Genomic DNA, 57,671 nt, shown 5'->3' with positions numbered 1-57,671 from the left:
ATCAGATAGGGCGTGAAGAAGCCGTTATAGCCGGCCCAAAGATTCCAGAAGCCGTACATGGCGGCCAGGAACAGCATCGATCCGAGATAGGGCGCGCGGAACAAGGCCCGCCACTCGGCCCGTCGCGCCGCCGGGGTTTCGAGCCCCGCCGCCTGCGCTTCCTCCCAGCGCCGCGATTCCTTCATCTTAGAACGCAGCAAGGTGAGCGCGAGCGCCAGCACGAACAGATGGCCGAACAGGAAGCGTACCCCGTCGATCCCGAACGGCTCGAGAAAATACGCGGCGATCAGCACCGCGACCGGGCCGAGATACCAGAGCATCTGCGCGACTCCGGAATGGGCGCCGCGCTTGTGGTCCGGCGCCTGCTCGGCGATTAGCGACCAGGAGGCGGGGATGTCGGCGCCGACGGCGAGGCCGACCAGCACGAAGCCGAGCACGATCATCCACGGCGCGCTCGCGAAGACCAGGAACAGCATGCCGAAGGCGTAGAACAGCATGTCGAACTGGTAGATCTTCTTGCGCCCGAAGCGATCGCAAAGGATGCCGCCGATCAGCGCGCCGATCCCGGCCGAGATTGCGTTGGCGCTGAACGCGCCGATCAGGCCGATGAACGAGTCGGAGAGCCCGTAAATGTCCTTCCACAGCGCCAGCGCTACCGATCCGGCGACGATCGATCCCGCATCGATATAGTTGGCGAGCCCCGCCAGGATCGTGTTGCGCCAGTCCTCGCGCGCGGTCGTGCTCATCGCCCCCTCCCCCCTGTTGTGCGTATCCGGCCGGTCACACGCCGAGGCCGAGCCGGTAGATGCGATCGGCGTTGCGGCCGAACATCGCACGCTGTTCGTCGTCGCTGAAGCCGGCCGAGACGTCCGCGAACGTCTCCAGGATCTGCGCGAACCCGCAGAACAATTTGTCGGTCGGGAAATCGCTGGCGAACAGCACGCGGTTCGGGCCGAAGAGATCGATCAGCTCGCGCGCGAACGGCGTCATTCCCTCGGGCTTCCAGGCGCGTTCGATGAAGCCGAAACCGGACATCTTCACCGAGACGTTGGGCAAAGCGATGAGCGGCGCGATCTCGGCCCGCCATCGCTCCAGACCGTCGACCGGCATGCCGCAATGATTGAGGATGACCGGCACGTCCGGATTGCGGGCGATCGCTTCGGCGACATTGGCGAACTGGCTGGGATAGCATTGCAGGTCGAACGACAGGCCGTATCTGCCGAGCAGATCGAAGCCGTGCTGCCAGGCGGGGTCGGCGGTGACGTCACGGGCGGTGTAGGTGCGCTTCGGGTCCGCATGCCAGTTGACGATGTGACGGATGCCGCGGACGTTGCGATGCTCGGCATGGGCGGCGAGCAGGCGCTCGACAGCGGGATCGTCGAGCGCCGCGAAGGCGACGATTCCGCTGGGCATAGTGCGTTCGTCCGCGATCCCCTGCAGCCACCTGGTCTCATCGAGCGCGGCACTGGCGGCCGCGCCGGCGTCGACATGGACCATACCGGCGACGTTCCAGCCTGCCGCGTCGGCGAGATAATCGTCGAGAAGATAGGTGCTCGCGATCGCCTCGACGCTGCCGTTGGGGCCGTCATCGGAAAAAGGCGGCGTCAGCCACGGATAGGAGATGCGCTCCAGATCCCAGAGATGGACATGGGCATCGACGAACGGAATGTCGCGCATCTTCCTCTCCTCGGGTGCGGATGCTTCTTATTCCTCCCCGAGCAAGCTCGGGGAGGATTTTGCGTCAATACGTGGTCCGCCCACCCGATGTGTCGAAGACGCTGGCCGTGGTGAAGCTGCATTCCTCGCTGGCCATGAAGCACACCATGGCGGCGCTTTCGTGGACTTCGCCGAGCCGGCCCATCGGGATTTTCGAGCGCATGTAATCGACCTGGCTTTGCGGGAGCTGATCGAGGATCGGGCTCTCGAAGGTCGCCGGGGTGATCGCGTTGGCGATCACGCCCCTGGTGGCGAGTTCCTTGCCGAGCGACTTGGTGAACCCGATCACGCCCGCCTTCGACGCCGAGTAAGCCGAGGCGTTGGGATTGCCTTCCTTGCCGGCGACCGAGGCGACGTTGACGATCCGGCCATATCCATTGACGAGCATGTAGGGCACGATCTCGCGGCAGCAGAAGAACACGCCGTAGAGGTTGATCTCGACGACGCGCTGGAAGCTGTCGATCGGGAATTCGTGGACCGGCACGGTGGCGCCGGTAATGCCGGCACTGGCGACGAGGATGTCGATCCGGCCGAGCGCGTCGTTGGTTTCCTTCGCGGCGGCGGCGACTGCGGCGGCGTCGGACACGTCGAGCGCAACCACGTGCGCTGCACCGGTCTCAGCCTGCGCCGCGGCGAGCGCGTCGCCGTTCAGATCCCAGAGCGCGACCTTGCCACCTTCGGCGGCGATCCGGCGCGCGGTCTCGAGACCGAGGCCGGAGGCGCCGCCAGTGACGATCGCAGCCCGGCCGGCAAAACGATCCAGGTAGACGCTCACCGGCCGGCCTCGCCGACCGGCTTGCTCCAGGCGATGAAATCCTGGCGCTGCTCGCCCAGTTTCTCGATGCCGAGGGTCACGACGTCGCCGGCCTTCAGATACCAGGGCTCCGGCTTCTGACCGAGGCCGACTCCCGGCGGGGTCCCGGTGGTGATGATGTCGCCGGGTTCGAGCACCATGAATTGCGACAGATAGGCGATGATCTGCGCGACCGTGAAGATCATCGTCTTGGTGCTGCCGTCCTGGACGCGCTTGCCGTTGACGTCGAGCCACATCGACAGAGCCTGGGGATCGCCGACCTCGTCGGGGGTGACCAGCCAGGGGCCCACCGGCCCGAAGGTCGGGAAGCCCTTGCCCTTGTCCCAGGTCGGCCCGCGCTCCGTCTGCCAGTGGCGCTCGGAGACGTCGTTGACGACGACATAGCCGGCGACATGGGCGAGCGCCTCGCCCTCATCGACATAATTGGCGCGGGTGCCGATCACGATGCCGAGCTCGACTTCCCAATCGGTTTTCTTGCTGTCGCGCGGGATGACGACCGGATCGTTGGGGCCCTGGAGACAATTGACCCATTTGTTGAACACCACCGGCTCGGATGGGATCGGCAGGTTCGATTCCGCCGCGTGATCGGCATAATTGAGCCCGATCGCGATGAACTTGGTCGTTCCCGTCACCGGGACGCCGTAGCGCGGGCTGTCCTCGACCAGCGGCAGGCCGGCCGGGTCGATCGCGGCGAGGCGCGCCAGGGCAGCCGGCGCGATCTCGGCGGGGCCGAGGTCGGCGATGTGCGCGGACAGATCGCGGATGCGCCCGTCTGCATCGATGAGACCGGGCTTCTCGGCTCCGGCAGTGCCGTATCGGCAGAGCTTCATGGGATGTTCCTCAGTGGGTGTAGGGTCGGTGAAGGGCGATGTCGCGGTTGAGCTCCACGCCGAAGCCGGGCTTGTCGAGGGCCGAGGCGCGCATCCGCCCGTTTTCGGGGGTCGGCTCGCCGAGCAATTGCGGGTGGAACATCGGCACGACCGCGTCGGCCTTGGGCGCCATCATCAGGAATTCGGCGAACGGGCTGTTATGCCGCGTGATCACGAAATGGTAGGAATAGACCGACGATCCGTGCGGCACGACAAGCTTGCCGCGGGCATCGGCGAGCGCGGAGATCTTGATCATCTCGGTGATGCCGCCGCACCAGCCCACGTCCGGCTGGATGATGTCGCAGCACTCCATTTCCAGCAGCATGCGGAAGCCCCAGCGGGTCGCCTCATGCTCGCCGGTCGTGACCAGCATTCCAGTGGGCGCGTTGCGCTTCAATTCGGCATAGCCCCAATAATCGTCGGGGCTCAGCGCCTCCTCGATCCACTTGAGGCCATGTTCGTGGGCGCGGTGGGCGAGCCTGGTGGCGTAATTGACGTCGAGCGCCATCCAGCAATCGAGCATCAGCCAGAAATCGGGTCCGACGCGGCTGCGCATCTCGGCCAGTTCGGCGATATTCCTGTGGAGCCCCTCCTCACCCTCGGCCGGGCCGTGGTGGAGCGGCATCTTGCCGCCGATGAAACCCATTTCCTTGGCGAGATCGGGCCGGGCGCCGGTCGCGTAGAATTGCAGCTCGTCGCGCACCGCACCGCCGAGCATGTGATAGACGGGCTCGCCGCGCAGCTTGCCGAGCAGATCCCAAAGCGCGAGATCCACGCCGGAGAGCGCGTTCACGACCAGGCCCTTGCGGCCATAATATTGGGTCGAGAAGTACATCTGGTCCCAGATCTTCTCGTAATCGGTCGGGCTGCGGCCTTCGAGGAAGCGGGCGAGATGCTTCTCGACGATGTAGCAGGCCGGCTCGCCGCCGGTGGTCACCGCGAAACCGATCGTGCCGTCACTCGCCTCGATCTCGACCACCAGGGTGCCGAGCACGTTGATCCCGAAGCTCTGCCGGCTCTGGCGATATTCGGGATAGCGGCTCATCGGCGTCGCGATGTGATCGTCGATCCAGTGCCCCTCGCCCTGATCATGATAATCGGCGCCGCCGCCGCGGACGACATATGCCCGCACATGCGCGATTTTCGGCAAGTTCATGCTGGCGGCCTCTCCCTCAAACACATATGAAAATCCCACATAGTGGGAAGCATGCAGGCTGATGGCTGTTCGAGCGCGCGAGGGAGCGGATTGGCTCCCGGTCGGCATCGGATCCCGTCGTTCAAGACATCCTTCCCAGCGTGGCGTTTTCGGCTTGGTTTTTCCACAATATGGGATAGAGTATTACGTGATGAGACAGACCACGTCAATCGACGGCAAAGGTGCCGACCAGGAAAATTCCACCGAGTCCCCACGTGGTCCGTCGGGCAGCCAGACGCTGCTGCGCGGTCTCGACGTGCTCGAAGGGGTGGCCGAAGGTCCCGCCTCGCTCGGCGAGCTCGCCACTCGCCTCGGCCTGACCCGCAGCACCACCCACCGGCTCGCCAACGCGTTGATCGAGCGGCGTTATCTGACGCTCGCGCCGGGGCGCGGCTACCAGCTCGGGCCCAAATTGCTCGAGCTCGGCTTCCAGGCGCAGCAGCAGGCGGATCTCGTCCAGATCGCCCGCCCGCGGCTCGAAGCGCTCGCCCAGGATTCGGAAGACACGGTCCATCTCGGTATCCTCGACGGCGATCGCGCGCTTTATCTCGACAAGATTCCGGGACGCCGGCGGATCGTGATCTCGAGCCGGGTCGGCGACCGCCATCCGCTGACCTCGACCGGGCTCGGCAAGGCCCTTCTCCTCGACGAGCCGCCGTCGCGCTGGCGCAATCTATTCGACCAGGATCAGAAGAGCTCCAACGTCGCCGCCGATTACGAGACCTGGGTCAAGCGGATGAGCGGCTATGTCGACGCCGGCCGGGCCTACGATCTCGAGGAGAATGAGGATCAGATACGCTGCGTCGCAGCCCCGATCCGCGACGCCAGCGGCCGCATCCTCGGCGCGATCAGCGTCTCCAGCGCCGCGCAATATATGGATGACGGCCGCATGGAATCGCTGACCGACGACGTCGTGTCGACGGCCAATTCGATCAGCCGCGAGCTCGGCTGGAATCCCGATGCGAAGCGCACCGTCGATCGCGGGCGCCGCAAATCCTAGGCCCGAACTGGGCCGGCACCCAGGAGACCGTAAAGTTGACCAAGCTCCTCGAAGGCAAGACCGTCCTCGTCACCGGGGCGTCCGCCGGAATCGGCCGCGCCGCCGCCATCGGCGCGGCGCGCCACGGCGCCGATGTCGCGATCAACTTCGCCCGCGACACCGACGGCGCGGACTCGGCGGTGGCGGAAATCGAGGCGCTCGGGCAGCGGGGCCTTGCCGTGCAGGGCGATGTCGCCGATCCGGAGACGGCGAAGCACTTCATCGCGCGCGCGGTCGAGGAATTCGGCAAAATTGACGTGTTCGTCAACAATGCCGGCATCTGCCCCTTCCACGCCTTTCTCGACATGCCGGTCGAGACGTTCGAACGGACGATGCGGGTCAATCTCCACGGTGCCTATTTCATGGTCCAGGCCGCGGCCAACCAGATGGTCAAGCAGGGCCATGGCGGCGCAATCATCGCGGTGAGCTCGATCTCGGCGCTGGTCGGCGGCGAGTATCAGACCCATTATACGCCGACCAAGGCCGGCCTCCACTCGCTGATGCAGTCGACCGCGATCGCGCTCGGCCGTCACGGCATACGCTGCAATTCGGTGCTGCCCGGCACGATCCTCACCGACATCAACAAGGAGGATCTCGCCGACGAGGCCAAGCGCGCCTACATGGCCGGGCGGGTGCCGCTCGGGCGGCTCGGTCAGCCCGACGATCTCGAAGGCCCGATCGTGTTCCTGGCTTCGGACCTCGCCAAATATGTCACTGGCGCGTCGTTGCTCGTAGACGGTGGCGCGTTCGTGAACCTTCAGTAATCGGACAAAGCGACACCGTCCGGCCTGGGCGTGTCGAAGCCCTTTCCTTCTCCTTCGTTCGAAAGGCAGGGAGGGCTTCGACAGGCTCAGCGCGAACGGGTGGATGTGGGCAGCCGCCAACGATGAACGTGCGCGGCCCGCCGCGCCATCACCCCAGCGGGCGGCGGAGCAGGCGGCCGGATTGTTTGAGGTCCTGGTAGCGCGCGATCGATTTCTGCATGTGGCGGCGCGCGGCGCGGCGCGCGGCGGCGGGATCGCCGGCCTCGATCGCCGCGTAGATCGCCTCGTGATCCTTGTTGATCACTTGGGAATAATGCTGGTGGCTGCGCGCATCGCTGCCCTGGAGGTAGAGGCGCCGCGACGGCACCAGCCGGACGCCGAGGAAATCGGTGAAGCGCAGATAATAATCGTTGCCGGTGGCGCGGGCGATCGCGGCGTGGAAGGCAGCATCGGCCGCGACCGAGGTGTCGACATCGGTGCTCGCGTCCATGGCGGCCAGCGCCCGGCGGATTTCGGCGAGATCGGCATCGCTGCGCCGGCGCGCTGCGAGATCGGCCATCTCGACCTCGAAGCCCATCCGCATCTCGAGCAGTTCGAGCACGTCCTCGATCTCCGCGACCTCGTCGGGCGTGACCTGGAAGGCGCGATATCGGGCATCCTCGGCAACATAGGCGCCGGAGCCGCGGCGGGAGACGAGCAGGCCGCGCGCGGCAAGGCGGGCGAACGCCTCCCGCACCACCGTCCGGCTGACGCCGAAATCCTGGGTGACCGCCTTCTCGCTCGGAAAGCGCGAGCCCGGCGGCATCCCGCCTTTCTCGATCTGCTCCTCGAACCGGTGGACGAGATCGTCCGCCAGCGATGCCGCCTTGGTCTTCGCCATGGTTCGAATGCTACCAGCCTTCACGGCAAGGTGCCTAGTGTTAAGCGCACGAGATGATCACCCCACCGGACGAAAGTTGTCTTACAACCTTATTGACAGCCTCCTTGGAAAAGGAAAGAGCATGTTACCGGTGTCAATGCAACGGCCTGGCACCTTCGCCGGAGAGGGGTTTTGCGAGTCGTGATCTCGTTCGTTGTGGAAGCGCTTCCGATTTCGCCGCGTGCCGGCGCCGCTTGCCTCCCGGCTTCTCTCCCTGCAGCAAAGGACCGGATATGTCCCTGACCCTCGTCGTGCCGATCCTGATGGCAGCGCCTGCGCCGGCCGCGGTCCAACCGGCGCAGCCGGCGCTGCCGCGGCCCGCAGAGATTCTCGCCGCAACCCGCCGGGTCGCCGATTGGCAGCTCGCCAACCGCCACCGCTTCGATCACATGCCGGCGGCCCGCGAGAGCGTGCGCAATCCGCGCGACTGGCAGCAGGCAACCTTTTGGGTGGCGCTGACCGAACTCGCCGACCGCGATCCGCGCTACGCGGAGCCGGTGCTGGCGCTGGGCCGCGGGCTTGGCTGGAAGCTCGGCGACAATCCGTTCCACGCCGATGACCAGCTCATTGCCCAGAGCTGGATCTGGGCCGCCCGCAACGGCGGCGGGGCCGGGGCACTTGCCCCAGCCCGGACCTATTTCGACGAGGTGCTCGCCAATCGGCCGCGCGGCAGCCTGGAATTCGTGCCGCGCCGACCGGGGAGCGGGGATTCCGCCTGCACCGATCGCTGGTGCTGGTGCGACGCCTTGTTCATGGCGCCGCCGACCTTGCTCCGCCTTGCCCAGGCCACCGGCGACACGCGCTATGCCGATTTCGCCCACGAGGAATTCCGCGCCACCACCGACATTCTCTACGATCGAACGGAACATCTCTATTTCCGCGACAGCCGCTTCTTCGAGCGCCGCGACGACAAGGGCCGCAAACTGTTCTGGAGCCGCGGCAATGGCTGGGTGATGGGCGGCCTCGTCCGCATGCTGCAGGTTCTCGACCGCAAGGATCCGCATCGGCCTTATTACGAGCGCCTGTTTCGCGAGATGGCGGCGCGGCTCGTCACCCTGCAGAAAGCCGACGGCACCTGGTCGCCGTCCCTGCTCGACACCGACCCGGCGACTCCGACGGAAACCAGCGGCACCGCCTTCTTCACCTACGCCTTCGCGTGGGGCGTCGACGCAGGCCTGCTCGACCGCGCCACCTATCAGCCGGCGGCGACCCGGGGCTGGGCGGCGCTCGGGCGCGCGGTGCGGCCGGACGGCATGCTCGGCTGGGTGCAGCAGGTGAGCGACCGGCCCGACAAGGTCGCGGCGAGCGACACCCAATATTATGGCACCGGCGCCTTCCTGCTGGCCGGGACCGCGATGTACGACCTCGCCCGCAAGAGTGGCCGTCAATGATCGCGCGCCTTGCCGGCACGACGGCGCTGCTCGCCCTGCTTGGGGCCGCACCACCAGAGGCAGACAATCCGGACACGAACAGGTGGGCTGACCGTCCGCACGGGCCGATCTATCGGAACGACGTCGCGCCGATGGACTGGACGGTATCGGCCCGGCTGATGCCGCAGGTCGAGGCCTTGCTGGAGCGGCTGCTGCGCGAGAAGCGCGCCATGTCGTTAGGCGGCGTCAAGGTGTTCGAGAGTGGCGACAAGTTCCTGCCCGGCAAGATCGCCGTCGCCATGGCCACCCGCATCACCGCGCTGCCCGAGGGCGATCCTCGGCTCGAGCAAAGGCTGCGCGACTTCGCTGACATTGCCGACCTGACGATCGCCGACGCCAACGACAGCTGGGGGATCTATTATTACGCGTCGGCGCTGCATGCGCTCGACGAGCGCAAGCTGCTCACCCGCGCGGTGCGCCCGGCGACGCTGGCCCGGTTGCGCACCCAGCTCGACTGGCGGCGCTTCGTGCGGCCCGATCTCAGCCTGATCGACCTGCCCAACAATTATTACGGAGTCGCGTTCTCGATTGCGCGGCTGCGCTTCCTGATGGGCTGGGAAAGCGAGGCGGCGTCGGAGGCGCTGCTCGCCCGCACGCTCGATCACTACCGCAAATATTCGGGCGAATATGGCTTTGCCGACGAGACCGAGGGCAAAGGCCGGTTCGACCGTTATTCGGTGCTGCTGATCGGCGAGATCGCCCAGCGGCTGGTCGAGACCGGCATGACTCCGTCGGCCGAGGTCAAGGCGTGGCTCCGCCGTTCGGTCGACCTGCTGCTGCCGCGCTTCAACCTGTCCGGCGAAGGTTTCGAATATGGCCGCAGCATCGGCGCTTATGGCGAGACCGCCTTCCTGGAAGTGCTGACCGCCGCCGCCCGCCTCAAGGTGCTGACGCCCGAGGAGGAGCGGATGGCCTACGCCTTCTCGAGCCGGATCGCGGCGCGCTACATGGATTTCTGGGTCGATGGCGGGAGCGTCGACCTGTGGAACCAGGGCCGCCGCACCGACGCCTATCGTGGCATCCACCGCATCTTCGGCGAGAATCTGAGCCTCGCCCGCCAATATGTCTACACCAACGCGATCTGGAACGATCTCGGCTATCGCGGGCGGGAACCGGATCGCGGCTACGCCCGCTGGCTCGAGACGCTCCCGCGATCGACGACCACTTGGTTCGCTCGCGGCACCCATGATCGCGCGCTCGTCACGATCCGCGACCGCGGCCGAGTCATCGGCCTGCCGATCATCAACGGCGCCGAAGGTCAGCACATGCACAATCCCTATTTCCCGGTGCCGTTCTCGCCGGGGATGCTGCAGGGTTCCGCCGACGCGGCCTACCCGCATCTGGTACCGCGGATCACCCTGGCGGACGGAAGCGTGCTGATGCCCCTCGCCTGGTTCAAGGACGTGCGGGTCGCCCGCCGCGGCGCCGTCACCGAGGTGCAATGGCGGCAGGACGCGCTCGATCTGATGGGGGAAAAGGATGCGCGGCCAGACCGGCGCGCGACGATCGAGACCCGCTACAGGCTCGCGCCGGGCAGGATCACCCGAATCGACCGCCTCGTGCCCGCAGCCGGCATCAGGATCGTCCGCGTCGATCTCGAATTCGCCAGTTTCTCTAGGGGCGGCAGGGCTGCCGCGATGGGGAGCACCGCCTTCTCGAGCGGAGAGGTTCGGACGTTCTCGGCAAAGGGCTATGGCGCCTGCCGGGCGGAGCCGGCGCGCGATCCGGTCTACCGCGCGCCGACCGGCCCGTTCGAGACCGTCGTCCGCTGCGCGAACGAGGCGCCGATCGCCGGGCGGCCGATCGCATTATCCTGGACATTGTCATACAACTCACCAGTCCAGCCTTGACGGAAGCTTCAGCGTAGTTGTATGACATCTTCATGGTGACACCGGTAGCAGCCGGGTCGGGAGCCGCCGTGGCGCGGCCGCTTGGGAGGATTTGAGATGGCTTCGCGATCGAAGACGATGCGGGAAATGCTGCTGGTTTCGACGGCATTGCTCGCCGGCGCTCCCGCTTTCGCTCAGGAGGCGCCGGTCGGCGACAGCGTCGCGTCGCCGAGCGTCACGCCGAACCCGGTTCAGCCCGAGGGCAGCGCCGAGGATCCGACCCGGGCGGAGACGGCAGATGCCGTCGCCGGCGATCCGATCGCCCAAGCCGCGGCCGACGCCAATGACGGCGCGATCGTGGTCACCGGCGCGCGCGCGACTCAGCGCACGTCGATCGAGTTCAAGCGAAATTCGAGCGTGATCGTCGACGGGCTCGTCTCCGACGAGATCGGCGCGACTCCGGACAATTCGGTCGGCGACACGCTGGAGCGAATCGCCGGAGTCAGCGCCGACCGGTTCAAGGGCAATGCCAACGAGCTCTCGGTGCGCGGGCTTGGGCCGACACTCAGTTTCTCGACCTTCAACGGCCGCGAAGTGTCGACCGCGGGGCCCGATCGCTCGGTCGCCTTCCAGCAATTCCCGTCCGAGCTGGTCAACGGCGTGCTCGTCTACAAATCGCAGCAGGCCGATTTCCTGGAGGGCGGCGTGGGCGGCATCATCGAACTGCGCTCACTGAAGCCGCTCGATTATGGCAAGCGCCGCATCCAGTTCGAAGTGCGCGGCGATTTCCAGCCCAAGGACGACGACGTTTATCAGCATGACGGCCTCGGCTACCGCGCCAACATCTCCTACACCGATCAGTTCACCACCGGCATCGGCGATATCGGGATCTCGATCGGCTACCAGCGCCAGGACACGACCGCGCCGGAAGACTATTACAACACCAATGCTACCTTCCAGCTCTGCAACACCTCGGCGGTGAACCCGTCGCTGCTGACCGGCACCGCCCCCCAACAGACCGCCGCAGGCGCGAGCCAGAATTGCACCTTCGCCAGCGGACCGCGGAGCGTCGCCGGCACCGTCGTCGGCGAGACTCGCGGCGAGACCTATTTCGCCAATTCGTCGCGGAGCTTCCGCACCCAGCAGACGTCGGAAGTGCGCGATGCGGTGATCGGCGCGATCCAGTGGCGGCCCTCGCCCGAGCTCGAGATCGCGCTCGATGGCCAGTATTCGAACCGTGCCAGCCTCGAGGATCGCAACGTCCTGCAGATCACCGAGGGCCTGCGTGGAGTCCAGCCGCTACTGATCGGCAATGGCAGCAACGGCTACAGCGAAGGCGCGCTGATCAGCTATCGCGGCAATTCGAACATCGAGGACCAACTCGAAACGCGGCAGCGCGACGAGGAATATCTCGGCGGCGGGATCGGCCTGCGCTGGAGCCCCGACCGCTGGTTCATCACGTTGGACGGATCCTATTCCAACTCGCACCGCACTGAGACCCAGAAGCAGACGCGGATGCGTTCCACCAACCGGGTCGGCTACACCCTCACCTACGAGGACGAGGACGTCGTCCCGACGGTGACGTTCGACAATTTCGATGTCACCAACCCCGACAACTTCCTCGCCACCGCTGCCAACGCCGTCTACGCGCGCCGCCGCTTCGTCACCGACCGCGAGGATCGGATCTGGGCCGGGCGGTTCGACGCGGAGCGGGAGCTCGACGGCCTGTTCACGTCGTTCAAGGTCGGGGGCCGCATTTCGGACCATCATCGCACCAACGACAATGCGCGCAACGCCGATCTCAACACGCTGGTGCCGGTCAATGGCCAGACTCCGGCGCAGCTGATCACGGCCGCCAATCTCAACTGCCGAACCCCGTTCACGACCAGCTCGTTCATGCAGGGCGAAGGCACCAACATCACGCGCTGGGCGACGTTCGACAATGACTGCCTGTTCCGCACCTTCACCGGCAGCGACGATGCCCTTCCCTATCCCGAAGACGGCCGCGACCCGAGCGACATCGATGTCACCGAGCGGATCTACGCCGCTTATGCGATGGGCAGCTTCCGCTCCGATCTCGGCACCATCCCGGTCAGCGGCAATATCGGCGTGCGCTGGGTCAAGACCGACATCACCTCCGTCGGCTATCGCCAGGCCTATCTGATCACCATCGATCCCGGCGCCGACACCTATACGGTGGCGGTCGATCCGAGCGGCACGCTCAGCACCAACCGTGCGACCGGCAAATATGACTATTTTCTGCCGAGCACCAACCTCGCCTTCGAGCTGTCGCGCCAGCTCAAGCTGCGGCTCGCTGCCTATCGCGCGCTTGCGCGCTCCGGGATCGAGAGTTTCGGTGCCGGCATCAACCTCAACCCGTCGACCGGCACCGGCAGTGACAACATCATCTTCAATGCGACGACCGGCAACCCCAACTTGAAGCCGCTGCGCGCCTGGAACCTCGATGCGAGCCTGGAACTCTACGCGTCCAAGGACACGTTGTTCGCGCTCGCCGGCTATTACAAATGGGTCAAGGGCACGGTAATCGGCCGATCCGAACCGATCCCGACCGACATCGAGGTGACGACGGTCACCGGCACCGGGCCGCGGCAGACCGAGACGATCACGATCAACCCGGTCGCACCGGCCAACGATCCCGAGACCCGCAACCTCTATGGCGTCGAGGCGACATTGAGCCATTCGCTGACCTGGCTGCCCGAGCCGCTCGACGGCCTCGGCTTCCAGGCGTCGGTCAACCGCGCCTTTGCGGACTTCGAATATCCGGATACGTCGCCAATCGCCGATTATGTCGAGCCTTCGAACCTCATCGGCCTGTCGAAATGGACGGCGAGCGGATCGGCCTGGTTCGAGAAATGGGGCCTCTCGCTGCGCGCCAGCTATCGGTACCGCAGCGGCTATTTCAAGCCGAACGGCGGCACCAACCGCGAGATCCGCCCCGGCGGCTACCTCAACCTGTCGGCGCAATATGATCTGACCGAGGCCGTCCAGCTGAAGCTGCAGGCGCTCAACGTCACCGGAACCAAGGACATCATGTACAAAGGCGGCTTCGACAGCATCGCTGAGGTTTCGAACAGCGGCCCGCAATATTTCTTCGGTGTGCGAGTCCGCCTGTGACCAGGTTCGGCAGGATCGTCCTCTTCCCGATCCTTGCCCTTTGCGCCGCTGCGACGGGCCCCGTAGCAGCGGCGCCTTTTTCGATTCCGGGCCTCAGCCAGCCCAGCACCTGCCGCGGCGTCGAAGGGCAGTCGGCCGCGTTCGGCGGGCGGCGCACCTTCCTGATCGACGGCGAAGCGCTGACCGCGATCAAGGCCGCGCGCGAGCCGGCCGTTCGAGAGGCGATCGCCGACCTCACCGTCCGCGCCGATCGCGCGCTCGCCCGCAAGGCGGGGTCGGTGGTCGACAAGACACGCCTGCCCCCGTCCGGGGACAGGCATGATTATACCAGCCTCGCGCCTTATTGGTGGCCCGATCCGAAGACGCCGAACGGCCCTTATGTGCGGCGCGACGGCGAGGTGAATCCGGAGCGCTCCACCGATGCGTTCGACCGCGAGGCGCTCGGCCGCATGGTCTCGGACGCCGACACGCTCGGCCTCGCTTATTTCTACACCGGGGAACCGCGATATGCCGGCAAGGCCGCGTCGATCGTGCGCGCCTGGTTCCTGGATCCGGCGACGCGGATGAATTCGAACATGGATTTTGCGCAGGCGGTGCCGGGCCGCGAGCGGGGCCGGCCGGAAGGCGTGCTCGACAGCAGCGGCTTCATGCAAGTCATCGACGCGGTCGGCCTGATCGCACCGTCGGGCGCCCTCACTGCCGCCGAGACGAAGCGGCTGGAAGCCTGGTTCTCCGATTATGTCGACTGGATGCTGACCAGCCGCAACGGACGCGGCGAGCAGGCGGCGAAGAACAATCACGGCCTCTGGTACGACGCACAGCTGATCCAGTTCGCCCTGTTCGCACGCCGTGCCGACATCGCCGAGAAGACCATCCTCGCTTTCCCGCAGGCGCGGATCGCGGCGCAGTTCGATCCGTCCGGCGCCCTGCCCGCCGAGCTCGCCCGCACCCGCAGCTTCCATTATTCGCTTTATGCCCTGAACCCGGCCTTCGATGTCGCGAAACTCGCGACCTGCTTCGGCTACGATCTCTGGAACTATTCGGATCCTGAGGGCCGATCGCTCCGCAAGGCGACCGACTTGGTCGCCGGCTATCGTGGCGCGCGTGAGCGCTGGCCGCATCCGGAGCGGGCATGGCCGGAGGCCGAGCTCGAAGCGCTGCTGACCCGCGCCGACGATGCGTGGGGGCCAGGTTCCTATCCGCGCGCGGCGGCCGGCCCGACGCTGCTGCGCACCCGGCCGCGGCCGACCCGGCCTTGATCGACCGCCGCAGCCTGCTTGCCGCGGGCGCGGCGTTTCTCGCAACGCCGCTGCGCGCTGCGGAAACGCTCGCGATCGCCGAGTTCCGCGCGATCGAGCGGGCCCGCGTGCTGCCGCGCGCGGTGCCCCTGCTTCGGCAGAAGCCTCGGACGATCACTGCCATACCGGCGCCGCGCAGCCCGGCCGGCCCGCACGATTATTATTCGGAGGGCGATTATTGGTGGCCCGATCCGGCGAGGCCCGGTGGGCCCTATGTTCGGCGTGACGGGCTCTCCAATCCGGACAAGTTCGACGGCCATCGCGACGCGCTGATCGCCTTCGGCGTCGCGGTGCCGACCCTGACCAGCGCCTGGGCGCTGACCGGGGATCGGCGCTTCGCGGCGGCGGCGATCCGCCACCTCGAAGCCTGGTTCGTCACGCCCGAGACACGGATGAACCCGAACCTCGCGCACGCCCAGGCGATCATCGGGGTCAATAGCGGACGCGCGATCGGGATCATCGACACGCTGCAGATCGTCGAGGTCGCTCGCGCGGCGGAGATGCTCGCCCGCCGCGATGCTCCCGGCTATCGGAGGATCCGCAGCCGCGTGGAGGCCTGGTTCGCCGCCTATCTCGACTGGCTGACCGGATCGCCGGCGGGACGGGAAGAGCGCGATCAGAAGAACAATCACGGCACCTGCTGGCTGCTCCAGGTCGCAGCCTTCGCAAGCCTGCTCGGGCGCGCCGATCTGCTCGCCGCCATGCGCACGCGGTTGATGAAGACGATCGTTCCGGCCCAGATCGCCGCCGACGGCCGCCAGCCGCTCGAGCTCGCGCGGACCAAGCCGTTCGCTTACTCGCTGTTCAATCTCGACGTCCTCGCCGCATCCGCCTGGCTCCTCTCACACTCACGGGGGGAGCTGATCGTCCAGCCTACAGCGTCAGGCGCGTCCATCGCCGACGCGATCGCCTTCATGGCGCCGTTCATCGCCGATCGGACCCGCTGGCCGTTCGCGCGCGACGTCGAGCATTTCGACGATTTCCCGGTGCGCCACCCGAGCCTGCTGTTCGGCGCGCTGGCGCAAGACCGCGCGGAATGGCTTGCGCTGTGGCGGGCGCTCGATGCCGATCCGACGGTCGCCGAAGTGGTCCGCAACTATCCGGTACGACAACCTTTGCTCTGGATGGACCAGACGCTCTGAAGCAGCGTCCCAGTGCTGCATACATCAGCGACAAAGATGTATGACAACTAATTGACACCGGTTCCCGTCGATGCAATGCTCTCTGCAACGATAAAAATGGGGAGGACAACATGATTCGACGGTTCGCACCGCATCGCGTGCATCTTTGTGTCTCGGCCAGCCTATTCGGTCTCACGGCGCTGCCGGCGGCGGCAGCGGCGCAGGCGCAGCCTGGGCCCGCGGCGGCTGACGCGACTGCGGCTGCGGAGGCGGACGCCGAACCCGACGCGCCTGCGGCGCCGGAGGATGGGATCGTCGTCACCGGCTTTCGTCAAAGCTACGCCAACGAAGTCCGCACCAAGCGCAACGCGATCGAGATCACCGACGGCATCTCCTCTGACGATCTCGGACGCATTCCCGATCTCAACATCGGCGAGGCGCTGCAGCGGGTGCCCGGCATCCAGCTCAACCGCGAGGCGGAGGGACGCGAGGCGACGATCAACCTGCGCGGCCTGCCCGGCGAATATGCCCGCACCACCCTGAACGGAGTCGCCTTCGCCGAGCCGATCCTGCAGACCTCGACGCCGCTCGGGGCCTTTGCCTCCGACATCTTCAGCGCGGTGCGGGTGCAGAAATCGCCGATGGCCGACGCCCAGTCCGGCGGCCTCTCCGGCAATATCGACCTGCAGATCGCGCCGGCGCTGTCGCGCACCGAGGGCGGACGGATCAAAATCGCCTACGATCACAACGAGCTCGGCAAGCAGGGCGAGCCGAGTGCGACGCTGGGCTACAACGCGCACATCACCGACGACTTCGCGGTGTTCGGCATCGTCTCGTTCAAGCACGAGAAGTTCCGCCGCGATTCGATCCTGTTCAACACCTATGGCGTGCTGTCGGCGGCGACCACCCCGAACTTCCTCGCCCGCTATGCCGATTATTATGCGCCGGCCGGCACCTGCGCGACCACCAACGCCGCCGTCGTCGGCTGCGTCGCAGCTGCGGGCGGTACCGGCGCCAAGGGCCTCACCGGCGTCCAATATGTGTCGCAGAACCGCCAATATGTCCGGCGCAACGAAGGCAACCAATGGTCCGCGGCGGCGGGTGCCGAGTGGCAGGCGAGCGATGCCCTGAAGCTCGGCGTCACCGGCCTCTACACCGATCGGCGGCAGAGCGAGACGGTGCAGAACCTCCAGGTGCTGAACTTCACCGGCACCGGCGTGGTGGTGAACCCGACCAGCGAGGTGCAGGCGGGCGCCGACGGCGCGCATTTCGTCGAGGATTTCGACTTCGCCAATATCGGCGTGATCAACGACAGCCGCCTGTTCCCGCAGACGCAGAAAGCGTGGGGCGTGAACGGGGTGGTGAATTATGAGGCCGGTCCCTGGCGCCTGACCACGACCGGGACACTGTCGAAGGCGAGCAACAGCGCGGTCGAGATCTTCGCCGAGTTCATCACCGGCCAGCAGGCGAACCGCCAGAACGGAGTCACCGGCAGCTTCGCCAGCGGCGGCGGCAATTACGGGGACTATTTGCTGTCGATCCTGCCCGATCCGCTGTCGACCGGAACGCCGCGCACCGCCTGGACATGGGCGGGCCCGACCGACCAGCAGAGCTGGTACGACAGCCCGGTCGGCACGCCTGGGCGCAACCGCTTCAACTTCGCCGGCACCCAGAGCTATGCCACCAGCAAGGTCACCGCCATCCAGCAGGACGTGGAACGCGAATTCGAAAGCGGCTTCGTCTCCAGCATCCAGGCTGGCGCCCGCTACGAACGCAACCGCTACGCCTCGCAAGGCTACCGCACCAATGCCGCCGGCATCCAGGGGTCGGCGATCGGCAACGCCTTCCTCGCGGCCAATCCCGATCTCGACGATTTCTTTCAGGGCTCGCTGCCGGGCTTCAACCGCAACTGGCAGGTGCTCGACATGGACAATGTCGTGTCGTCGCTGAAGCCGGTAACGCCGTTCAACGGCGCCGAACTTGCGCCGATCGGTTTCAACATCAATTACACCGACAACAATTACGCCCTCTACAATTTCACCAACGATACCGACGTGCTCTCCGCTTACGCGGAAGCCAAGTACAAGACGGAGATCTTCTCCATCCCGGTGCGCGGGATCATCGGGCTCCGCTACGAGCATGCCGACAACACGGTCAACGCGCTCAACCGGATCCGGCCGGCGTCACCCGGTCTCGGCCAGGCGAGCGACTATGCCTTCCAGGAATTCAAGAACAGCTACGGCCAGTGGCTGCCCTCGGCGATCGCCGTGTTCGACATCACCGACAAGCTCATCGTCCGGGTCGCCGGCTACCGCACCTACGTCCGCCCGCATCCGCGCCAGTTCACCCCGGTGACCCTGGTCGGTGCGCCGAGCACCACCAACGTCATCCCGGTCACGCTCGGAAACCCCGAGCTCGAACCCTATACCGGCACCTCGTTCGATGGGACGATCGAATGGTACAATAACAAGAACGGACTGGTCGCGCTCAGCCTCTTCTCCAAACGCTTCAAGGGTGTGGTCCAGCAGGTTCGCGGCGCCCGAACGCTCTGCCCTACGGATGGAGGCAATCTCGGCCTCGGCCCGCTGCGGATCGAGGGCGATCAATGCTTCACCTCCGCCCCGCCCGATATCAACGGCAATCCGCAGACGGTGTCGCTCACCGGCTTCATCAACTCGTCGACGCCCTACACGGTCAACGGCCTGGAGCTGAACATCCAGCAGGATTTCGATTTCCTGCCCGGCGCGCTGAGCAATTTCGGCGGCGGCTTCAACTATGCCTATACGACCATCGACGGCACCAATGCCGACGGCACCGACGCCACCCTGCCCGGCATTTCCAAGCACAATGTCAATGTCGTCGGCTATTACGAAACCAAGCTGTTCGGTATCCGCCTCAGCTACAATTACCGCAGCAAATACGACCTCTCGTCGACCGGCACCTTCTCGGGCGCCGCCCGGCAGGTCGAGCCGCGCGGCCAGCTCGACGCCTCCGCCTCGGTCAATCTCAGCGACTGGCTGAGCCTATCGGTCAACGGATTCAATCTCACCAACGCCGTCCGCAAGGAATATCAGGGGGTTGAGGCGCAGGCGCGCCGGATCGACTATGACGGCCGCACTTATCGAATCGCTCTCAACGCGAGGTTCTGATGCGTTCCCTTCTCGTCGCCGCGGCGATCGTCTGCCCTCAGCCGGCGCTCGCCGCTTTCGCGATCTTCCCGCCGGCGAGCCTTGCCGGTCAGGCAGACAGCGCGGGCGGCCGGGCGACGGTCGCGCGTGCCAGGGCCGCGCTCGGCCGTCCGCCTGGGGCGATCCCGAAGCTTCACACCGAAGGCACTTTGCCCGGGCACGGCATCCGCGACATCAGCCTGGTCGCCAAGCGCGACCAGCCGATCGTTCTCGATCTCGCGCTTGCCTGGGGGCTGACCCGCAACCGCCGATTTCTCGATCAGGCGGGGCGCTATCTCGAAGCCTGGGCGGACGTCTACCAGATGTCGTTCAATCCGATCGACGAGACCGGCTTCGACACTTTGGTGCTGGCGACGGATCTTATCGCAGCGGATCTGCCGCCCGAACTGCAGCGCAAGCTGGAAGTCTTCTGGCGGCGGATGGCGGTCGGTTATCTCGACGCGATGGACGGCACGCCCAAGAATGCGATCACCAACTGGCAGAGCCACCGTATCAAGCTCGCCACCCTCTCCGCCTACCGCACCGGCGACCCCGCTCTGGTCATGCGTGCGCGCGGCGCGTTCCAGCGTCAGATTGCCGCCAATCTCCGCGCCGACGGATCGACCTTCGATTTCGAGGAGCGGGACGCGCTCCACTACGTAACCTACAATCTCGATCCGCTGATGATGGCCGCGCTCGCCGCCAGGGCGCATGGCGACGATTGGTTCGCCTGGAAGGCGCCGTCGGGTGCGAGCCTGCCCCGCTCCCTCGACTGGCTCGGCGCTTATGCGAAGGGCGAGAAGACCCATATCGAATTCGCCCGATCCCGCATCGCCTTCGATCGCGAACGCGCCGCCGCCGGACAGACGGAATATGCGCCGCACGCCTGGAATCCGGCGAACGCGGCGAACACCTTCGCGCTTGCCACCCTGCTCGACCCGCGCTTCGCAGCGGTACGGGACGACGTGATGCAGCGAACCGGCCGAAGCCCTGCCGAGTGGATCGGGTTGCTGGCGCGCACCCGGTGACCCGGAGAGCGCTCCCACTCGGCGCGCCGTCCGTTCGGCCCCGCTGATCGGCCCTATTCACCTGGATAAATGCCGCCGCGCACAAGCCAAGTCATTGCAACGCCATGCAATTCGGATCGACACCGCTTATCAACGACCGCGACCTTGCCAGCGTAAAGGAATTCGCGTGCACGGGCCGGCCCTGTTCCTGCGCTGATCGTTTCAGCGATCATCGCCCGGCTGGAGAATGCCGAACCGACGGTGGACAACGATGCGGGCGTTTGCGTTTGCCTTTGGCCATCACAAAGCCATTCAACGCTCCAGCAACCGCTCACATCGACCGCGCGGACCGCACGAACATACCCCCTGTTCCCCAAGCGGCCGGCGCTGAGCTTCCACGCCCCCGTACCCGCGCCCTCTTCCGGCCGCCGGCACGGGCAAAAAAAGGGGAGAGCCGAAGCTCCCCCCTTCTCAGTGTCGCAATGATCGGGTCGATCAGAAGCCGATGGTCACGCCGGCCTTGAAGGCGGCTTCGCTCTGGCTCTTGCCGGTCGCGTAGCTGCCCTGGACGAACGCCGTCGAAGCTCCGCCGAGCGAGGCATTCAGCCCTGCGCCGATGTTGAAGAAGCCCTCAGGATCGACGCCTTCCAGCCGGAAGCGCGTGTTCGGCGCGCCCTGGAAAGCGACGTCGCGATAGCCGCCGACATTGCCCTGGAAGGTGTAGGAAACCTGCGCATAGGGGCGCACCGTCGCCTTGGAGAGATCCCAATCGCCGGCGAGCCGGAGGCCGAGCTCGGGGCTGAGTACGCTCTTCGATTTCTTGGCGACGTCGAGGCCGATGCCGGCGGCATCCTCCTCCTGGAAGCCTTCGAAATCGTAGTTGCGCAGTTCGAGCTTGGCATAGGGCGTAGCGATCAGATTGGCGCCAACCGCGAGATCGTAGTCGACCCGGCCGGTCAGGCGGATTTCCTTGCTGTCAAAGCTGCTCGAGGCCGTGCGGCCGAAGAGCGGCATCGCACGCTCCGCATCCCACTTCGTCCAGCCGAACACCGCCTGTGCGCCGATGCGAAGCCCGCCGAACGCCTGGCTGCCATAGGCACCGACCATATAGGTTTCGGCGTTGGCCGTTTCCGGGGTACCGCGCGCATCGACATCCAGATGGTCGTAGCCACCCCCGATGCCGAATTCCCCGCCCGTGCCGGTCGAGAAACCGACGCCCAGCGAACCGCCGAAGCTGTTCGCCTTCAGCCCCGACGCACCTGCCTCCTCGTTGGCGTCGAAGCGCGAGAAGATCGCGTTCGGCCGCACCCAGAGCTGGAAGCCGCGCGTGTCGGACTTGCCGATCGCGTGGTCGATGGCGGTTCCGAACGCCGCAGTGGTCGAGACGGCGAGCAGGGACCCGTAGAAGTCACCGGATGAAAGCTCGTTCAGAGCCTCGGTGGCCTGCGCCGCCGAAAGCTGCGTGTCGAGCGCCGCCATCACCACACCCAGATCCTGGGTCAGCGCGAACTCCGGCGTGCCGACCGCATTGGCGCGCAACGTGCTCACCACACCGGCCATCGAGGCGTTCAGCGCGTCCGCAGCGGCAGCCGCGTTCCCGTTTGCAGCGGCGGTGTTGTAGTCGGCGCGGTCGAGCGTGACGGCGACGACGGTCCGGCCACCGGAGGTGCGCGGCGTGAGCCCGAACTTCAGGAAGGCCGAGCCGTTGGTGGTCGTCACCGTTGCGGTGTTGGTGAAGGTGCCGCTGACGCTAAACAGATCCATGGCGGCGCCGTCGAGGTAGAGCGCGCCGCGCGTGGTTGCGACCTGCATGGTACCGGCAAGGCTGACATTGCCATCGACCGTCAGACTGCTCGGCGTCGAGACCGGAACCTGGCTGTTGGCGGGCGTCGTGAAGCCGAGCGCCGCCGGATCGAACAGGTCGCCCGCAGCACCGCCCGTCGCGTTCGGGGCGATCACCCGAACGAGGCTCGGCGTCATTCCGAACACCAAGGTGCCGGTGCTCGACTGCGTGAAGTTGCCGAGCTGATAGACGTCGATACCCTCGACCACGTCCGTCACCGCGGAGACCGCGACGCGGCGACCGAGCACCAGGGTGGCATCGTTCTGGACGTTGCCGCGAATGCCAAACACCGTATCCGCCTCGGCGACGCCGAGCTGGACCTCGCCCGCGCTGTTGCGGAAGGTGCCGACATCCATCGTCCAGTTGACGACCGGCGCGGCCGCGACGGCGAGCGTCTCGGCCTCATCCTCGTTCTCTTCGACGCCATATGCGGCGCCGGTGATCACGAAGGCACCGGTGCCCGACTTGGTCACCGTGTTGACGCCGAGGATGCGGGCTCCGAGGGCATTCTCGCCACCGAGGCCGTCGATCACGGCGTCGACATCGCTGCCGATCAGCGGATCCGCTTTCGCGAACGCCGCCAGACGATCCGCAGCCTCGTCGCCGGTGAGGCCAAGACGGCCCGCACCGACGAGGTTGACGGTCGTGTTGGTCGTGCGCGCACCGGTCTCCGCATCCTGATCGCCGACGATGTTGCCCAACGTCACCGAACCCGCATTGAGGTTGACGGTGGCGTTGATCACACTGGTCGGCGCGTCGCTGAGCCCGGCTTCGTCGAACGCACCGTCGACCGAAACGCCGCCGGCGAGCAGGCCGTTCTGGTTCAGCGTGTAAGTCTGCACGAACGGCGCAGCGGCCGGGGTGACGACAGGATCGGTGAAGGTGCCATCCGGCCGGACGGTCTGCGCCGACGTGAAATTGTCGACCGCACCCCCGAGCATCACGGTTCCGCGGATCACTCCGCTGTTGGTTGCCGTTGCAGTGGCCGCGGCGAGCTCGACGTCACCAGCGATCAGGCCGCTGTTGGTAAGCGTCGCCGTTCCCCCAGCGGGCGTATAGACCCGCGTCACGCTTCGGTTGCTGATCGACCCCTGAGCGGCATCCCATGTAACCGTATCTGTCCAGTCTTGCGCGGAATACAGGCCAACGACGCCGACATCGCCGTAAATCTGTCCGCTGTTCACCGCCGAAGCGTTGGCGATACTGGAGATCTGGACATCGACGGGGTTATCAACGTAGCCGTCCGATTGGTCAGTCGCCGCACCGATCGCACCCGCATTGGTGAGACTCGCCGGACCTCCGGCCACCATCGCGTCCAGTGTCCTGACCGAACCATCATCGGCGGTTCCATTCGCCGTGTAGGTGTAGTCGGTGAATACGTTGCCGACCGAGATTTCGCCGTCATTCGACGTCAGCACACGACTTCCGGCAGCGATGGTCAACGCTGATCCGCCAACGCCGACCACCTCGATCGATCCTTCCGCGACAGCGTCTGCGCCAGCGGCGCGAAGTCCTGCGTTGCTGTCGATTTGGAGGGTGGCCGTTCCGCCGGTGGACCGCAAGGATTGCTGAGAGGACGAACCGACGAAGGTGTAGCCGTTGCTGCCGCCGAAATTGTCGACGTAGCTCTGTTGATAGGTGCCACCGCTGGAGAAGACGCCGACGCCGCCCCCTGCCGTGCCGGTAAGAGCGACTGCGACGTTCCCGGCGTTGCTGGATGCTTCGATGGAGCCTCCGACCGTACCGCCGATTGCAAGGGTTACGGCACCACCGGTGTCGCGGCTGTCGTATTCGCGCGTCTGGGTGCGCGTGAACGTACCCGAGCCGGTCTGTTCGACCGTGCTTGCCCTGCCGTCTTCATATGCCTGAGCGTAGGAGGCAACCGTGAGTTGCCCTCCGAGGACGCTGCCTGCTTCCATCGTGAGAGTCGCCCCGGCATCGCCGGCGGCATATACATCACCAAAGACATGCGCGGTGCCTGCGATTGACACCGTGGCGAGACCGCCGGAGGCGGTGGTGGTCGACAGCGACGAGCTGCTCGAAATTCCGGTCACGTCATTGCCGCCGGACACCTCCTTCGTCGCCCGATCGGTCGTCGTGGAGATTACGGTGACGTTGTACGGATCTTCGGCGTTTCCGACCATGCCGGCGATCGATGCAGTTGCGCCAGCATCTCCGGACACTTCCAGCCGACCCATCAGGGAACCAGCGCTTCCGATGACCACCTCGGCGAGACCGCCGACTGAAGTCGTCACGACTTCATTTGTATATTCGTAGGTGGTACGGGAATTGCCGGAATACCTGGTCAGAGAGCGGATGTTTCGACTGGTGTTCGTCGCCTCCGATTGGACGCTGACCGGGGAAAAATAGTCGCTATTATCGACGCTGCCGTCGATGACGACCTTGGCCGCGGCGTCTCCGCTTGCCCTGACTTCGCCGATGGTCGTGCCGGTGGACGCGATGGTGACGCTCGCAGCCCCACCCGTCGCGGTTGTGGAATCGCGGGTTACCTCTTCGTAGACCGTATCGCCAGCGACGCTGCCGTAGGAGGTTCGACGGATATTTTCATATTCGCTGCTCGCGCCGTGGGCGGAGGCGATCACGCCCGAGGTGAATCCCGACAGTCCGACCGCGCCGTTGACGACCACCGACGCGTCCGAATTGGCTTCGGCGCCGACCCGGCCTTCTACGACCGCACCTTCGGCGATTTCAACCGCAGCGTTGCCGCCAACGGAGGCGGAAGTGGACAAATCCTCATAACGGGATCCATTCGAACCGTATTCGGAGTCCGTTCGCGTGGTGCGATCTTGGGCGAGAGACGATGCCCATACGCCGCTCTCCCACGCAGGAGCGCTGCGAAGCACCTTGCCAGCGATGATCGCAGTCGCCCCGCCATCGCCGCTCGCGCGCACGACGCCGCTCACGACTCCGGTGCTCGCGACTTCGATCTCCGCCAAGCCGCCAGCCGCTTGCACGGCGCTCTCGTTCAAATACGAACTGCCGATCGGATTGTAGACGGAATAAATTGTCGTCGACGCATTATTCGATTTGCTGTTCGAGGCGCTGGAGGTGGCGGTTACCAAGGCCGCAGGGCCATCGCGGCCAGCGGTGCCGCTGACGACGATCCTGGCTCCGGCACCGGCTTCGGCCTGAACATTTCCGGCAACGCTGCCGGTAGTGCCCAAGATGATGGACGCCGGACCACCGGTGACGGTTGTCGAAGCGCGGCTGGACGTCTCGGAAACGTACCTCTCGCTGCCGTACGTGCCGGTGGTCTGGGAGGTAGAGGCGCTTTCGGTTTCGACCCCACCCGCAACCGCGCGCACGCCCGAAGCCGTATCCGCGGTTCCAACGGCACCGTCGACCACAACCGACGCACCCGCATTGCCCTGGGCGTATGCTGCGCCTTCAACCAGGGCGCCTTCGCCGATCTCGATCGCGGCCGCTCCGCCGACGGACACGGACATCGAGGCGCTTTCGCTGCTCGAGCCGCTCGCGTCGGTCAGCGAAGAAGAGCTGCTGCTGGTGTCTGCCGCCAGAGAAGTGGCGGACACCGCGCCGCCATCAAGGCCGCCCCACCAGGTTTTTCTGCCAAGAACGTTTCCGGCAATCTTCACGTTCGCGCTGGCGTGGCCGGTTGCATCGACATTCCCGAAAACGGTTCCGCCGACCTCGACCGAGGCGGATCCTCCAACTGCTTCGCTGCTGCTGCTGTTCGCAGTGCGGTACTCGGTCGGTGACGAGGTGGTGGTGCCCGCCGAGGCAGTATTGAAGCCGTAGGAGGCGGCAGTGATGGTGGTGTAGGCGCCTGCATCGCCGGCGGTGCCATCCACGATCACCTTCGCGCCCGCGTGGCCGGTTGCGGCGACGGAACCAGTGAAGCTTGCGCCCTCCTCGATCGCAATTGCCGCCTCGCCACCCGAGGCGACTCCGCTGGAGCTATACTCGGTAACCGAAGCTGCGCCGCCCCCGTTCAGCAGCGAAAATGACGAGAAATCGCGACTGGTGCGATCGATGGCAGTCGATGTCGCTTCGATTCTGGAAGAAGAAGCGGACGTACCAGCCGCGCCAGCGACTGTCACCTTGGCGCCCTTATCCCCTGTGGCGTTCAGCGAGCGGGTGACGCTGCCCGGCTCACCGACGGCGATCTCGGCAATCCCCCCGATGGAAGACACCGCATCCAGAAACTCGCGCTCGGTGGTGGTGCCTGCCGCTGAGATGGTGGTGCGGTTCGTTTCGCTCTGCTGGCGACTCACCGCAATCGACTCTGACGTCGCAGTCGCAAGGATGGCTTGGTTTCCCAAGGCGCCGTTGACGATCACGGCCGAGCCGGCAGCCCCGCCTGCGGATGCATAGCTGGCGACGCTTCCACCTTCCTGGATCACGATCCGGGCTTCACCCCCAGTCCGGCTCTCGCTGGAAGTATATCCTGAAATAGCGACGGACCCGTCCGCAGTCGGAGTCGACGACGAGAAAGAGCGTGTCGTGCTCTCATCTTGCAATGCACTGACGCCCACGCCGCCGGAACCAGACGCAGAACCCCGCTGCATATCGCCGCCGATCGTCGCGCGTGCGCCGGTCACGCCTTGCGCACTCACGTATGCGATGGCACTTCCGCCGATCTCGATCTCCGCCGCTCCGCCGACCATCGTCCGGGTCGACACTTGTTCGAAGGTGCTCGCGCCCGTGGCCAGGGTCGAGGTGGAGCGTGTCAGGATCGTAACTTCGTCAGCGCTGCCGGTGGCTTGGATGAAGGCAGGGTTAGCGGCAGTACCGGCAGTGCCATCCATCACAACTGCCGCATTGCCGCGGTATGAATTTGCATAGACGCTGCCAACGATGCCGCCCGCCGTGACGCGCGTCATCGCGTCCCCGGCATTGTAGGTCCAGCTCGACGAACTGGTCGTGGACGAAACCCCGTCCACAATGACGGTGGTCGGTCCACTGGCGGTCGACAACGAGTCTCCGCCGCTCGCGAACACATTGCCGGCGAGAGCGCCGATCGAGAGGGAAGCGCCGCTGCGGCCCCATGCGCTCACGTCAGCCGGAGCCGCCGCCATGCTGCCGCTGGCCGGCGCTCCCACATTGCCGCCAATCTCGGCCGTAACGACGCCGTGCGCCTGGAGCACGACGCTGCCGCCTATGGAACCGGGGCTGGTGAGGTTCAGATTGCCACCGACGTTGAAGATCTCCACGGTTCCGGTCACCGTGCCCGTGTTCGACATCCCGATGGTGTTCGAACTGGCTGTCGCGCCGGCACCCTGGTAGAAGATGCCGACGCGGGCATCCGGCGTGCCGACCTGGCCGTCATTGGTGTAGTTCACGATGCCGCTGCGTTCGCTCGCCGTGGCGGAAACGCCGATGTTGAAAGAACCTCCGCGAACGACGGCCGGCGCCGCGCCTGCGTTCCCGATGATGAGCGAAAGGTTCGACGTCGTCACCGACTGGAGGCCGGAATTGATGGATCCTGACGAATTGCCCGCGCCCTCGCAGGTCACCACGCTCGCGTCGGTGGTGCAGGCCGCGCTCGCCGGAGCGGCCGCGAACATCGCGGTCGCCGTCACGGTGACGGCGGCCGTCGCGCGCAGCGACGCCTTGTAGGAAAGATTCTTCATGAAAAGCCCCTCGTTTCGTATTCACACGTCCGAAGGGTGCCCCACGCATCGATGCGCAGCGCCGCGCGCCACACACCCCCCCTCTCGACCATGCCGATTAAACAAGCCTTTGCAAATTGATATTACCCGATCGGGTGGGATGCCATTGGCGCTGCTGAATCGCCGGTGTGCGACGAGCGAACTGCATCTTGCCGCGCAATGCGGGTAGCGCTAATCTCGTCTGAGGGGGCAAAACGTTTCTAAACACGTGACAAATTCGGAAGATCGCGTGCTTCGCAAGCTCGAGGAAGCCGCGCTCGATCCGGGGCAGTGGATCGGCGCTCTCGATGCGTTGGCGTCGCACCTCCATTCGTCGACCGCGCACCTGATCGGGATCGGAGGAGGAGCCGTGCCGTTCAATATCGGCTCGCTGATGACCGAGGACGTTCGCTCGGAATTCGTTCGCGAACGCTTTGCCTTACCCGATCGCAACTACAGGGTGCACGCTTCACAAGGGGCGAAGCGATTCCAGATCGTCGACGAGCGCGATTATGCCCGCGTGCCCCGAACGCCCCGTCTGGAGGCGTACGAGGCGTTCGTCGATCGGCTCGACATCCCCTTGGGCTTTCAGGCGATCATCTGCCAGGAAGGTTCCAACCTGATCGGCCTGGCCATCCTTCGATCGCGCAAGGATGGCGTCAGCCCGGAGGAGGATCGCGGATCCCTTGCGCGGCTTTTGCCGGCCGTCGAACGTGCGGTTCAGATGCAGAGGCGGAGTGAAGCGAGACAAGCCGCAATCCTGCGCGGCACGCTGGACGCCGTCGGCACCCCCGCCATCTTCCTGAACGCCCGTGGGCAGATCGTTGAGGTGAGCGCGGGCGCGGAGCCGTTCATTCGGTCCGGCCGGCTCCGCGTTCAGGATGGAATGCTGGCGGCGAGCGATCCTGCGGACGATCGTGCGCTCGGCACCCTGATCGATGGACTGATCACCGCCGATGAGCATGATCTCACCGCTTTGAGCAGCCGCCGCGTCCTGCACGGCAGACCGGGCGAGATACCGTTGATGATCGAGCTGATCAGGATCCCGAGAATGACCGGATCGCTCGACGTCGCGCCGCGCTACATGCTGGTGATCCGGGGCGGCGCCAATGACCCATCGATGGTTTCCAGCGTGCTGCGCGCCGACTTCCGGTTGACGGAATCCGAAGCAGGGGTTGCGTCGCTGCTGAGTCAAGGACGCTCCCGGGCCGAGATCGCGGAGATCCGCGGCGTCTCGATCGATACCGTGAAGTTCCAGCTCAAAGCCGTCTTCACGAAGATGTCCGTGCAGAGGGAAACCGAACTGGTTGCCAAGTTGGGGACGCTGTTCCAGGCCTAGATCTGCCTTGCGAAACCGCAGGGTTCGGTAGCCGACCTGGGACACCTCGATCAGCCTCGTGCCCGACCGGTCGTCGGACACTTTGTCTACGGGATATTCCTCATACCCGCCCCTGAATCTTCGGCGTACCTCCGCTCCATCGATCAAGACTGATGAAGCAGGAGTTTCCCGATGACCGCCCCGTTCGTTGACCTTGCCGTCCACCATCGTCCCGCCGGCCTCTCCGACCGCATTGCCTACGGCTTCACCAAGGCGCTGCGCTGGTGCGCCGATACCTTCTTCGCCGAGCGCTACGGCCACCGCGCGGTCGTGCTCGAGACGGTCGCCGCAGTTCCCGGCATGGTCGGCGCGACGATCAACCATCTCGCCTGCCTGCGCCGGATGTGCGACGACAAGGGCTGGATCAAGACCTTGATGGACGAGGCCGAGAATGAGCGCATGCACCTTATGACGTTCATCGAGATTTCCAAGCCGACCCTGTTCGAGCGCGCGGTCATCATCGGCGTGCAGTGGGTCTTCTATCTCTGCTTCTTCGCCCTCTATTTGGTCAGCGCCAAGACCGCGCACCGCGTCGTCGGCTATTTCGAGGAGGAAGCGGTGATCAGCTACACCCATTACCTCGCCGAGATCGACGAAGGCCGATCCGACAACGTTCCGGCGCCGGCGATCGCCAGGCGCTACTGGAATCTGCCGGACACGGCGACCCTCCGCGACGTCGTTCTGGTCGTGCGTGCCGACGAAGCCCATCACCGCGACGTCAATCACGGTTTCGCCAACGAACTCGGCGGATTGCCCCAGGGCGATGTCGCCCCCTGCCCGCCCCACAATGCCCTCGAGCCGACCTGGAAGCAGGCGGCCTGAGCAACAGGCGCGGGCCGGTTGCCCGGCTTGTCCGGCAGATCGTCAGGGGAGCGGGTGCCGCATTCGGCGCTCGCTCCCTTCGCACTCACCCCGGGGACGCCTGGCTGAGCAGGTTGGCAAGAACGGCGGCATGGAGCGGACGCTCGAATTCGAGCCCGGCCTTGTCGCCTGCCACCCACCGGATCCTTGCCTCCCAGCTTTCGAGGCCTGGGAAGCGAATCCAGACGATCTCGTCGATCTTCGGGTGATAGGCAGGAGTCACGGCGCACCCCGTCTCGCAGAGATCGAGAACGTCCACCCGCCAGGCGGACGCGCCCAGAGGCCGGAAGCCGGCCTTCATCCGCGTGGCTATTCGAGCGCCCGAGCGGCGCTCCAGATCGGCGTGCAAAACGTCTTCCCCCCCGAGAAGCTGATGGTGAAGATCGTTTAGGTTATCACGGACGATCCGGCAACATGGTCAAAGTGCTACGCGTCGTGCTGAGACCAGATTCCAGTTCGCCGTACCACAACTGGATTTGCTTTCCCTTTGGTTTTCCGCATGTTGACTGGCGCGGAATGCGTTCGTCCGATCACGAAACGCGGATCCGCGCCCTCTTGATCGCCGGATCGCCCGGTCCCTGAACGATCAAGCTTAACTTCGTCTTCACCATCCCCTGGCTAGGGGCGGCGCGATGCGCCGTCTCCCCACCACGTTCCGCCTCCGTGCCGCGCGTACGGGCAAACACCTCATCCCGATCACGGCGCTTGCGGTGCTGATCGGCTGGCCGCCGGCGACCGGGCGATTGCTGCTCGTGCCGCTCTCGGCGGACTCGGCGGGCCTGCTGGTGCGGAACGCGATCGGCGGAGGTGCGCGCATCATCGACACCGGTCCGCTGCCCGGCTCCATCATCGTCGAAGGACGCCGCAGCGATGTCGCACAGGCTCTGGCGAGCCGCTCGGTGATCATCGTGGCGGCGCGCGCTTCTGGGTGCAGTCCGTTGGCGGGAAGTCCGGCGCGTGGCTGAGCTCGACGATCTCCGCCGCCGCGGCGTGCGCCTGCTGGCGCTCTGCGGCTGCCTGTGCACGGCGGTTTTCGCGTTGATCATCCCCCTCTTCGGCCTGGCCGACGGGCATGTGGCGCTGATCGTCTCCGCCCTGATCAACATTCCGGTCTGCCGCGACGCGTTGCAGAACAAATATGACGGCGAATCGCGGATCGGCGTCGGCGTCATGGCCGCGCTGCAGCCGGCCATATTGGTGTTCCTGCTGCGGGGAAGCGCATGGCAGATGGACATGCACATGTACTTCTTCGTGTGCCTGGCCGCCCTCACGTTGCTCTGCGACTGGCGCCCGATCGGAGTCGCCTCGATCATCGTCGCCGTTCATCATGTCCTCGCGTCGCTATTCTCGCCCGAATGGGCGTTCACCGGGTCCGGCGCTGTCGGCCGCATCCTCGTCCACGCCCTCGCCGTCGCTCTCCAGTTCCTGGTTCTCGCCCAGGTCACCTCCCGCCTCGGCATGCTCGTCGCCAGCCAGGTGGAAAGCCGGGCGCGCAGCGAGCGGCTGGCGGAGAGCGCTGCCGAGGCACGGCGCAACGCCGAGGCCGCCCTTGCCCGCGCACAGGCATCGGAGGCCGTCGCCGCGGCGGAGCGCAAGCGCCGGGAAGACGGCCAACGCATCGCCGAAGCCGCGCGCGCAGCGGACATGCGGCGCATCGCCGCGGAGTTCGAGACTTCGGTATCGGGCATCGTCAGGGCAGTCGGATCGGCGGCCGGCGAGCTCCAGAACACTGCGGGCACGCTCGTCGATCTTGCACGGCAGGGCCAGCGCAAGGCTGCCAGCGTCGCCGCCGGCGCGGGTCAGTCGTCGCTAGCGGTTCGCGACATGGCCGAGCGATCGACGAGCCTCGCCAGATCGATCGAGCAGATCGCGGCCAATGCCGGCCACCAGACGCGGCTCAGCCTCGGCGCCCACGCCCGAACGTCGGCGGGCGAAACTGCGCTTCATGATCTGTCGGAGCGGGTCAACGATATCGACAGCTTTGCCGAGCAGATCGCCACGGTCGCCAAGAACACCAATCTCCTTGCGCTGAATGCGGCGATCGAGGCAGCCCGGGCGGGCTCGGCAGGCGCGGGCTTCGCCGTGGTGGCGTCGGAGGTGAAGCAATTGGCGAACCAGTCGCGCCATGCCACGGCCGAGATCAGGGACCTTGTCGGGAGCGTCGGCGCCGGTGCCTCGAACGTCGAACAGGCGCTCGTAGAGATCGTCGGAGTCGTGGACCAGCTCGGCGCCGCCGCGGAGATCATCCGTGCAGCCGTTGCCGAGCAGCAGGAGACGACCCAGCGGCTGAATGCAAGCGCTGCGGAAGCGGCCGCGAGCGCCGCCGCCATAGCCAGCGAGGTCGAAGAGGTTGCCGCGACGGCCCACTCGGCGGAGCGGCTGGCGGATCTCGTCAACGGCTCCGCCGAAAGATTGAACGAGAGCGCAAGCCACCTGGAACGCGCCACGATCCACTTCCTGGAGACGCTGCGGACAGCCTGAACCGCAATGTCGTCGGCCTGCTTTCCAGGCCTATCGTAGGATTACGTAACCACACGGTAGAGGCTTCGCAGCTTAACCGGGGTTATGGCCAGGTTGGCGCGCGCCGGGGCGCTCACGGCGGGGGACATCTTGCGACCATGACGGCGGACACGTTCACGGCCATCCTCGGCGAACGCGACGATGCGCGTTCCTTTCACAGCATCCTCACCTGCCTGAACGGACTTTTCTATCGCAGCGAGCTTCGCGCGCCCTGGCGCTTCTCGTTTCTGAGCGAAGGCGGCGAGGCGCTGACCGGCTATGACCGCGAGAGCCTCGACGGAAGCGGCTGGGCGAATCTCATCCTACCGGAGCATCTTCCGGACGTCGAAGCGGCGGTCGACCAGGCGCTCGAAGCCCGCACCCGCTTTGCGATCACCTATCCGATCCGGCACCGCGACGGCACGCTGCGCTGGGTTGCCGAGCAGGGCCATGCGGTGCGCGATGCCGACGACCAGCCGATCTTCCTGGAAGGGATCATCAGCGACGTCACCGCGGCCAAGCAGGCCGAGGATCTCGAGCGCACGGTCTCCGCCCAGTGGCGCAAGATGCTCGACACCATTCCCCAGATGGCGTGGTCGGTGTCGCCGGACGGGCGCGAAGCCTTCTACAACGAGCGATGGGTCGATTTCACCGGGCGCCTGGCCGATGACGAAAGCATCCTTCGGCTCGATCTCCTCCACCCGGACGATCGCGAAGATGCACGCGACATGTGGACGCGGAGTCTCGAGTCCGGGGCGCCCTACCAGGCCCGCTACCGCCTGATCCACCGATCGGGCGAGTTTCGCTGGGTGTTGAGCCGGGCGCTACCGGAGCGGGACGAGACCGGGGCGATCCGCCGCTGGTACGGCACGTGCACCGATATCCACGAGCAGGTGCTCGCAGTCGAGGAGGCCGCCTCCGCACGCGATTTCGCCTCGCGCCTGCTGGTCGCGGCACCCGACGCGCTGCTGCTGCTCGACGGCAGCGGGCGCGTGACGTTCTGCAACGACGTCGCCGAAGCGGCGCTCGGCGTCCCCGGGCGGCGTTCGCCGCTCGGCGCGCATTGGTCCGATCTGGCGACCTATCAGGTGCGTCGGAGCGCCTGGCGCGCGGCCGCCCGGGCGCTGCCGGCTGGTGAGAAAATCCGCTTCACGGTGGAGCATCCGGCGGCACGCTATTGGGACGTGATCGTCACGCCGGTGGACACCGCGCCGACGCTGCCACGGCTGCTCGTAACCGCGCGCGACATCAGCGATCAGAAGCGCGCCGAGCAGCAGGCCCGCTGGTCGGCGGGCCACGACGCCCTCACCGGTCTCCCCAATCGCGCACTGCTTCAGCAGCGGCTGGACCGCGAAGTCGCCGGGGAAGCGGGCGATAGTTTTGGCCGTCCCTTCGCCCTCCTGCTGCTCGACGTAGACGACTTCAAGCGGACCAACGACACGCTCGGCCACGATGCCGGCGATGCCTTGCTGGTTACCCTCGCCGCGCATCTGCGCGCCATCACCGGCCCCCGCGACATGGTCGCGCGGCTCGGCGGCGACGAGTTCGCGGTCATCCTGCCGGATGTTACAAGCGAGGCCGAGCTCCTCGAATTCGCGAAGCAGCTCGCCGCGGCGATGCGGCTGCCCTTCCTCCACGACGGGACTCTGCTCGAATGCCGCGCCAGCATCGGCGCGGCGCTCTTCCCCGATCACGGCGCTTCCAAGAGCGAATTGCTCAAAAGCGCCGATCTCGCGCTCTACGCCGCCAAGGCGATGGGCGGCGGAACGCTGAGGACGTTCGAACCCGCCTTGCGCGATGCCTTTCATCAGCGCAGCGTCATGCTCAAGACCGGCAAACATGCGATCGACGAAAATCTCGTCGTCCCCTTCTACCAGCCCAAGGTCGATCTTCAGACCGGGCTGTTCGCCGGCTTCGAGGCGCTGCTGCGCTGGCGCGACCGGGCCGGCCGGATTCGCACACCGGACACGATCGCCGCCTGCTTCGAGGATCCCGTGCTCGCGGTCGAGCTGAGCGAGCGGATGATCGATCAAGTGATGCGGGACATCGGCGCCTGGCGTGCGCGCAGCATCGCCTTCGGCCATGTCGCGCTGAATGCGTCCGCCGCCGAATTCCGGCACGACGACTTTGCCGAGCGGCTGCTCGGACGGCTCCGTCATCATGGTCTGCAGCCGGGCGACATGCAGGTCGAGGTCACCGAAAGCGTGTTCCTTGGACGGGGCGCCGAATATGTCGAACGGGCGTTGAATGCGCTCGCATCTGGCGGCATCAGCATCGCACTCGACGATTTCGGGACCGGCTACGCCTCGCTGTCCCACCTCAAGCGCTTCCCCGTCGACGTGATCAAGATCGACCGATCGTTCGTCAAGGATCTGCAGCGGGACGAGAATGACGGCGCCATCGTGGACGCCGTGATCGGGCTCGGAAGGAGCCTCCGCAAACAGGTGGTCGCTGAAGGGATCGAGACCCGCGCCCAGCACGACGTCCTCGCCGCGCTCGGCTGCCACATCGGCCAAGGCTACCTTTACGGCCGCCCGATGCCGGCGGGCGAGGTTCCGGCGGCGATCGGCCGGCAAAGCGAAGATTGGCGCTCCGCGGCGTAAGCGAGCGGGAGGATTGGGCTCGACGAGCTCGCCCGTCTCCGCCGCCTGTGCGGCTCCAACTCCGAACCGGAAGGGCTCTCAACACCTCCCGTTCCGGGAGGGATTGGGCTCGACAAGCTCGCCCGTCTCCGCCGCTGCGCGGCTCCGACTCCGAACCCTGGAGGGCTCTTCAACACCTCCCGCTTCGCCACTAAAAAAGGCCCCCTGAACGGGAGCCTTTTTTAGTGGCGGAGCGGGAGGGATTCGAACCCTCGATACGCTTTTGACGTATACTCACTTTCCAGGCGAGCGCCTTCGACCACTCGGCCACCGCTCCGCATGCTCTGGAACGAAGGCCCTCTAGTGGGCGATCGCGCAAAGGGCAAGCGCGTGGTTTTGCGTAATCGCCATGCGCATCGGCAGGCTGGATGAGGGGTCAGGCGGCGATGGCGTCGATCGCGGCGGCAAGCGCAATGTCGCGTTCGGTGACGCCGCCGGCGTCGTGGGTGGTGAGGGCGATATCCACCCTGCTCCAGACGTTCGTCCACTCCGGGTGATGATCGGCTTTCTCGGCGAGCAAGGCGACGCGGGTCATGAACGCGAAGGCCTCGGCGAAATCCGCGAAGCGGAAGCTGCGCCGAATGGCACGGACATCCGGATCATAGGTCCAGCCCGCGAGCGCTTTGAGGCGTTCCTCTCGGATCCCGTCGGTCAGCAGCATTCCACCCTCCATTGCGCCCCTCGCTGGCGCGGCCAGTGCTTGGGCCTTATGGGACGTGCCATGAGCGAGCGTCAAACAAGCGAGCGACAAGCGGGGGCGCGCGAGCGTCAAACGAACGAGCGTCCAACGGGCGAGACCTTTGCCCCCGATGCGGCGCTGTTCGAGGCACTTGCGGATGAGGCGATGGCGCGGCTGCCCGCCCAGTTTCGCGATCTGCTCGGCGGCGTGGTCGTGCGGGTGGAGGATTTCGCGGCCGAGGACGTGCTCGCGGAATTCGGAATCGAGGATCCGTTCGAACTGACCGGGCTCTACAGCGGGCGTCCCGTCGGGCAGCAGGAGCAGATGGCGCCGGGCGAGCTGATGCCGATCATCCACCTCTACCGGCGGCCCTTGCTCGACGAATGGGTGGAGACCGGGGTCTCGCTCGAGGCGCTGATCACCCACGTCATCGTCCACGAGGTCGGCCACCATTTCGGCCTCTCGGACGACGACATGCACGCGATCGAGGACGACGCCGAGTGAGCGAACGGCCGCTGCTGAAGCTGGACGGCGTGGCGCTGATCCGCGGCGGCCGGCTGCTGTTCGAAGGCCTGGACCTCACCCTCGCAGCCGGCGAGGCGGTGCTCCTCACCGGACCCAATGGCGTCGGCAAATCGAGCCTGATCCGGCTCTCCGCGGGCCTGCTGCGCGCCACGTCCGGAACGGTCGAACGGTCCGGCGCGGCGGCGCTCGCCGATGAAGGCCTGGCGCTCGATCCGCGGCAGCCGCTGGCGCAGGCACTTGGTTTCTGGGCACGGCTCGACGGCGGCGATGCCGCCGCGGGGATGCGGGCGATGGGGCTGGAGCGGCTGGCGCCGGTGCCGGTGCGCATGCTGTCGACCGGGCAGCGCAAGCGCGCGGTGCTGGCGCGGGTGATTGCGACGGGTGCACCTTTGTGGTTGCTCGACGAGCCCGGCAACGGCCTCGACGCCGAGGGACTGGAGCGCCTCGCCGCCGCAATGGCCTCGCACCGGGCTACGGGCGGCGCGATCCTCGCGGCATCGCATCAGCTGCTCGGGCTCGACGAGGCGCGGAGGGTGGCGCTGGCATGATCGCGCTGATCCTGCGCGAGCTGCGTCTCGCGCTCACTGCCGGCAACGCGCTGCTGCCCCCGATCTTCTTCCTGCTCGTGGCGGCTCTGTTTCCATTCGCGGTCGGCCCCGACGCGCCGTTACTCGCGCGCACCGGCGGCGGCGCCTTGTGGATGGCGGCGCTGCTCGCGGCTTTGCTGCCCGTCGAGCGGCTGGTCGAGCCGGACCGCGCGGCCGGCCTGCTCGACCAGCTCGCGGTTCGCGGCATCGGCGACGAGAGCGTCGCCTTCGCCAAACTTGCCGGCCATTGGCTGAGCTTCGGGCCGCCGCTGATGATCGCCGCCTTTCCCGCCGCCGCCCTGATGAAGCTGCCCGGCGACATCCTGTGGCGGCTGGAGATCGGCCTCGCGGCGGGAACGCCAGGCCTGGCGGCGCTGACCGTCATCGTCGCCGCGCTCACCGCAGGGCTGCGCGGGACCGGGGCGCTTGCCGGCCTGCTGATCCTCCCGCTGGCGGTGCCGATCCTGATCTTCGGGGCGGCGATGGTCGAACCGGGCGGCGGCGGCGGCGCGGTCAAGCTGCTGGGCGCGGTGTCGCTGCTACTGGTGGCGATCGCTCCGTTCGCGGCCGGAGCGGCGATGCGGGCGGGACGGGATTAGCTTTCTCGTTCCTCTGAGCGAAGCTCCTCGGGAGGAGCGAAGCTCCTCGGGAGGATGAGGGGGTCAGTCGCGGCTCCAGCGGGCGAAGATCGCGGTGGGCAGCAGCAGGCCGCGCGCTTCCTCGCGGACGGCCATGTCGCCGCATTCGACGCGGCCGCCGAGATCGCCAAGCGCCTGATTGAGCAATTCGCCGATCGCCAGAGCCGACATCCGAACCGCATAGACGGTGAGGACGAGGAAGCGGCTGTCGGCGTCGAGCAACTTGCGGCAATCGGCGATCAGGCCGGGAAGCCCCTCCTCGAGCCGCCAGATCTCGCCGGTCGGGCCGCGGCCATATTTCGGCGGATCGAGGATGATGCCGTCGTAGCGGCGGCCGCGGCGCACTTCGCGGGCCGTGAATTTGGCCGCGTCGTCGATCATCCAGCGGATCGGCCGTTCGGCGAAGCCGGACAGGCGGGCATTCTCCTTGCCCGCCTCGACCGACTTCTTCGATGCATCGACATGGGTGAGGCGCGCGCCGGCGGCGGCCATCGCCAGCGTGCCGACCCCGGTATAGCCGAACAGGTTCATCGCCTCGGACCCATCGCTCAGGCGCTCGCGCATCCACGCCCATTGCGGCGCCATGTCGGGGAAGAAGGCGAGATGGCGGAAGGGCGTGCACTGGCTACGGAACCGCACGTCCTCCCAGCCCATGTCCCAGCCGCCCTGCGGCACCGGCCGGGCGAATTGCCAGCGGCCGCCGCCCTCCTCATCCGATCCGGGGATGAATTCGCCGTCGGCGTCCCAGGCGTCGAGCGCGGGCGCCCACATCGCCTGCGGCTCCGGACGGATGAAGCTGTAGGGGCCGTAGCGTTCGAGCTTGCGGCCGTTGCCGCTATCCATCAGCCCGTAATCGCTCCACGGCTCCGCGACGAGGGTCGACAGGGTCATCGGGGAAGCCGCGGTCAGGCGGCGCGCACGGCGGGGAAGCCGATCGTCGCGCGGGCCCGGGCGCCGGACAGCATCTTGCGCCCGGCTTCGCGGATCCGCTCGAGATCCACCTTCTCGACATCGGCGATCACTTCGGACGGCTCCACCAGCCGCCCGTAGGTCTGGATCTGGCGGGCGACGTAATGGGCCTGCCCCCAAGGGCTTTCGAGCGACATCAGCAGGCCGGCCTTGGCCTGGGTGCGCACCCGCATCAGCTCGCGCTCGGTGATCGTCTCGGCGGCGTCGGCGAGGACCTCCTCGATCAATTGCGCCGCGGCGGCGGACTGGCGGCGCGCGGTCGCGGCGTAGATCGAGAACAGGCCGGTATCGGCCCAGGGCTGAAGCATCGAATAGACCGAGTAAGCGAGCCCGCGTTCCTCGCGCAATTGCTGGAAAAGGCGCGACGACATGCCGCCGCCGACGGCGTCGCTGAACAGGCGCGCGGCATAATAATCGGCGTCGCTCTGCCCCGGCGCCCCAAAGCCCAGAGCGAGATGGGCCTGATCCGACGTTGTGCGGCCGACCCGGTCGCCGCCGGTGAAGCGCGCCGGCTCGGGCGTGTCGCTGCAGCCGGTAGCGAGGGCCGCGAAATGGGTCGACGCAAGCTCGACCAGCCGTTCGTGATCGACCTTGCCGGCGGCGACGAGGGTGAGACTGCCGGCGCGATAATGATCGCTCCGCCATGCCTCGAGATCCTCGACGGTGATGGCCTCGATGCTCTCCTCCGTACCGAGCACCGAACGGCCGAGCGCCTGATCGGCGAAGGCAGCGGACTGGAGATCATCGAAGATGATGTCGTTGGGCGTATCGCGCGCTTCGCCCAGTTCCTGCAGGACGACGTCCTTCTCCCGTTCCAGCTCGTCGGCGTTGAAGTGCGGGCGCTGGACGAGATCGGCGATCAGCTCGACGCCGAGCGGAATGTGCTCGGCCATGACGGAGGCCGTGAAATTGGTCGTCTCGCGATCGGTAGAGGCGTTGAGATCGCCGCCGACATCCTCGATCGCCTCGCTGATGTCACGGGCGGAGCGGCCGCCGGCGCCCTTGAACACCATATGCTCGAACAGATGGGCGATGCCGTTGAGCGGCGCCGCCTCGTAGCGCGAGCCGGTCTCCGCATAGAGGCCGACGGCGGCAGTCTCGATGCCGGGCATCTGGCGGCTGGCGACTCGCAGGCCGCTGGGAAGGGTGGTGAGCTTCATGAACGGTCGCAATTAGGGGCGGGAGGCCCCCTCTTCAACCGCGACGGGCGCGGCAATCCCATCGCGGCACGATCGGCGCGCATGCTCAACGCTTGCGCAGCCCCTCTGAGACGAGTGCGATCGCCGTGTCGGCGACCTCGGCGGGGGAGAGGTCCTCGTCCCACAGGCCATAGCGCATGCCGAGGAACACGCTCATTCCGATCAGCGCCCATGCGCGCGGCTCGTCCAGTCCGTCGGCGATCTCGCCGCGGTCGCGCGCGCCGGCGAGATTGCGGACATAGGCGTCGGCAAAGCTGCGATAATGTTCGCGATAGACGTCCTGGGCGACGAACTGCGCTTCCTCGATGATCCGGTAGAGCTCGGGGTGCTGGCGGACGAAGGCGATGAACGCTTCCAGGCCGATCCGCTCGGCGGCGAGGCGATCGGGGGCGCCTTTGACCGCCTCCGCGACATGGGCTCGGGTGGCCCGGCTCATGTCGCGCACGAGCGCGCGGAACACCTCCTCCTTGCTTTCGAAATAGGTGTAGAAGGTGCCGAGCGCGACTCCGGCGCGCTGCGTGATGCCGGTGATCGCCGCCTCGTGGAAGCCGCGATCGCCGAATTCGGCGGCGGCGGCTTCGATCAGGCGCCGCAGGGTCTTGCGGCCGCGCTCCGTCCGCGGTTCCTTGTCGCCGCCCGCTGCCGCCTCGTTCACATATGCCATCGCCTCTCCCCGTTCGGACAAGGTGAGCCGGTTTGCCGACGCGCGCAACCCGGCACCGGAAATCAGCGCGGTGCGAGACGCCTGCAGCAGCAAGGCCGACGCTTGATCGCCGCTTCCAGCGGTACGTGCTCGCGATGCGACGCGCCCGGCCATCCGATGACGGCGCCGAGCGGACTTGCCTCGCACGGAAACGCCAGGATCGCCGCGCCGCTGCGGCCGGGCAGACAGAGAAATGCGTCGGAGTCGAGCGCCGGTGCTGCACGGGAGGGTGACACTTCGGGCTTTCGAATGAAAAATCCGGGCCACCAGATTCAGGGCGCGGCCGCCCGCCGCGATACCGGTCATATACGATATGGTGTGTTTCACTGCTTCTAAGGCACGGGGGCTCAGAGCATGGACCCAATTCGGAGTGATCCCTGGTGCTACTTTCCTATCCGGTCATCCTGGCCGACGACGGCTTCGGAACCGTCTACGCCTTGTGCCCGGACATTCCCGAAGCGATGACCTACGCCGCCACCCGCGAGGAAGCGGCGGCCAAGGCTCGCGAGGCGATCGAAGGTGCACTCGATCTCTACCGGGTGGAAGGACGGCCCATTCCAAAGCCGGGCACGGTGAAGGGCGACATCATCGTCTCGCTCCGTGCCAAGGACTTCGGGATCGAACCGTCCGCGTCCGCCCCCCTCGCCAAGGCCCGCGTGCCCGGCGCCGCGGCACGGCGGTTGCACCGCATCTTCAGTCTGCGGCGGCTGAAGGCTAAAGTTGAAGGTTGACTCAACTTTCATTTAGATGCAATCTTTTCCAGAGCCGCCGGACGAGCGGACTGGGGAGGTTTGCTTGCCGGAATTCACCGCCTCGGACGGCGTCTCCATCGCCTATGACGACGAAGGCGATGGCCGGCCGATCCTGTTGCTGCATGGCCTCATGGCCAATTCCGCTTTCTTCGAGCCTCAGCGCGCTCTGGCAGATCAGTTCCGGCTGATTCGCATCGATCTTCGCGGACATGGGCGCTCCGGCAGCGGCGGCAGCCTTCCGACGATATCCCGGCTGGCCAAGGATGTGGCGCAACTCGCCGGTCGTCTCGACCTCCAGGAGGCGATCGGAGTCGGCTGGTCGCTTGGCGCTTCGGTGCTCTGGCACCTGCTCGCCGAGCCGAGCTCGCATCGCTTCGACGCCGCCGTCATCGTCGACATGACACCGCGCGTCCGCAACGACGCAGACTGGACGCTTGGCCTGTCCCCCGAATTGTGTGCGGCCCGGAGCCGGGCGATGCGCGACGATTTCCCCGCCTTCGCCGCAGCCGCCGGCAGCGCGATCTTCGCACAGGGACCGGCGCCGCACCCGCTCGCCGCCTGGGCGAGCGGCGCGTTTGCTCGCAGCGATCCGGATGCAGTGGCGGCCATCTGGGCCTCGCTGATCGAAGAGGATTATCGGGCGATCCTTCCGACCATCCGGCAGCCGACCCTGATCGCGCACGGCGCAGGCAGCCATCTCTACGGCGCCGATACGGCAGACCATCTCGCCGGCGCCCTTTCGAACGCCCGCAGCATCGCCTTCACCCAATCGGGCCACTCCCCGCATCTTGAGGAGCCGGAACTCTTCAACGACAGCCTTCGCGCATTCGCGGCCGAGTTGCCGCCCGTTCGCCGTCACCGCGCAACAGCATAAGCAGGAGAAGATCGCCATGACCCGGAACCCCTTGATGACGCGCTTGCATGTGGGATGCGCGATGGCTGCGCTCGCCTTCGCGAGCCCGAGCCGGGGCCAGGATGCCGCGGTAGCCTCCGCCGAGCAGCAGGCCGCCGCCGTCAACGACGCGGCCGCAGACAGCGCAGCCACCCAGGACGACGAGATCATCGTCACCGCTCGGCGGCGCGCCGAGAGCCTTCAGGACGTGCCGATCGCGGTCACGGCCTACACGGGCGAAGCGCTGGAACGGCAGGGTGCGGTCGACATCACGGACATTTCCGACACGACCCCGAACGTGACTCTGGAAACCTCACGCGGCACCAACACTACCCTCACCGCCTTCATCCGCGGCGTCGGCCAGCAGGACCCGGTCGCCGGCTTCGAGGCGGGAGTCGGCCTGTATCTCGACGACGTCTACCTCAACCGCCCGCAGGCCGCGGTGCTCGACATTTACGACGTCGAGCGGATCGAGGTGCTGCGCGGTCCCCAGGGAACGCTTTACGGCCGCAACACGATCGGGGGCGCGATCAAATATGTCACCCGTCGGCTCGCCGACGATCCGACGCTGCGCGCCCGCGCCAATTTCGGCACCTATCAGCAGGGCGACATCATTCTTTCTGCCAGCACGCCGATCACCAGCGGCGTGCGGATCGGCGCGTCCGGCGCGCGGCTTCATCGGGGCGGTTTCGGCGAGAACCGCAACAACGGTCTCGACAATTACAACCGCGACATCTGGGCCGCGCGCGGGACGCTCGAAATCGAGCCTAGCTCCAACTTCTTTCTCCGGGTCTCCGGCGATTACACCAAGGACAACAGCAATCCACGCAATGGCCACCGCCTGATCCCGGGCCTGGTGAGCGGCGCGCCGATCCTCGACGACGTCTATGACAGCCGGGCCGGCCTCAATACGCCGCGCCAGGAGATCGAAGCCTATGGCGGGGCCGTCCGCGCCGAGCTGAAGCTCAGCGACGAGCTGACGCTGCGCAACATCCTCGCCTATCGCAAGGACAAGAGCTTCGCACCGATCGACTTCGATTCATTGCCGGCCGCCGACGTCGATGTCCCTGCAATCTACCGCAACAAGCAATTCTCGAACGAATTCCAGATCCTGTACGAGAGCAGCAGGCTGAACGGCGTCGCCGGCCTCTATTATCTGGATGCCAACGCCAACAACATCTTCGATGTGGTGCTGGCGACGACCTCTCCGATCGCGCTGCCCGGGCTGACGGCCTCGACCTACGGCGATGTCGACACCAAGACCTGGGCCGCGTTCGCCGACTTCACCTATGATTTCACCGACCAGTTCGCCCTGTCGGTTGGCGGCCGCTACACCCACGACAAGCGCAACGCACGGGTGATCCGCGCCAACCTGCTCAACGGCCCGTCGCCCGAGCTTGGTGGGCGCGGAGCCCAGCTCGGCGCCCGCACGTCCGATTTCACCGGCGAGGAGACGTTCAAGGAATTCACGCCGCGCGCCTCGATCAGCTTCAAGCCGAACGAGGACAACACGATCTATTTGAGCTACGCCAAGGGCTTCAAGGGCGGCGGCTTCGATCCGCGCGGCCTGTCGACGGCGGCGCCGGACCTCGACGCCAACGGCACCCGCGAGCCGGACGAGATCTTCGACTATTTCCTGTTCGAGCCCGAGAAGGTGAACAGCTACGAACTGGGCTACAAGGCGTCTTTGTTCGACCGCCGCGTTCGCCTGGCCCTCGCCGGCTTCTACGCCGACTACAAGGACGTCCAGGTTCCGGGCTCGGTCGGCGCAGTGATCAACAACGTCCCGACCTTCGTCGGAGTCACCACCAATGCGGGCAAGGCGAGCTTCAAAGGGGTCGAGGCGGAGATGACCGCGACCCTGCTGCGCGATCCGACCTCCGGGACCCGGGTGAACTTCACCGGCACCGCCGGCTATCTCGATGCGCAATATGACGAGTTCATCACCAACGTTCCGGGCACGGGGCCGGTCGACGTCGCCGACTCTCGGCGGATCCAGAACACGCCCAAATGGACATTGTCGGGCACGCTCGACGTCGCGACCCGGGTGAGCGGCGGCGAGCTCTCCGCCAGCACCACCCTCTCCTACCGCAGCAAGACCTATCAGTTCGAGACCCCGAGCCCGTTCCTCGACCAGGCCGGCTATGCGCTGCTCGACGCGAGCCTGGTGTGGACCTCGGCCGACGATCGCTACACGATCGGCCTTCACGGCAAGAATTTGACCGACAAGCAATATATCACCTCGGGCTACCAGTTCCTGCTGACCGATCCGGTCACCGGCGTGCCGCTGCGCAATGCCGCCGGCAACGTCCGGCCGAGCCTTGGTGTTGAGGGCGTCGCCACGGCCTTCTACGGCAATCCGCGCCAGGTTTTCCTGAGCCTTGGCGTGAAGTTCTGAACGAGAAGGAAGTGGGGAGCATGGACGAACGCAAGACCAGTCGCGGAGGCCGCGTTCTTGCGATCCTGCTCCTCGCCTACATATTCAACTTCATCGACCGGCAGATCATCGGCGTGCTGGCCGTGCCGATCCGCGCCGAATTCGATCTCGACGACAAGACGCTGAGCTATCTCGGGGTCGTGTTCGCGCTGTTCTACAGCACGATCGCGATCCCGATCGCCTGGCTGGCCGACCGCAAGAGCCGGGTTGCGATCATCGCCGGCTCGGTCGCCGTGTGGAGCCTGTTTACCGCCGCCTGCGGCCTGGTGCAGAGCTATGGGCAGCTCGTCGCCGCCCGCATGGGAGTCGCTTTCGGAGAGGCGGGCGGGATCGCCCCCTCTTACTCGCTGATCTCCGACTATTTCCCGAAGAGCCGGCGCGCCCGCGCGATGGCCGTGTTCTCGCTCGGCATTCCGCTGGGATCCGCGCTCGGCATCTTCTTCGGGGGCTGGCTCGCCTCGCACCTGAGCTGGCGCTCCGCTTTCCTGATCGTCGGCCTGGCCGGATTGCCGGCGGCGTTGCTGATCAAGCTGCTGATCAAGGATCCGCAGCGCGGCGCGCTCGACAGCGACGACGGGGCGGTGAGCGCGCCGGCGCCGCCGCTCGGCGTGGTGATGGCCGCGCTCGCCCGCAATCCCAGCTTCTGGCTGCTCTCGTTCGGCGCCGCCTCCGGCTCGATCCTCGGCTACGGCCTGATCTTCTGGCTGCCGAGCTTCTTCAACCGCAGCTTCGATCTGCCGCTCAGCGCCGTCGGGTGGTTCTACGGCTCGATCGTCCTTGTCGGCGGAGTCGCCGGCACCTGGCTCGGCGGCTGGATCGGCGATCGCGTCGGCCCCGCCCATCCTGGCCGCTACGCGCTGATTCCGGCCACCTGCTTCCTGATCGCCGCACCGGCATTCGCCCTGGGCCTGTTCGCACCCAATCTGTGGTCCGCGTGGCTGCTGTTCGCGCTCGGCCAGATGCTCGCGCTCGCCTGGCTCGGGCCGGTGATCTCGGCCATACAGCACATCGTCCCCGCCAACATGCGCTCGACGACCAGCGCGAGCTTCCTGTTCATCAACAATCTGATCGGGATTGCGGTCGGGAACTACTTCCTCGGTTGGATGTCGGACCGGCTCAAGGCCGAGCACGGCGCCGACTCGCTGCAATATTCGATCCTTTACGGGCTCGGCTTCTATCTGCTCAGCGCCCTGCTCTACTTCGTCGCCTCGCGGCGCCTGGCGCGGGACTGGTATCGCGGCTGAGCCCGTCAGGCGCCGCCGGTCGGCCCCGGGATCGGCGTGCGGTAATATTTCCGCTCGGGCACCGGCGCTTTTGCCAGCCGCGCCAGCTGCGGTGCGAGATCCTTTTCGGGAATGACGATCTCGACCAAGGCGGGGATGTCGGTGAGCCCACGAACCTCGCCCAGGATGTCGGCAAGCGCCTCCTTGGTCTCGGCCCGGAAACCCCTCGCGCCGAACGCCTGCGCGAGCGCGCCATAATCCCATGCGGGAAGCACGTCGAACGGCGCGAAGCTTCCGCCGGGCTCGAACGCCTCGAGATTCACGAAGGCCTGCTCGATGGCATAGCCCTTGTTGCTCATCACGAAGATCACGGCGGGAATTTTCGCACGGACCAGGCTCGATACTTCCTGGCAGATCATCATGAAGCCGCCGTCGCCGGCGACCACGAACGGGCGCTTGCCGGATCCGAGCGCGACACCGAGCGCGCAACCTGTCTCGTGGCCAAGCGAACCCCAGGCTGCCTGCGCGACGAAGCCGTTTTGCCCCAGGCCGAACAGATTGCCGAACACGTAGAGCGACGTGCTCTCGCCGAGAACGAGCACGGTTTCCCCAAGCAGATCCGACTCCTTGAGCCAGCCGGTCAGCTGCCGATAGAATCGCGTGTAGGTGAGCGCACCGGGGGAGGCATCCTCCTCCGCTTCGTCGTCGCATTCTGAGACCGACGCCCAGCAGGTGCGGGGAAAGGCCGGATCGGCTTCGAACCGGTCGGCGAGCGCCGACAGGAAGTCGCGCAGCGCGACGCCGGGGTAATAGGCCCAGCCGACCCGCGCCTCCTCGTCATTCACTTCGATCATCTCGCCGAAGCTCGATGCCATGATGTCGAGATAATCGTCGGTGATGATCGTCCCGAGCGCGATCGGGCAGTCGCACGACCTCATCGCCGCGCGGGTTCCGGCCGGTGACGCCGGCCCGGCATAGGTGCCGATATACTGCGGCTGCGCCTCGTCCAGCACCGTCTTGCCGAGGCTGGTGGTGGTGAACGGCAGTCCGCTCGCGTCGACGACGGATTGCAGCAAATCCTGAAGGCCGAAGCGCTGTATATCGATGCCGGCCCAGAGCACCGGCCGCTCGGCCGCGACGATCCGAGCCCAGGCGGCATCGACCAGGGCTGCCAGTGCCTGCGGATCACTGCCTGCCTCGAGCGGCGCGAGCGAACCCTCCGGCCGGGCGCAGTCGAGCACCCACACATCCTGCAGAACCTCGATATAGATCGGCCGCCGGTGGCTGAGCATCGCGATGATCGCCGCGTCGATCTGCGCCGGCGCCAGCGACGGATCCTCGACGATCACCGACGCGACCGTCACCTCCGAGAAGATGTCCCGGTCCGCATCGAGATCGCCGGTCGAATGGTGGAAGAGGATGCTCTGCGTGGTCTCGAGGGCACGATCCTTGGTGGACGGGCTTGCCGAGATGAACGCCACCGGCACCCGCTCGACGAACGCGCCGGCCGCGCAGTTCAGCGCCGAAAAGGTGCCGACGCCATATTGGATGCACGCCGCGCCGATGCCGCGGAAGCGCGCATAGCCGTCGGCGGCATAGCCGCTGCCGAGCTCGTTGATGTTCGGCACCCGGACGATGCCGTTCGTCCCGTCGAGCGCATCGAGGAAGTGCGAGGCGTAATCGCCCGGCACGGCGAAGACATGGCCAAGCCCGCATTGGGCGAGGCGGTCGACCAGATATTGGGCGACGCTGTAAACGGGCGCGGCCATCAGCTGATCTGCTTTCTGCCGAAGCAGCTCGGAGTCGCGCCGGCCAGGACCTCTGCGGTGTCAAAGCTCTGCAGGCACCCCTCGACCTCCCCGCACCCGCCATCGGGCGCCGGCATGAGCTGGTAATTGGGATCGAGCCATATCGGCGGCGTCAGGCCCATGTGGGTCTGGAGCATCTGCTCGGCAGTGGTGAGCGATCCTTCGACCCAGCCCTGGCCGTAGGAATAGGCCTCGCCGACGATGTGGATGTCCTGATCGGGAAGCGGCTTCAGCATCTGCCACATGATCTTGTCGAGCCGGTAGCCGGCCTTCCATTCATGCCAGCCGCCGCCATAGGGATCCTCGTTCCACGTATGGTAGACCGCCGCATAAGGCATCGGGATCGACGGCAGCGCGTGGACCGCGGCGATCTGGGTGTTGGCGGCTTCGACCATCAGCCGGGTGGCGTCATATGGGGTGACCGGCGAGGCCTCGTCCGGCGATTGCGGAATGCAGGGATTGTTCGGCCCCATGTAGCGCTCGCCGATCTCCAGCCCCTTCCAGAACGGCACCGTCGAGATGTCGTTATAGCTCGCCATCAGCAGCGAGTTCATCGTCGGATCGCCGCCGGATTGCTCGCCCTCGGTGCCGAAATAGAAGATCTGACGGACGGGGAGATCGGTGACCGACCGCCCCGCGACGAGGCCGAGGCTTCGCCACCAGGGCTGTTGATAGGCCATGAACAATTTGAAGGCGCTCTGGATCAGGACCGAACCGAGGCTGCTCTTCAGCGGCTCCGCCTCGAAGATCTCGCTCTTGATCAGCTCGATCGAGCGCCGCGGCAGCGCGAGCACCAGATGTTTCGCGCGCACCACGATCGGCTCCGCGGCAGCCATCCGCGTGGAGGCGTTCTCGGTCACCGTCGGCTGGAAGACGAGCTCGTAGCGATAATCGCCCTCCCAGATCCGGATCTCCTTGAGGCAGCGGTTCATGGCGATGCGATCGCCGCCGGCAAGCTTGCCGCCGGGCAAGGCGGTGAAGCGCTCGGCAAGGGTCAGCGGCAGCTTCTGATAGCCGTCGCACAAGGTCAGATACTGGGTCTCGTCGCCATATTCGGTCGCGGGAAGCTGTGTCACCGCATTGGCATTGGCGACGTTGGCGTCGTAGCCGCCGGCATCCTTCATGAACTGATAGCCCTCGTTGGAGAGCACCCGGAACATGAGATCCCAGAACCCGTATTTCCACATCGGCTGGCCGAAGACCTTGATCTTCATCTGATCGCAAAGCGAAAGATCGGCGAAGCCTGGGTAGATGTTGTTCATCACCTGCACCTGCAGGTTGGTCGGCCCGAGCCCGCGTTCGGACCAGGCGAGATTGTACGGCACCTTCGCCGGATCCGAGAGCTCGTGCAGCCGCATGTGGCGACCGCGAAGATAGAAGAGGTTGCAATTGGCGCCGACCGGATCGGGAGCGCCCATCGGGAAGTTTCGGGTCGGCAGCTTCAGATGATCGACGAGGTCGGCCACCATCTTATGAGAATCGGGGATATAGCGCATCCCGCCGAGCTCGGCCTTGATGCTCGGCACGCCGGGGACGGTGACGGAGTAGAGTCGGCCGCCGATGCGATCGCTATATTCGAACAGGCCGATGGCGTTGTCGGCGCCGCGATCCTGCTGGAGGCGCCACGCCGTATAGGCGCCGGCAACGCCACCGCCGATCACCGCATAATCGAGATCCATATCCCCTCCCCTGCGAGCGCGCGTGACCCCTCACGCAGCATCGGCCCGGCAGAGAAGGTTATGAACGTTCAGCGGTAACAGCGGGGAAGGGACTGATCCATTTTCGACAGGATTTGGAGGCGCTCCGGCTCAGCTGGCGAAGCTCGGATCGAGCCGGTAGGCCTTGCGCAGCAATGCCGGCCAGGCGAGCGCGCCGGCCGCCATCTTGAGGCCGACCTTGCCTTGTTGCGCGGTAACTTCGGGGGAACCCTGGGGTGGGTTGTTGAGATTAGCCTCGCCGGCCGAGAGGGCGAGAATCTGGGCTTCGCAGGCACGTTCGAGGAAATAGATCTTGAGGAACGCCTCGCCGACCGTTTCCCCGACCGCCAGCGTGCCATGGTTCCGCAGCAGCATCGCGCTCTTGCCGCCGAGATGGGCGACCAACCGCTCGCGCTCGTCGAGGTCGACGGCTACGCCCTCATAATCGTGATAGGCGACCTCGTCGCGGATCAGCATCGCCGTCTGGGTGATCGGCAGCAACCCCTCGGCATGGGCGGACACGGCCTGGCCGTGCGGCGTGTGCAGGTGGATCACCGCATGGGCATCCTCACGCGCCATGTGAACCGCCGAGTGGATGGTGAAGCCGGCGGGGTTGGTGATGAAAGGGGTCGGTTCCACGGGTATGCCGTGGAGGTCGACCTTGACGAGGCTCGAGGCGGTCACCTCCTCGAACATCAGATTGTACGGATTGAGCAGGAAGTGATGCTCCGGGCCCGGTACGCGCGCGGACAGGTGGGTGAAGATCAGGTCGTCCCACCCGAAATATGCAATCAGTCGATAGGCGGCGGCCAAATCGACCCGAACCTTCCACTCGGCTTCGCTGACCTTGCCCTGAAGCGAGGGAATGTCGATCGAGGCGAGCGGCGAAACCTCCGCCATGCCCCGGTTGATCGCGTCGACGCGGCCCATACAGCCTCTCCTTGTGTCTTTCGCCCGCTATAGCGTTCGCGGCTCAGGGTTGGAAGCGATCCGGATGGGCGGAGGCGAAGGCCTCGTGCCGGCTTGCTTCCGCATCGACGCGGACCAGCAACGGATAGGGTTCGAGCGGCACCGCGAAGCGGCGCGCATTGAACATCTGCGGCACCAGGCAGATGTCGGCCAGCGTCGGCGAGTCGCCGAACAGGAAGCGCCCGCTCCGCTCCGCGGCCGTCGCCTCGAGCGCCGCCAATCCTTCCTTGACCCAATGCCGGTACCATTCGTCGCGCACCTCCTGCGGCGCACCAAGCGGTCCGGCGAGGTGCTTCAGCACCCGCAGATTGTTGAGCGGATGGATGTCGCAGGCGATGGCGAGCGCAAGCGCCTGGACGTGCGCCTGATCGAACGGATCGGTCGGGACCAGGGGAGGATCGGGATAAGTGCGGTCGAGCCACTGGATGATCGCCAAGCTCTGCACGATCCGCCGCCCGTCCACCTCCAGCATCGGGACCAGCGCCTGCGGATTGCGGGCGCGATAGGAATCCTCCCGCTGCCCGCCTTCGAGCAGATTGACCTCCACACGGTCATGATCGACGCCCTTGAGCGCAAGAGCGATGCGCACGCGATAGCTCGCGGAGGAGCGGAAATAATCGAACAGCACGGGCCTGATCATCGGCCTTCGGTACAGTCTCAGCCCCGGGGCGACAATTGCCGGATCATCTCGTCGCTCCGTTGACCAGTCGTTAACCAGCCATCGCCAAGATGATGCCGGGGACCATCGGGCTGCGGTTTGAGGGGAATATCGGTGACTTTCGGATCGTCCGTCGGCTTCGCACCCGGCGGGGGGGTGAACCAGGACGAGAATAGAAGGGTCGCTCCGCGCACAAATCTGATGCTGGCTGCCTCGATCGAGGCAGGCGCCTTGAACGCGCCCGTCCGCATCCGCAATCTTTCCGAAACCGGGGCCGCGATCGAAGGCCCCGCGCTTCCGCATATCGGCGCCTCGTTCACGCTTCGCCGGCTCGACGTCTCCATTGCGGGTGTCGTCATGTGGGTGACCGGCGGCCGCTGCGGCGTGCATTTCGACGGCAAGATCTGCGTCACCGACTGGATTTCCGGATCTCGCGCGCCGCTCAGTGCCACCCGCGACCAGACCCGGGTCGACACCATCCAGGCCGCGATCCGCACCGGTTCGGGATTCATCCCCCAGGCGCCTGTCCATCAGACGACGGAGGTGCAGGCCGATCTCGATGCGCGCCTGTCGCAAGAGCTCGCATTCGTCCGGCGGCTGCTCGAGCAGCTCGGCGAGGAATTGTCCGACGAGCCCGCAGTCCTCGCCCGGCACATGCGCGCGCTGCAGAGCTTCGATCTCGCGGGCCAGATCCTCGGCCACATCGCGACCATCCTCATCGCCGAAGATCGCTCGGCGGCGGTCAACGCGATCGGCATGGAGGATCTGCGCGGACGCCTGCTGCGCAAACCTGTCGCGCAGTGAAGGACGGCGCTCCGCGCGCCCGCCGAACCTCGCACTTCCCCTATCTGTATTGATACGGAAGTGACGACGAACTCTGGAACGGTCACTCTCTCCGGACAAAGAGAGGAAGATCCCATGAGGACGTACAGCATCGTGATCGTCACCGCCGAAGGCGCCGAGACCCGCCGCTACGTGCGCTACGACAACGATCTTCAGGTCATCCGCGACTGGCTTCGTGTCCCCGGCGCGCAAAGCGTGCGCATTCTTTGTGGCGATCGCCCGCTCGCCTCCAATTACGAGCAATACGCGCTCGCCGCCTGATCGCCGAACAGGATTTCGGTCAGAAGCGCCGCTGCGCCCCGTCGCGCGAGCCCATCAGATAGAGCGTGCAATGGCTGCGAAGCGCCGCAGCTTCCGCTTTCGACATCGCGAACGCGTCAGTGATCGCGGCGAAAAACGCCGCCGGATCACGCGATTTGCTGCCCGCGCGGCACAGGGTGGAAATGGCATCGTAATCGCTGGAGAGCGTCTTGCGGGCCGATGCCGCGCCGAGCGCCGCGGGCTTCCGCGTTGGCCGTACCGCTTCGATCTTCGCCTGTGCGTCGAGCGCGGCGCGATCCAGCCACGGCAGAGCCGGTGGTGCTGCGAGCAGAGCTGCGAGAATGATCATTGGAAATCCCCCGATTGAACCGGGGATAAAGATGCCGGAAAATGGTTAATGACCCGATAACCACGAAATCACGGCACTTCGGCCGTTCGCCCGCCGGCATTCCGCCGGTTTGACATCGCGTAAGCGCCTCACGGATGGGGACGGTGACGGGCGGCGGACATTTATCTCGATGGTCTGAAACACCATTGCACCTGCACCCTCCAAAACTATGTTGCATTCTGCAACGAAACCAAGTGCGTTCTGCGGCTTTCCTCCATAACGCCTCTCACAACGGACTTCCGCGTTGGCCGCTTCGGCAGACTATCAGTTCAAGCCGCACGAGCGGCCGCTCATGCCGGGATCGCCGGCGACGCCGGATCACCCGATGCCCCGGCGCATCGGCTATATCGCGATCGGCATCCTGATCGCGCTGACCAGCGGCTTCAGCAACGGCCTGCTGCTCGCAAACCTGCCGCAGATCCAGGGCTCGCTCGGCCTTACCCCCGTCGAGGGCGGCTGGCTTACCGCGGCCTATTCCATGACCAATGTCTGCACGAGCTTCGTGTTGATCAAGTTCCGGCAGCAATTGGGGCTGCAGCGGATCACCCGCGTGTTCCTGCTCGGCTTCGTCGCACTGAACGGGCTGCAATTGCTGGTCCACAGTTACGGCACCGAGCTTGCGGTGCGCGCGGCGAGCGGGGTCCTCGCCAGCGGCTTCACCCCGCTCGGCTTCTTCTACATCATGCAGGGCATGTCGGCGAAGGCGCGCATGTCCGGCATGATCATCGGCATCGGGCTGACCCAGGTTGCACTGCCGCTCGCCCGGGTAATCTCGCCCTTGCTGCTCGCCGACGGCGACATCCAGACTCTCTACGTCTTCGAGTTCGGCCTCAGCCTCGTCTGCCTCGGGTGCGTCGCCTTGCTGCGGCTCCCGCCCAGCGAGCGGATGGAGGTGTTCGAGAAGCTGGATCTGGTCACGTTCCTGCTGTTCGCGCCCGGCGTGATGCTGCTCATCGCGGTGCTGGTTCAGGGCCGCATCGTCTGGTGGTCGACGCCGTGGCTTGGCTACGCGATCGCCGGCGCCATCCTGCTGATCGGCGCCGCCATGCTGATCGAGCATAATCGCGCCAATCCGATGCTCAACACACGCTGGATTGCAAGCCGCGACGTGCTTCGGTTCGCGATGATCGCAGCCTCGATGCGCATCCTGCTCGGCGAGCAGAATTACGGATCGATCGGATTGCTCACCGCCGTCGGCATGGGCCAGGATCAACTCGTCACATTCTACCTGGTGGTGACGGCCGCAACCATCGCCGGCCTCGTCATCGGGGTCGCGACGATGAATCCCCTCGATCTGCTGCGCCAGATCGTGATCTCGATCGCGCTGATCGGCATCGCCGCATGGCTCGATGCGGATGCAAGCAATCTCACGCGGCCGGCCAATCTCTACATCACCCAGGCGATGATCGCCTTCGCCGCGATCTTCTTTCTCGGGCCGACGATGATGGGCGGCGTGCTGCGCGCGCTCGCCAAGGGACCGAGCCACATGGTAAGCTATTCCGCGGTCTTCTCGCTCGCGCAGACGATCGGCGGTCTCGGCGGCACCGCCCTGCTCGGCACCTTTCAGATCGTCCGGGAGAAATTTCACAGCCATGAACTGGTGCAGTCGATCGTGATGAGCGATCCGCAGGTGGCGACCCGCCTCCAGCAGCTTGGCGGTGCCTATGGGAAGATCGTCACCGACCCCAGCCTGCGCCAGGCGCAGGGTGCCGGGCTGCTGGCGCAACAGGTCACGCGGGAGGCGAACATCCTCGCGTTCAACGACGTGTTCCTGCTGATCGCAATGCTTTCGGCGCTTGCCTTCCTGTGGCTCGGCGGCCGCTGGCTGGTGTTCCGAGTCCGCGGCGTCAACCCGCTCGGCCCGGAACTCGCCGCCCTTCAGAAGATGTTGGCAAGCAGACGATGACAGCCCAGAGAACAGCAGCCCCACCGCCCGTCGACTCTGCCGCATCGGCGTCGCCTCCCGGCGAAGCGCCGCCCGCAAGCCACGAACGGCTGGAGGATCCGGTCGAGACTCCGGCCGAGCCGGAAGCGCGGGCGCGTGGATGGGCGCCGCCGCGGTCCGGCATGGCAATGACCCTGCTGTTCGTTGCGTTTCTGATCGGCGGCGCCCTTATCGCCCTCTACGCCTGGGGGATCGGCCCGTTTACCAGCGCCGTGCAGACGACTGACAATGCCTATGTCCGTGGCCAAACGACGGTCATCGCGCCCCAGGTCAACGGCTATGTCGCCCAAGTTCTGGTACAGGATTTCCAGCAGGTGGAGGCCGGCCAGCCCCTGCTACGCGTCGACGATCGCATCTACCGACAGCGGGTTCAGCAGGCGCAGGCGAACCTTGCCGCCCAGATCGCCAGCCTCAACAATTCGCAGCAGAGCGAGCGATCGAGCCAGGCCTCGGTGGCCGGCCAGGAGGCCGCGATCGCCAATGCGCGCGCGCAGCTTCAGCGGGCGCAGGCCGACATGCGTCGAGTCGTCGATCTCGTCGCCCAGGGATCGGTGTCCTTGCGCGAGCGTGACCAGACGCTCGCCGCGCTCCGGCAGGCCGAAGCCGGAGTACGCCAGGCGCAGGCGCAGCGCACGATCGCGCAGGAACAGGTGCGCACCGTCGAGGTCGGCCGCGGCGGCCTCGAGGCAGGAGTCGAGAATGCCCGCGCGGCCCTGCGTCTCGCCGAAATCGATCTCGCCAACACGATCATCCGCGCTCCACAGGCCGGTCAGGTGAGCGAGCTTGGCGTTCGCTTGGGCCAATATGTCACCGCTGGCACCCAATTGATGTTTCTCGTGCCGAGAAACGTCTGGGTCGTCGCCAACTTCAAGGAAGCGCAGACCGCCAAGATCGGCCCTGATCAACGCGCCGTGTTCAGCGTCGACGCGCTCGGCGGCGCCGAACTGACCGGCCGCGTCCAGCAGCTCGCGCCGGCGGCGGGCAGCGAATTCTCGGTGATCCGTCCGGACAATGCGAGCGGCAATTTCGTCAAGGTCGCCCAGCGGATCGCGGTTCGCATCGGCATCGATCCGGGCCAGCCGCTCGCCCAGAGGCTGCGGCCAGGCATGTCGGTCGAAGCCTGGATCGACACGGATGCCGCGCCGGCGCCGGCACCCGCCGAGGCGGCGCCGGGAGCACGGCGGTGAGGCACGCCGTTGCGGTCGCACTCGGCCTGATCCTCGCCGGTTGTGCCGGGCGGACGCCGGCACCGGTTCCGCCCGAAGCTGCGGTGCGCGCGCCCTCGGGCTGGCGGACCCATGCCGGACCCACCGCGCCGATCGAGCGGCAATGGTGGCAGCGTTTCGGCGACCCGGTGCTCGCCGCCCTGGTCGAGCAGGCACTGGTCAACAATCCCGATGTCGGACTCGCGGCGGCGCGCGTGCGGGAAGCGCGCGCGCAGGAACGGCTCGCACGATCGCAGCTCGCGCCCAGCCTCGATCTCGGCGTCGGCGCAACCTACGGCCGCACTGTCAGCGCGCTCGGCCAGCCGACGACCAGCGCGTCGGTACAGCCGATATTCCAGACTGCCTATGAGGTCGATCTGTTCGGCCGGATCGACCAGCAGGTGGCGGCGGCGCGGGCCGGCACCGCAGCTGCCGAAGCCGGACGCGAGACCGCCGCCCTGTCGATCGCCGCGGCAACGGCAAGCGGCTACATCACCTTGCGCGGTCTCGACGCCCGGCTCGGCATCGTGCGGGAGACGCTCACCTCGCGTGCCGAGGCGTTGCGCATCGCCCGCAACCGCGCCGAGGTCGGCTATACGTCCGAGCTCGAGCTCCGCCAGGCCGAGGCGGAATATGAAGCGACCGCGCAGATCGTCCCCCAGGTCGAGCTTGCGGTCAGCCGCCAGGAGAATGCGCTCAGCCAGCTGATCGGCGGCTCCCCGCGTACGATCGAGCGCGGCGTCGCCCTTGCCGCCCTGCGCGCGCCTCCGGTTCCGGACGGGTTGCCCGCGGACCTGCTCCGCCGCCGGCCCGATATCGCCCAGGCCGAATTCACCCTCGCCGCCTCCGATGCGACGCTCGCCGCCGCCCGCGCCCAATTCCTGCCGCAGATCCGGCTGACCGGCTCGGCCGGCGAGGTGCTCTCCTCCGCGCTCGGCAACCCGATCTCCCTGTGGTCGATCGGCGGATCGATCCTCGCGCCGATCTTCAACGGCGGCCGCATCCAGGCTCAGGTTGACACCGCAGCGGCGCGGCGGGATCAGGCCGCCTTCGCCTACCGGCGGACGGCCTTGGTCGCCTTCCGCGAAGTCGAGGACAATCTGGCGGCCGTGCGCCGGCTCGCCGAGCAGCGCGCCCGGCTCGAGGCGCAACGCGCCGCCGTCGCCGAGGCGCTGCGCCACGCCACCAACCGCTACCAGGCAGGCTATTCCCCCTATCTCGAGCAGCTCGATGCGCAGCGGGCGCTGCTCAACGTCGAGCTCAGCCTCGTGCAGATCGGGGCCGACCAGCTCAATGCGCTGGTTGCGCTCTATCAGGCCATGGGTGGCGGGTGGACCGGCGTTCCGGCCGCCGCGACGGCGGAATCCGCGCAATAGCCGCGACGCAGGTCGCGGGTCTCGATCGCGGCGGCGCCCAGAGCCGCCGCGATCACGCCGAGCGCCTTGCCCGGATCGTTGCGGCGCCCGCACATGAAGATGTCGACGGCCGCATAGCCATGTTCGGGCCAGCTGTGGATCGAGATGTGCGATTCCGCAAGCAGGGCGACGCCGGTAATCCCCTGCCCCGGCCCGAAGCTGTGCAACCGCACGTCGAGAAGGTGGGCGCCGGCTGCGGCCGCCCCGCCGACCAGTGCGGCCCTGACGAGATCGAGATCGTCGAGCCCCGAGCAGCCGTGAAGATCGGCGATGAGGTGACGGCCTTCATAAGGCTCGGCGGACGGGACGGTCATAGCAGGCTTTCGAACGGATGACGCAGGTGCCGCATCGCCGCCTCGGCGGCGCGCGTACCATGATAATGCGCCTCCTCGAACAGAGAGAGGCCGCTGAGATCGGAATGGGCAAGGAAGACGGGCGGCCGGGTCTCCGCCGCCCGTTGCGCGGCGCCCCAGATGAAGCCGGGCGTCGGCCGCACCATCGCGTGCCCCCAGCGCCAGACGTCAATCGATCGAATCGCCCCTTCCAGATCGGGGTTCATCAGCAGCAGATCGTCCTCGACGATGCTTTGCCAATCCTCGATCGGACGTTCGAGCAGCTGGCGGCGCCCTGAAGCGGGCTCGACCGCCGAAAGCGGCATGTACCAGGACAGCACGGTGCCGGCGGTGCGGGCGTCCGGCCCCTGGTGGGTGGCGACGACA

The 57,671-nt window shown here is 66.4% G+C and carries 45 protein-coding genes and 1 tRNA gene (2 of these 46 cut by a window edge); 26 read left to right on the top strand and 20 right to left on the bottom strand.

Annotated features, from left to right (window positions below; genetic code table 11):
- The 5 genes from C7I55_RS16910 to rhmD form a co-directional block, all read right to left on the bottom strand.
- Positions 1–746, bottom strand: partial view of an MFS transporter gene (locus C7I55_RS16910; RefSeq protein WP_106514180.1) — the 5' portion only. Its footprint begins 502 nt before the window's first position; only the first 746 of its 1,248 coding nucleotides appear in the window; it begins with the start codon at positions 744–746; its stop codon lies off the left edge, out of view.
- Positions 747–780: 34 nt separating this feature from the next.
- Positions 781–1,677 (bottom strand): amidohydrolase family protein, encoded by an 897-nt coding sequence (locus tag C7I55_RS16905; protein ID WP_106514179.1) that lies wholly within the window; start codon positions 1,675–1,677, stop codon positions 781–783.
- A gap of 64 nt (positions 1,678–1,741) precedes the next feature.
- The gene (locus C7I55_RS16900; RefSeq protein ID WP_106514178.1) at positions 1,742–2,491 is read right to left on the bottom strand and encodes an SDR family NAD(P)-dependent oxidoreductase; all 750 of its coding nucleotides are present in this window, start codon (positions 2,489–2,491) and stop codon (positions 1,742–1,744) included.
- Positions 2,488–3,360, bottom strand: a complete 873-nt coding sequence (locus tag C7I55_RS16895; RefSeq protein WP_106514177.1) for a fumarylacetoacetate hydrolase family protein — start codon at positions 3,358–3,360, stop codon at positions 2,488–2,490. Before C7I55_RS16895 ends, C7I55_RS16900 begins: the two co-directional genes overlap by 4 nt.
- A gap of 10 nt (positions 3,361–3,370) precedes the next feature.
- The gene (rhmD, locus tag C7I55_RS16890) at positions 3,371–4,555 is read right to left on the bottom strand and encodes an L-rhamnonate dehydratase (RefSeq protein WP_106514176.1); all 1,185 of its coding nucleotides are present in this window, start codon (positions 4,553–4,555) and stop codon (positions 3,371–3,373) included.
- Positions 4,556–4,745: 190 nt separating this feature from the next.
- On the opposite strand from rhmD, the gene C7I55_RS16885 reads away from it, so the two are divergent.
- Positions 4,746–5,594: an IclR family transcriptional regulator gene (locus tag C7I55_RS16885; protein WP_106514175.1), complete on the top strand. Its 849-nt coding sequence runs from the start codon at positions 4,746–4,748 to the stop codon at positions 5,592–5,594.
- A 35-nt stretch (positions 5,595–5,629) separates the two neighbouring features.
- Complete coding sequence (locus C7I55_RS16880) at positions 5,630–6,397, top strand: SDR family NAD(P)-dependent oxidoreductase (RefSeq protein WP_106514174.1); 768 nt, start codon at positions 5,630–5,632, stop codon at positions 6,395–6,397.
- 148 nt (positions 6,398–6,545) lie between these two features.
- Here the strand turns inward: C7I55_RS16880 and C7I55_RS16875 are convergent, their stop codons facing one another.
- Positions 6,546–7,277: a FadR/GntR family transcriptional regulator gene (locus C7I55_RS16875; protein ID WP_106514173.1), complete on the bottom strand. Its 732-nt coding sequence runs from the start codon at positions 7,275–7,277 to the stop codon at positions 6,546–6,548.
- A gap of 272 nt (positions 7,278–7,549) precedes the next feature.
- Here C7I55_RS16875 and C7I55_RS16870 point away from each other — a divergent pair, with 272 nt between their 5' ends.
- The 7 genes from C7I55_RS16870 (at position 7,550) to C7I55_RS16840 (ending at position 20,324) form a co-directional block, all read left to right on the top strand.
- Positions 7,550–8,707 (top strand): glycoside hydrolase family 88/105 protein, encoded by a 1,158-nt coding sequence (locus C7I55_RS16870; protein ID WP_233222260.1) that lies wholly within the window; start codon positions 7,550–7,552, stop codon positions 8,705–8,707.
- Entirely contained in the window at positions 8,704–10,596 is a 1,893-nt protein-coding gene (locus C7I55_RS16865; RefSeq protein WP_106514172.1) for a hypothetical protein, read from the top strand. Before C7I55_RS16870 ends, C7I55_RS16865 begins: the two co-directional genes overlap by 4 nt.
- 96 nt (positions 10,597–10,692) lie before the next feature.
- On the top strand, positions 10,693–13,710 hold the full coding sequence (locus tag C7I55_RS16860) for a TonB-dependent receptor (protein ID WP_106514171.1): 3,018 nt from the start codon (positions 10,693–10,695) through the stop codon (positions 13,708–13,710).
- Positions 13,707–14,969, top strand: coding sequence for an alginate lyase family protein (locus C7I55_RS16855; RefSeq protein ID WP_233222259.1), 1,263 nt, complete (start codon positions 13,707–13,709; stop codon positions 14,967–14,969). Before C7I55_RS16860 ends, C7I55_RS16855 begins: the two co-directional genes overlap by 4 nt.
- Positions 14,966–16,150: an alginate lyase family protein gene (locus C7I55_RS16850; RefSeq protein WP_199192857.1), complete on the top strand. Its 1,185-nt coding sequence runs from the start codon at positions 14,966–14,968 to the stop codon at positions 16,148–16,150. The genes C7I55_RS16855 and C7I55_RS16850 overlap by 4 nt, the downstream gene beginning before the upstream one ends.
- 110 nt (positions 16,151–16,260) lie before the next feature.
- The gene (locus C7I55_RS16845) at positions 16,261–19,278 is read left to right on the top strand and encodes a TonB-dependent receptor (protein WP_106514169.1); all 3,018 of its coding nucleotides are present in this window, start codon (positions 16,261–16,263) and stop codon (positions 19,276–19,278) included.
- Positions 19,278–20,324: an alginate lyase family protein gene (locus C7I55_RS16840; protein WP_106514168.1), complete on the top strand. Its 1,047-nt coding sequence runs from the start codon at positions 19,278–19,280 to the stop codon at positions 20,322–20,324. Before C7I55_RS16845 ends, C7I55_RS16840 begins: the two co-directional genes overlap by 1 nt.
- 474 nt (positions 20,325–20,798) lie before the next feature.
- On the opposite strand, the gene C7I55_RS16835 is transcribed toward C7I55_RS16840, so the two are convergent.
- Positions 20,799–27,761: an autotransporter outer membrane beta-barrel domain-containing protein gene (locus C7I55_RS16835; protein WP_106514167.1), complete on the bottom strand. Its 6,963-nt coding sequence runs from the start codon at positions 27,759–27,761 to the stop codon at positions 20,799–20,801.
- Between the two features lie 268 nt (positions 27,762–28,029).
- Here C7I55_RS16835 and C7I55_RS16830 point away from each other — a divergent pair, with 268 nt between their 5' ends.
- Entirely contained in the window at positions 28,030–29,118 is a 1,089-nt protein-coding gene (locus C7I55_RS16830) for a helix-turn-helix transcriptional regulator (RefSeq protein WP_106514166.1), read from the top strand.
- Positions 29,119–29,289: 171 nt separating this feature from the next.
- Entirely contained in the window at positions 29,290–29,979 is a 690-nt protein-coding gene (locus tag C7I55_RS16825; protein WP_106514165.1) for an alternative oxidase, read from the top strand.
- A gap of 85 nt (positions 29,980–30,064) precedes the next feature.
- Here the strand turns inward: C7I55_RS16825 and C7I55_RS16820 are convergent, their stop codons facing one another.
- Positions 30,065–30,367, bottom strand: coding sequence for a PilZ domain-containing protein (locus tag C7I55_RS16820; protein WP_158266461.1), 303 nt, complete (start codon positions 30,365–30,367; stop codon positions 30,065–30,067).
- A 283-nt stretch (positions 30,368–30,650) separates the two neighbouring features.
- Between C7I55_RS16820 and C7I55_RS16815 the strand changes: the two genes are divergently transcribed.
- The 3 genes from C7I55_RS16815 (at position 30,651) to C7I55_RS16805 (ending at position 35,120) form a co-directional block, all read left to right on the top strand.
- Complete coding sequence (locus C7I55_RS16815; RefSeq protein WP_106514163.1) at positions 30,651–30,983, top strand: hypothetical protein; 333 nt, start codon at positions 30,651–30,653, stop codon at positions 30,981–30,983.
- Complete coding sequence (locus tag C7I55_RS16810) at positions 30,976–32,499, top strand: methyl-accepting chemotaxis protein (protein ID WP_106514162.1); 1,524 nt, start codon at positions 30,976–30,978, stop codon at positions 32,497–32,499. Before C7I55_RS16815 ends, C7I55_RS16810 begins: the two co-directional genes overlap by 8 nt.
- A gap of 137 nt (positions 32,500–32,636) precedes the next feature.
- Entirely contained in the window at positions 32,637–35,120 is a 2,484-nt protein-coding gene (locus C7I55_RS16805; RefSeq protein WP_106514161.1) for a bifunctional diguanylate cyclase/phosphodiesterase, read from the top strand.
- Between the two features lie 225 nt (positions 35,121–35,345).
- Here the strand turns inward: C7I55_RS16805 and C7I55_RS16800 are convergent.
- Positions 35,346–35,436 (bottom strand) — tRNA-Ser (locus C7I55_RS16800).
- Between the two features lie 99 nt (positions 35,437–35,535).
- Positions 35,536–35,820 carry a 4a-hydroxytetrahydrobiopterin dehydratase gene (locus C7I55_RS16795; RefSeq protein WP_106514160.1) on the bottom strand — a complete coding sequence of 95 codons (285 nt, stop codon included), beginning with the start codon at positions 35,818–35,820 and terminating at the stop codon, positions 35,536–35,538.
- A 183-nt stretch (positions 35,821–36,003) separates the two neighbouring features.
- On the opposite strand from C7I55_RS16795, the gene C7I55_RS16790 reads away from it, so the two are divergent.
- The 3 genes from C7I55_RS16790 to C7I55_RS16780 are packed head-to-tail and all read left to right on the top strand — an operon-like array spanning position 36,004 to position 37,549.
- Positions 36,004–36,342: a metallopeptidase family protein gene (locus C7I55_RS16790; RefSeq protein WP_233222272.1), complete on the top strand. Its 339-nt coding sequence runs from the start codon at positions 36,004–36,006 to the stop codon at positions 36,340–36,342.
- Positions 36,339–36,911 carry a heme ABC exporter ATP-binding protein CcmA gene (ccmA, locus tag C7I55_RS16785; RefSeq protein ID WP_199192885.1) on the top strand — a complete coding sequence of 191 codons (573 nt, stop codon included), beginning with the start codon at positions 36,339–36,341 and terminating at the stop codon, positions 36,909–36,911. Before C7I55_RS16790 ends, ccmA begins: the two co-directional genes overlap by 4 nt.
- Positions 36,908–37,549, top strand: a complete 642-nt coding sequence (locus C7I55_RS16780; RefSeq protein ID WP_106514158.1) for a heme exporter protein CcmB — start codon at positions 36,908–36,910, stop codon at positions 37,547–37,549. Before ccmA ends, C7I55_RS16780 begins: the two co-directional genes overlap by 4 nt.
- A 63-nt stretch (positions 37,550–37,612) precedes the next feature.
- Here C7I55_RS16780 and C7I55_RS16775 read toward each other — a convergent pair whose 3' ends face one another.
- The 3 genes from C7I55_RS16775 to C7I55_RS16765 all read right to left on the bottom strand — a co-directional run bounded on the left by C7I55_RS16775 (position 37,613) and on the right by C7I55_RS16765 (position 40,420).
- Positions 37,613–38,479 carry a class I SAM-dependent methyltransferase gene (locus C7I55_RS16775; protein ID WP_106514157.1) on the bottom strand — a complete coding sequence of 289 codons (867 nt, stop codon included), beginning with the start codon at positions 38,477–38,479 and terminating at the stop codon, positions 37,613–37,615.
- A 14-nt stretch (positions 38,480–38,493) separates the two neighbouring features.
- Complete coding sequence (locus C7I55_RS16770) at positions 38,494–39,717, bottom strand: M16 family metallopeptidase (RefSeq protein ID WP_106514156.1); 1,224 nt, start codon at positions 39,715–39,717, stop codon at positions 38,494–38,496.
- A gap of 85 nt (positions 39,718–39,802) precedes the next feature.
- Positions 39,803–40,420: a TetR/AcrR family transcriptional regulator gene (locus C7I55_RS16765; protein ID WP_106514319.1), complete on the bottom strand. Its 618-nt coding sequence runs from the start codon at positions 40,418–40,420 to the stop codon at positions 39,803–39,805.
- A gap of 419 nt (positions 40,421–40,839) precedes the next feature.
- On the opposite strand from C7I55_RS16765, the gene C7I55_RS16760 reads away from it, so the two are divergent.
- The 4 genes from C7I55_RS16760 to C7I55_RS16745 all read left to right on the top strand — a co-directional run bounded on the left by C7I55_RS16760 (position 40,840) and on the right by C7I55_RS16745 (position 45,784).
- On the top strand, positions 40,840–41,190 hold the full coding sequence (locus C7I55_RS16760; RefSeq protein ID WP_106514155.1) for a type II toxin-antitoxin system HicB family antitoxin: 351 nt from the start codon (positions 40,840–40,842) through the stop codon (positions 41,188–41,190).
- Positions 41,191–41,254: 64 nt separating this feature from the next.
- A complete protein-coding gene (locus C7I55_RS16755; RefSeq protein ID WP_158266460.1) occupies positions 41,255–42,085 on the top strand; it encodes an alpha/beta fold hydrolase in 831 nt (276 codons plus the stop codon).
- Positions 42,086–42,146: 61 nt separating this feature from the next.
- Positions 42,147–44,501, top strand: a complete 2,355-nt coding sequence (locus C7I55_RS16750; protein ID WP_106514318.1) for a TonB-dependent receptor — start codon at positions 42,147–42,149, stop codon at positions 44,499–44,501.
- 20 nt (positions 44,502–44,521) lie between these two features.
- Positions 44,522–45,784 carry a spinster family MFS transporter gene (locus C7I55_RS16745; protein ID WP_106514153.1) on the top strand — a complete coding sequence of 421 codons (1,263 nt, stop codon included), beginning with the start codon at positions 44,522–44,524 and terminating at the stop codon, positions 45,782–45,784.
- Positions 45,785–45,789: 5 nt separating this feature from the next.
- Here the strand turns inward: C7I55_RS16745 and C7I55_RS16740 are convergent, their stop codons facing one another.
- The 4 genes from C7I55_RS16740 to maiA all read right to left on the bottom strand — a co-directional run bounded on the left by C7I55_RS16740 (position 45,790) and on the right by maiA (position 50,877).
- Positions 45,790–47,532: an alpha-keto acid decarboxylase family protein gene (locus C7I55_RS16740; protein ID WP_106514152.1), complete on the bottom strand. Its 1,743-nt coding sequence runs from the start codon at positions 47,530–47,532 to the stop codon at positions 45,790–45,792.
- Positions 47,532–49,250, bottom strand: coding sequence for a flavin monoamine oxidase family protein (locus C7I55_RS16735; RefSeq protein WP_106514151.1), 1,719 nt, complete (start codon positions 49,248–49,250; stop codon positions 47,532–47,534). Before C7I55_RS16735 ends, C7I55_RS16740 begins: the two co-directional genes overlap by 1 nt.
- Before the next feature lie 129 nt (positions 49,251–49,379).
- Positions 49,380–50,168: a class II aldolase/adducin family protein gene (locus C7I55_RS16730; RefSeq protein WP_106514317.1), complete on the bottom strand. Its 789-nt coding sequence runs from the start codon at positions 50,166–50,168 to the stop codon at positions 49,380–49,382.
- Positions 50,169–50,241: 73 nt separating this feature from the next.
- Complete coding sequence (gene maiA / locus C7I55_RS16725) at positions 50,242–50,877, bottom strand: maleylacetoacetate isomerase (RefSeq protein ID WP_106514150.1); 636 nt, start codon at positions 50,875–50,877, stop codon at positions 50,242–50,244.
- A gap of 132 nt (positions 50,878–51,009) precedes the next feature.
- Here maiA and C7I55_RS16720 point away from each other — a divergent pair, with 132 nt between their 5' ends.
- On the top strand, positions 51,010–51,699 hold the full coding sequence (locus C7I55_RS16720) for a PilZ domain-containing protein (RefSeq protein WP_233222258.1): 690 nt from the start codon (positions 51,010–51,012) through the stop codon (positions 51,697–51,699).
- Between the two features lie 114 nt (positions 51,700–51,813).
- Complete coding sequence (locus C7I55_RS16715) at positions 51,814–51,999, top strand: hypothetical protein (protein WP_106514149.1); 186 nt, start codon at positions 51,814–51,816, stop codon at positions 51,997–51,999.
- A 19-nt stretch (positions 52,000–52,018) separates the two neighbouring features.
- Here the strand turns inward: C7I55_RS16715 and C7I55_RS16710 are convergent, their stop codons facing one another.
- Positions 52,019–52,348, bottom strand: a complete 330-nt coding sequence (locus tag C7I55_RS16710; protein ID WP_106514148.1) for a hypothetical protein — start codon at positions 52,346–52,348, stop codon at positions 52,019–52,021.
- Positions 52,349–52,631: 283 nt separating this feature from the next.
- Here C7I55_RS16710 and C7I55_RS16705 point away from each other — a divergent pair, with 283 nt between their 5' ends.
- Genes C7I55_RS16705 through C7I55_RS16695 form a run of 3 tightly spaced genes read left to right on the top strand, consistent with a single transcriptional unit; the run spans position 52,632 to position 56,913 of the window.
- The gene (locus C7I55_RS16705; protein WP_233222257.1) at positions 52,632–54,293 is read left to right on the top strand and encodes an MFS transporter; all 1,662 of its coding nucleotides are present in this window, start codon (positions 52,632–52,634) and stop codon (positions 54,291–54,293) included.
- Entirely contained in the window at positions 54,290–55,519 is a 1,230-nt protein-coding gene (locus C7I55_RS16700; RefSeq protein ID WP_106514147.1) for an efflux RND transporter periplasmic adaptor subunit, read from the top strand. The genes C7I55_RS16705 and C7I55_RS16700 overlap by 4 nt, the downstream gene beginning before the upstream one ends.
- Positions 55,516–56,913, top strand: coding sequence for an efflux transporter outer membrane subunit (locus C7I55_RS16695; RefSeq protein ID WP_106514146.1), 1,398 nt, complete (start codon positions 55,516–55,518; stop codon positions 56,911–56,913). The genes C7I55_RS16700 and C7I55_RS16695 overlap by 4 nt, the downstream gene beginning before the upstream one ends.
- Here C7I55_RS16695 and speD read toward each other — a convergent pair.
- Both speD and C7I55_RS16685 read right to left on the bottom strand, forming a co-directional pair.
- Complete coding sequence (gene speD, locus C7I55_RS16690) at positions 56,850–57,266, bottom strand: adenosylmethionine decarboxylase (RefSeq protein ID WP_106514145.1); 417 nt, start codon at positions 57,264–57,266, stop codon at positions 56,850–56,852. The two genes, C7I55_RS16695 and speD, sit on opposite strands and share 64 nt — an antisense overlap.
- Positions 57,263–57,671: the 3' portion of an FAD-dependent oxidoreductase gene (locus C7I55_RS16685; protein ID WP_106514144.1), read on the bottom strand. The gene runs 1,202 nt beyond the window's last position; 409 of the gene's 1,611 nt are visible here — the last part of the coding sequence; its start codon lies beyond the right edge, outside the window; its stop codon occupies positions 57,263–57,265. Before C7I55_RS16685 ends, speD begins: the two co-directional genes overlap by 4 nt.

The organism is Allosphingosinicella deserti (genome assembly GCF_003012735.1).
GTDB lineage: Bacteria > Pseudomonadota > Alphaproteobacteria > Sphingomonadales > Sphingomonadaceae > Allosphingosinicella > Allosphingosinicella deserti.
The sequence above is the reverse complement of the archived record's forward strand: the minus strand, read 5'-3'. Positions and strand labels throughout refer to the sequence as shown.

What these genes read in the sequence shown, in the direction of transcription:
- C7I55_RS16825 (WP_106514165.1), top strand. Translation starts at nt 29,290, where the DNA reads ATGACCGCCCCGTTCGTTGACCTTGCCGTCCACCATCGTCCCGCCGGC.
- C7I55_RS16865 (WP_106514172.1), top strand. Translation starts at nt 8,704, where the DNA reads ATGATCGCGCGCCTTGCCGGCACGACGGCGCTGCTCGCCCTGCTTGGG.
- C7I55_RS16730 (WP_106514317.1), bottom strand. Translation starts at nt 50,168, where the DNA reads ATGGCGGAGGTTTCGCCGCTCGCCTCGATCGACATTCCCTCGCTTCAG.
- C7I55_RS16860 (WP_106514171.1), top strand. Translation starts at nt 10,693, where the DNA reads ATGGCTTCGCGATCGAAGACGATGCGGGAAATGCTGCTGGTTTCGACG.
- rhmD (WP_106514176.1), bottom strand. Translation starts at nt 4,555, where the DNA reads ATGAACTTGCCGAAAATCGCGCATGTGCGGGCATATGTCGTCCGCGGC.
- C7I55_RS16735 (WP_106514151.1), bottom strand. Translation starts at nt 49,250, where the DNA reads ATGGATCTCGATTATGCGGTGATCGGCGGTGGCGTTGCCGGCGCCTAT.
- C7I55_RS16815 (WP_106514163.1), top strand. Translation starts at nt 30,651, where the DNA reads ATGCGCCGTCTCCCCACCACGTTCCGCCTCCGTGCCGCGCGTACGGGC.
- C7I55_RS16770 (WP_106514156.1), bottom strand. Translation starts at nt 39,717, where the DNA reads ATGAAGCTCACCACCCTTCCCAGCGGCCTGCGAGTCGCCAGCCGCCAG.
- C7I55_RS16745 (WP_106514153.1), top strand. Translation starts at nt 44,522, where the DNA reads ATGGACGAACGCAAGACCAGTCGCGGAGGCCGCGTTCTTGCGATCCTG.
- C7I55_RS16750 (WP_106514318.1), top strand. Translation starts at nt 42,147, where the DNA reads ATGGCTGCGCTCGCCTTCGCGAGCCCGAGCCGGGGCCAGGATGCCGCG.
- C7I55_RS16905 (WP_106514179.1), bottom strand. Translation starts at nt 1,677, where the DNA reads ATGCGCGACATTCCGTTCGTCGATGCCCATGTCCATCTCTGGGATCTG.
- C7I55_RS16895 (WP_106514177.1), bottom strand. Translation starts at nt 3,360, where the DNA reads ATGAAGCTCTGCCGATACGGCACTGCCGGAGCCGAGAAGCCCGGTCTC.
- C7I55_RS16790 (WP_233222272.1), top strand. Translation starts at nt 36,004, where the DNA reads ATGGCGCGGCTGCCCGCCCAGTTTCGCGATCTGCTCGGCGGCGTGGTC.
- speD (WP_106514145.1), bottom strand. Translation starts at nt 57,266, where the DNA reads ATGACCGTCCCGTCCGCCGAGCCTTATGAAGGCCGTCACCTCATCGCC.
- C7I55_RS16840 (WP_106514168.1), top strand. Translation starts at nt 19,278, where the DNA reads ATGCGTTCCCTTCTCGTCGCCGCGGCGATCGTCTGCCCTCAGCCGGCG.
- C7I55_RS16875 (WP_106514173.1), bottom strand. Translation starts at nt 7,277, where the DNA reads ATGGCGAAGACCAAGGCGGCATCGCTGGCGGACGATCTCGTCCACCGG.
- C7I55_RS16845 (WP_106514169.1), top strand. Translation starts at nt 16,261, where the DNA reads ATGATTCGACGGTTCGCACCGCATCGCGTGCATCTTTGTGTCTCGGCC.
- C7I55_RS16700 (WP_106514147.1), top strand. Translation starts at nt 54,290, where the DNA reads ATGACAGCCCAGAGAACAGCAGCCCCACCGCCCGTCGACTCTGCCGCA.
- C7I55_RS16775 (WP_106514157.1), bottom strand. Translation starts at nt 38,479, where the DNA reads ATGACCCTGTCGACCCTCGTCGCGGAGCCGTGGAGCGATTACGGGCTG.
- C7I55_RS16710 (WP_106514148.1), bottom strand. Translation starts at nt 52,348, where the DNA reads ATGATCATTCTCGCAGCTCTGCTCGCAGCACCACCGGCTCTGCCGTGG.
- C7I55_RS16715 (WP_106514149.1), top strand. Translation starts at nt 51,814, where the DNA reads ATGAGGACGTACAGCATCGTGATCGTCACCGCCGAAGGCGCCGAGACC.
- maiA (WP_106514150.1), bottom strand. Translation starts at nt 50,877, where the DNA reads ATGATCAGGCCCGTGCTGTTCGATTATTTCCGCTCCTCCGCGAGCTAT.
- C7I55_RS16765 (WP_106514319.1), bottom strand. Translation starts at nt 40,420, where the DNA reads ATGGCATATGTGAACGAGGCGGCAGCGGGCGGCGACAAGGAACCGCGG.
- C7I55_RS16885 (WP_106514175.1), top strand. Translation starts at nt 4,746, where the DNA reads ATGAGACAGACCACGTCAATCGACGGCAAAGGTGCCGACCAGGAAAAT.
- C7I55_RS16795 (WP_106514160.1), bottom strand. Translation starts at nt 35,820, where the DNA reads ATGCTGCTGACCGACGGGATCCGAGAGGAACGCCTCAAAGCGCTCGCG.
- C7I55_RS16740 (WP_106514152.1), bottom strand. Translation starts at nt 47,532, where the DNA reads ATGGCCGCGCCCGTTTACAGCGTCGCCCAATATCTGGTCGACCGCCTC.
- C7I55_RS16870 (WP_233222260.1), top strand. Translation starts at nt 7,550, where the DNA reads ATGTCCCTGACCCTCGTCGTGCCGATCCTGATGGCAGCGCCTGCGCCG.
- C7I55_RS16780 (WP_106514158.1), top strand. Translation starts at nt 36,908, where the DNA reads ATGATCGCGCTGATCCTGCGCGAGCTGCGTCTCGCGCTCACTGCCGGC.
- C7I55_RS16805 (WP_106514161.1), top strand. Translation starts at nt 32,637, where the DNA reads ATGACGGCGGACACGTTCACGGCCATCCTCGGCGAACGCGACGATGCG.
- C7I55_RS16835 (WP_106514167.1), bottom strand. Translation starts at nt 27,761, where the DNA reads ATGAAGAATCTTTCCTACAAGGCGTCGCTGCGCGCGACGGCCGCCGTC.